Consider the following 51,752-nt stretch of genomic DNA (forward strand, 5'->3'; position numbering starts at 1 on the left):
CACCGAATTTTTTAGCACATACAGTTGCAATCGCAGCTGTTAAAGTTGTTTTACCATGGTCAACGTGACCGATTGTGCCCACGTTAACGTGTGGCTTATTACGTTCAAACTTAGCCTTAGCCATGTTCATCTTCCTTTGTAGATTACTCATGCAGTAAACCTGCATGAGTATTAGATTTTAACTATAAATTTAGTTAGGCAATATAGTAATCGAAAGATTACTCGTCGTCACCTTTTTTGCCGCCAGCTTGGAACTTAGCAATGATGCCTTCAGCCACGTTACGTGGAGTTTCAGCATATTTAGCAAATTCCATAGAGTAAGTCGCACGACCTTGAGACATAGAACGCATGTGAGTTGCGTAACCAAACATCTCAGAAAGTGGAACTTCAGCACGGATTGCTTTAGTACCGCCAGGAAGATCGTCCATACCTTGAACCATACCACGACGACGGTTTAAGTCACCCATGATATCGCCCATGTAGTCTTCTGGAGTTTCTACTTCAACTTTCATGATTGGTTCAAGAAGAACAGGATCTGCTTTCATGAAACCGTCACGGAAGGCATAAGAACCCGCCATTTTGAACGATAATTCGTCAGAGTCGACATCATGGTAAGAACCGTCGAACAATGTCGCTTTGATGCCAACTACTGGGTAACCAGCAAGGACACCATTCTTCATACGTTCTTGGATACCTTTGTCAACCGCACCGAAGAATTCTTTCGGTACTACACCGCCGACAACTTCTTCAGCGAACTCGTAGTCTTTACCAGATTCAGGGTCCATTGGCTCAAGACGTACGTATACGTGACCAAATTTACCTTTACCACCTGTTTGACGAACGAATTTACCTTCTTGTTCAACAGATTTTTTGATCGTTTCACGGTAAGCAACCATTGGTTTACCAATGTTTGCTTCAACGTTGAACTCACGTTTCATACGGTCAACGATGATGTCAAGGTGAAGCTCACCCATACCAGCAATGATGGTTTGACCAGATTCTTCATCAGTACGTACGCGGAACGATGGATCTTCTTTCGCCAAACGACCTAAAGCAACTGACATTTTTTCTTGGTCAGCTTTAGTTTTAGGCTCAACTGCAAGTGCAATTACTGGCTCTGGGAATTCCATACGCTCTAGTGTAATTACGTGGTTTTCATCACATAATGTATCACCAGTCGTTGTATCTTTAAGACCTACACATGCCGCGATGTCGCCCGCACGAATTTCTTCGATGTCGTGACGGTCATTTGCGTGCATCTGTACGATACGGCCGATACGCTCACGTTTCATTTTCACTGGGTTATAAACCGGGCTACCCGCTTTAAGAACACCAGAGTAAACACGTACGAACGTTAAGTTACCAACGAATTTGTCGTTCATGATTTTGAACGCTAACGCAGCAAACGGTGCATCATCAGACGCTTCACGAGAACCTTCAGTTTCGTCTTTGTCGTCTAAGATACCTTTGATTGCTTCAACGTCAGTCGGCGCTGGAAGGAATTCAATTACTGCGTCCAACATACGTTGAACACCTTTGTTTTTGAACGCCGAACCACACATCATCGGTTGAATTTCGTTTGCAAGCGTACGCGTACGTAAACCAGCTACGATTTCTTCTTTCGTCAAATCACCTTCTTCAAGGTATTTGTCCATAAGCTCTTCAGATGCTTCCGCAGCTGCTTCAACCATGTTTGTACGCCATTCATTAGCAGTATCAACTAGGTCAGCTGGGATGTCGCCATATTCGAACTTCATACCTTGAGATGCTTCATCCCAGATAATCGCTTTCATTTCGATAAGGTCAACAACACCTTGGAAGTTTTCTTCAGCACCGATTGGAACAACGATTGGCACTGGGTTAGCACCCAAGCGAGTTTTCATTTGTTCAACCGCACGGAAGAAGTTCGCACCAGTACGGTCCATTTTGTTAACGAACGCAATACGTGGAACTTTATATTTGTTCGCTTGACGCCATACAGTTTCAGACTGAGGTTGTACACCACCTACAGCACAGTAAACCATACACGCACCGTCAAGAACACGCATAGAACGCTCAACTTCGATTGTGAAGTCAACGTGTCCTGGGGTGTCAATAACGTTAATACGGTGTTGTTCGAACTGGTTGCCCATACCTTTCCAGAAGCATGTTACAGCTGCTGAAGTAATGGTAATACCACGTTCTTGCTCTTGTTCCATCCAGTCCGTAGTTGCCGAACCTTCGTGAGTTTCACCTAGTTTGTGGCTCTCACCTGTGTAGAACAAAATACGTTCAGAAGTCGTTGTTTTACCAGCGTCAATGTGCGCTGAGATACCAATGTTACGGTAACGAGAAATTGGGGTTTGACGAGCCATGATTTCTTGCATTCCTAAATTTTGTTGTTTAAAACAGGACGCTTTAAGCTGCTGGGCAACTTAAAGCGATTCGATGACAAAACAGCGAAAACTGGCTCATCATCCTCCTGAATAGGGGCTGTTTTAACCGCTTAGAAGCGATAGTGAGAGAAGGCTTTGTTGGCTTCAGCCATACGGTGCACATCTTCACGTTTTTTAACCGCTGCGCCTTTACCTTCAGCTGCATCAAGCAACTCACCAGCAAGACGTAAAGCCATAGTTTTTTCAGAACGCTTAGCAGCAGCATCTACTAACCAACGCATAGCCAAGGCAGTACGACGGGATGGGCGCACTTCCATAGGTACCTGGTATGTAGCACCACCAACACGGCGTGCTTTTACTTCGACCATAGGACGAACTTTTTCAAGAGTAGTCTCGAAAAATTCAACTGGATCTACTTTAGATTTTTCTTGAACGCGGTCTAAAGCACCGTAAACGATACTTTCAGCAATAGATTTTTTACCATCTTGCATTACGTGGTTCATGAATTTAGCGATTGTTTGGCTGCTGAACTTAGGATCCGGAAGGATTTCACGAGCAGCGACTACGCGACGTCTTGGCATTTTAAAACTACCTATAAATATGACACTTCAGGTTAATCCAGCAGTAGCACAAAGTGTCGTGTGCATTCGCTGGCCTTACTACACGTCGCTTGAATTTTCACAAAATTAAATGCAGAAATCAGACAAGCGAGACGATAAAGGATTGCAGTTCTAGCGAACTAAGAGCTTAATCTCGAAAGATTATTTCTTAGGACGTTTAGTACCGTATTTAGAACGAGCTTGGTTACGATCTTTAACACCAGCACAGTCTAAAGAACCACGAACGGTATGGTAACGTACACCTGGTAAGTCTTTAACACGACCACCACGGATAAGAACAACACTGTGCTCTTGCAGGTTATGGCCTTCACCACCGATGTAGCTAGAAACTTCGAAACCTGAAGTTAAGCGAACACGGCAAACTTTACGCATTGCTGAGTTAGGTTTTTTAGGTGTAGTTGTGTAAACACGTGTACAAACACCACGGCGCTGTGGACAAGCCTTCAACGCAGGAACTTTAGATTTTTCAACTAAAGTCGTACGACCCTTACGGATCAACTGATTTGTTGTTGCCATGTGGCAATTCTCCCGTTAATAAAAAGCCCCAAAAAAATACTACTTTTTGAGGGCATGCAATTGTATGTCAAGATGCAAAATCGGTCAATATGCCGAAGTCAGGCAAAACACGATCGCATCTCGACTTTAAGCGTTTATTTTATGGCGAAAATCACTTATTTTTTCGATTTCGTGGCAGCATTTTTTGTAACATCTTCCGTAGTTTCCTCAGCTTGCGTTTGTTTGTCTGCAGTCTCGGAGTTTTCTGGATTATTTGTATCCGTCTCTTCTTCAGCGGCTGCCTGTAACATTTCTGTGTCATTTTCCTGCAAGCCGAGCTCTTCTTCTAGTGCTGCATCTGCATCAAAAGAATCTTTTGGAATAGCCGGTTTTTGTTCCTGTTTAGCATCGGCGTGTTCAACCAGTTTATCGGTCAATTCATCCAGACCTTCACTGACCTTTTCATCTTTTTTCACTTCAGCTTCTTCCGGGCTCAAGCTTTCCTGCTCTTTCTTAACCAGTTTGACTTGCTTGATGGTTTGATTGCCTTCAATTGGGATTTCTTTATCCAGAATTGGCTTATCTTTATCAGCGGCTGAATGATCAAGATTTTCCATCAGCTTCGGGGTCGCCTGCTGGAGCAGGTCAACGGCTTTTTCATAGGCAGCATATGGCGACAAACCTAGATCCTGATGCTGCTGCAAATACTGACGAGCATGCGAGAATACTTCTTGAGCTTTCTGGTTCACATCATTCACAAAGCGATGGCTATAGACTGCACCAATCCCTGCACTTGCCAATGGAGTCAGTTTGGTTAGCTGCTCTAATAAAGACAGTTTCGGAAAATGGTTCATCCATTCCCACTTCATGCTGCCATCCTGATTACTGAGCCATTTTTTCAGTGTTTCTATATCATTGCTTGACCCGAGCATGGTCTGTAGCTGGGACAGGTCATGTGTCTTTAAGGTACTGCTCAGCGCTTTAAGCCCCATTAAGAGTGCTTGTTTTTCTGCAATCAGACTGAGATCAATTTGTCTAAAGATATGCTGTACGATTTCCTGATCGTCTTCCTTGCTCAAATCAAAACCATAAGAACGTCCCACTTGATAGATGGTACGCAGTGCCATCAATAAAGAAGCTGGAATATCAATCGCGGTTCCCAATACGCCAGTGACACCACTTACCGCACCTTGTACTGTCGCCATCCATTTATTTTGTTCAGCAAATGCCTGAGAAATGCGTTGAGAACGCGTAGTATCCTGAGTTAATTCTTCTAGATCCTTCGCCCCTGCTTCATTCAGGATGGCATCAACCGAACTCATCTGATTGCTGAACTGATTCAGGTGATTATAAAAGTAATCAGATACTTTGTCGGCCAGCTGGGGAGAAACAAAATGCGCGACATTATTCACGGTATTAAAACGACGGCCCAGCAGCTGACGGGAAACATTTGGAAGATGTTCGCGTAGCATGTCTTTAGGATTTTCATATTTTTTTGAAGCAAAAGGGCTTTTGACTTTTGCCGAGCCATCAACAGCATGATCGGTATTGAAGGTTTTAGTCACAGAATCTGGTGCAACATGATTTAACAGTTCCAAACCTGTTGAACTGAACTTTTTCGCCACTCCAAAGGCATTCGAAATCAGACCATTAGATTGTTTATTATTAGCATTTACCATTTTTTACCTCAGCATGCACGTGCTTGTATTTGGTATAAATACTAGGTGTAGTCAGCATTTATCTCAACCTTATTCTGTTTCATTTAGTAAAAGCTCTACACAGTACTTTATAAACTCAACCTACTGTCACACGGCATAACATTTGCCATAAGATTTCAAAAATCTTTCTGCTATGATGTTCTGCATTGTGAAATAGGGGTCAGCGCTATATTTTGCTGTCTTATCAACGTCAAATATCTCCCTCTGCCCCAGAGATAAACTATAAGGATCTGTAGATGAAACGTGTTGTCATCACTGGTATGGGTATTAACTCGTGCATTGGTAATACATTAGAGGATGTGAATCACTCTTTACAAAACGGGATTTCAGGAACACGTTTTAATCCGACTTATGCTGAACTGAATTTCAAGAGCCATGTGAGCGCTGCTGCTGAACAGGATTTTGATGGCATTGACCGTAAGCTGAAACGCTTCATGGGCGTGTGTGCAATGTATGCCTACAATGCTGCTGTGGCTGCTGTTGAACATGCTGGCTTAAAACAGGAAGATCTGGCGAATAATCCACGTTATGGTATTGCGGGCGGTTCAGGTGGCAACTCGACAGCTTCTGTAGTAGAAATGACAAAATTGCTGGAAGAAAAAGGTGCACGCAAAGTCGGCCCATTCTTCGTACCGCGCAACATGTCAAACACCATTACTGCAAACGTCGGTGTGGCATTCAAATTACAAGGGATTGCACACTCGATTACTAGCGCCTGCGCAACTTCTGCTGATGCAATTGGTTATGCTTACAACCTGATCCAACTGGGTAAACAGGATCTAATGCTTGCCGGTGGTGGCGAAGAAGATCACTGGTCTCAAAGCCTGCTGTTTGATGCGATGGGTGCACTGTGCTCTAAATACAACGACACACCTGAAACAGCTTCTCGTCCATATTCAGCAGACCGTGACGGTTTCGTGATTGCTGGTGGTGGCGGTTTTGTGGTGCTTGAGTCACTGGAACATGCTCAGGCACGTGGCGCGAATATTCTGGCTGAGGTTGTAGCTTATGCAGCCAACTCTGATGGTGCTGACATGGTTGCTCCATCTGGCGAAGGTGCAACACGTTGTATCCTGATGGCTCTAGAAGAAGCCAAACAGCATGGTGTAGATAAAATTGACTATGTGAATACACATGGTACTTCTACCCCAGCAGGTGATGTTACTGAACTTAAAGCTATGGCACGTGCCTTCGGTGAAGGTCACGTTCCTCCACTCAGCTCGACTAAATCTATGACAGGTCACAGCCTGGGTGCTGCAGGTGTACAGGAAGCGATCTACTCTATCCTGATGATGCAAAATGACTTTATTGCACCAAACATCAATGTGACTGAACTGGATGAAGGCGCAAAACCATTTGATATCGTACTTGAAAAACGTGACGCAAAATTGAATACTGTGATGAGTAACAGTTTCGGTTTCGGCGGCGTAAATGCTTGTCTCGTTTTCAAAAAATGGGAAGGCTAAGCCGCCCATTTTAGGGTGACTTGATGGATGCTCCTTCTGATGCTTTCTTGTGGGTAAAAGCATTACATATTATTGCTGTGGTTTGCTGGTTTGCTGCATTGTTCTATCTGCCACGGCTTTACGTCTACCATGCCATGAGCGAAGATGTCGTAAGTCATCAACGCTTTGAAATTATGGAACGCAAGCTGTATCGCGGGATTATGTGGCCAGCTATGGTCGCCACGCTGATCACAGCACACTTTCTAGTCGATTGGGGTGATGCAACGCGTCATTACCATGAAGCCTTATGGTTCTATCTGAAAGTCGGCTTGGTTGGCTTGCTAGTCATTTACCATTTGGTATGTGGTTATTATCGTAAGAAACTGATGGAAAATGCCCATTACAAGTCACACAAGTTCTGGCGCTTCTTTAATGAAATGCCAACGCTGATTTTATTTGCTGTGGTGATTTTAGTGGTGGTAAAACCTACTTTCTAAAATTCCCTAAAATTAAAATATCCCCGATTGATCGGGGATTTTTTATGTCTGCACTTTTATTCTCCGGAGAGAAGTTGCTGACGTTTACGAAGACGTGGCTTATACAAACTATGATAGGTGGCGAACAGAATCACCAACCACAGCGGACTAATCATCAGTGCTTTCATGGTATCTGCTTCCAGACTTAAAATAACTAAGGCAAAGAACAAGAAGATCAGCACCAGATAGGACATCCAGATTCCGCCCGGCATTTTGAAGGTCGAAGTGGCATGTTTTTCAGGTTGCTGTTTACGGTAACGGATATAACACACCATAATCAGCCCCCAGATACTGATAAACAGAATCACACAGAGTGAGCTGGCCAGCGTAAAGGCTTCCATCGTGTTCGGCACAAAATACTGGAAAGCTGCACCCGCCATAATAAAGGCACAAGAAAATAACAGACCTTTAGCCGGAACTGCACGACTTGAAAGCTCAGCCAAAGCCTGGGGTGCCTGACCATCACGTGCCAGACCAAACAGCATCCGGCTGGTAGAGAACACGCCACTATTCATGGAGGACATCACAGAAGACAGCACCACCAGATTCATGATAATGGCTGATACGGGAATACCCGCATGCAAGAAAAGAGTCACAAAAGGACTTTGATCAGCAGGAATTTCTACCCACGGCGTTACAGACATAATCACCAGCAGAGACAATACATAGAACAAGATGATCCGTGTAGGAATCGCATTCACTGCTTTAGGCAAGTTCTTTTCCGGATCCTTGGTTTCAGCCGCCATCGTACCCAGCAGCTCTACCCCTACAAAAGCAAACATCGCAATCTGAAAACCAGCCAGAAAGCCCATTGTGCCCTTAGGGAACATACCATCATAGGCCCAGACATTGGTCAGGCTGGCAGCCGATCCACTTGGTGCCTGGAAGTCGCTGAAGATCATATATCCGCCAATCACAATCAGGCCCAGAATCGCCAGAATTTTAATCAGGGCGAACCAAAACTCGATTTCACCAAACAGCTTCACGGTCAGCAGGTTAATTCCCAGTACCAGCAATACACAGCCCGCACTGATCATGGCCTGTCCCATGGGTGTAAAAGCCATATCGGGTGGCAGCCAGAAATTCAGATAATTGATAATTGCCGCTAAGTCGGCAATACCGACCAGAATCCAGCCCAGCCAGTACGACCAGCCAATATAATAGCCAGCCCCCGGACCAATCAGGTCATGCGCCATATCAATGAAGGATTTATAGTGCAAATTGGATAACAGGATTTCCCCTAATGCACGCATCAGGAAAAAGAACATGGCTCCAATAATCATGTAGATAAACAAGATTGAAGGCCCTGCCAGTGCAATCGTTTTACCAGAACCCATAAACAGGCCTGTACCAATGGCACCACCAATGGCAATTAACTGCAAATGGCGGTTAGAGAGCTTACGTTGTAATTCATGGGGAGATGATGATGCATCATCTTTAGAAGAGGCTGTATTCATATTCGGTTCCTTTTTCACATCAAGCCTTCGCTTATCTGATCGGATTTCTTCCTGAAATCCTGATTGCAGATGCAGTTTCATTTAATGGATTAAATGATCAGGCCTGATATGCTTACAAAATCAAGTTGGGAGATATAAAAATCTGAAGCAACTTAAGGGAGTGCTGCAATCACTGCAATTTCAATTAACCAGGCGGGATTTACCAGATCCGCCTGAATGGTTGCGCGTGCTGGTGTGCCACATCCCTCGAGCCATTCAATCCAGAGTGCATTGACGGTTTGAAAGTCTTCCAGGTTTTTAACAAAGAGCTGTGCAGATAACAGACGGCTTTTGTCTGTACCTGCCAGTTTAAGGAGTTGATCAATCTTCATGAGCACTTCCCGCGTTTGACCACGAATATCCAGACTGCTGCTGTCTGGCACCTGCCCTGATAAATACACCGTTTTATTGTGAATGGTGACAGCACTCATGACCTGATTGCTGTTCAAACGCTGAATATCTGCATGTTCCGTCATAATTTTATCCTCTCTTATTTCTAATATTTGTTTAATCTTTAGCTTTCAATCTGCACGGGCACACGTTGAGTAATGGCACACATCAGCTCATAGCCAACCGTACCCGAACCCGCGGCCACTTCATCAATCGGCAATACTGTGCCGTGTATGGATTGTCCCCACAGCACAACTTCGCTACCAATCTGCGCATCAGGTACAGAACCTAGATCAACCGCCAGCATATCCATACTGACGCGACCGACCGTTTGGGTTCGAATCCCATCTACCAAAACTGGTGTTCCAGTTTGTGTGATTCGCTGATAACCATCCGCATAACCACAGGCCACAATTCCAATCTGCATATCTTGCTCAACTATAAAAGTAGAGCCATAACCGATGCTGTCTCCTGCCCGAACCTGCTGAATCGCGATCAGTTCGCTACGCAGACTCATGGTCGGCTTTAAGTTCCAGTGATCAATCGTATGGGCGGGATAGTCAGGTGAGCTGCCGTAAAGCATGATGCCGCTACGTACAATGTCTGACTGTATATGCTGATGATGACGCAGAATGGCAGCACTATTACTGAGTGAAGTTTTGCCCGGCAGATTTTGAATGGTTTCGGTAAAGACCAGCTGTTGATGTTCAATACCTTCCTGTCCAAGGCGCATGCCATCCGCATCGGAGAAATGTGTCATATGACTGATGGAGCATACTTGCTTAATATTTTTTAATTCCTGAAAAGCGACACGATACTGCTCAGGTAAAAAACCCAGTCGGTTCATTCCGCTATTCATTTTTAAAAAGACATCAAACTGTACGTCTGGTTGTAAGTCGACAAAGGTTTTTAACCATTCCAGTTGATGCTGGGCATGAATTGCAAAACTTATCCCGTACTTGGCGCAGTCGAATAAATCTTCAAGGCCAAAAATGCCTTCCAGTAACAATAAGGGTTTGTCACAGCCTAAGGCACGCAAACGCTTTCCTTCAGTAAGATCCAGAAAGGCAAAACCATCAGCACTTTTTAATGCGGGATAAACCCGCTCAATACCGTGCCCATAGGCATCAGCTTTAACCACTGCAAAGACCTGGCTTTGAGGTGCGCAGGAACGTGCAACTTGCAGGTTATGTTGCAATGCCTGTTGATGAATCACCGCGTGTATTGGACGTGGCATAAATTTCTTCCCTGAAACTGATAATCCTTAAAAGCTTAAGCAACCTGCTGATAACGATTCAGCGACAAGCCTTCAGTACTAATCTCAGGTGCTTTTCCAAGCACTAGATCACTGATCAGCTTTCCTGAACCACAGGCCATGGTCCAACCTAGGGTACCGTGTCCAGTATTTAGGAACAGGTTATTAAAGCGTGTTGGTCCAATGATTGGCGTACTATCCGGGGTCATTGGACGTAAGCCGGTCCAGAAACTGGCCTGCGCCATATCGCCGCCCGGGAACAGGTCACGAGTGACCATTTCCAAGGTTGCGCGACGATCTTCATTCAGACCCAAATTAAAGCCTGTCAGCTCTGCCATACCACCGACACGGATGCGCTGATCAAAACGAGTCAATGCAATCTTGTAAGTTTCATCCAGCACAGTCGATTGTGGTGCATGAGTCTGATCCACAATTGGAATGGTCAATGAATAACCTTTGACTGGATACACCGGCAGATCCAGGTGTAACGGCTTCAGAAAATCACGGGAATAGCTGCCGAAAGCCAGCACATATTTATCTGCGGTCAACACCTGACCATTGACCAGTACACCTTTGATCTGGTCGCCTTCAAACAGCAGTTTTTCAACATGCTGGTTAAACTTGAATTGCACGCCCATGCCTTTGGCATAATTGGCCAGTGCATTGGTGAACAGGTAGCAATCACCAGTTTCATCATTGGGCAGATGCAAACCACCTACCAGTTTATCTTTAGCTTCAGCCAGTGCCGGTTCAACTTTGGCTAGCTGTTCACGATCCAGCAACTCAAAATCTACGCCGGTTTCTTTCAGCACTTCAATATCACGTTGCACTGCATCGAGCTGTGCTTCCTTACGGAAAATCTGCAAGGTTCCTTTAGAACGATTTTCATAAGAAATGCCGATATCACGACGTAGATTACGTAAACAGTCACGGCTATATTCAGCGACCCGCACCATACGTTCTTTATTCACTGCATAATGTTGAGCATTACAGTTTTTGAGCATCTGGGCCATCCACTGTAACTGCCACAGACTACCATCAACATTAATCGCCAATGGTGCATGATGCTGGAACATCCATTTCACTGCTTTAAATGGAATGCCAGGTGCTGCCCACGGTGTCGAATAACCAGGAGAAATCTGGCCTGCATTACCAAAACTGGTTTCTTCAGCTGGACCTGCCTGACGGTCAAGGACAGTCACTTCTGCTCCCTGCTGCGCAAGATAGTAGGCACTTGTTACACCAATGACACCACCACCTAATACAATTACGCGCATGACATTACCCTCAATGACATTTATAGTTTATTTCACCAGTATATTTTTGGATCAATAGTGAATTTCACTGTTTTAAACTGATATATTCAGCAAATTCACTAGATTTTTCGCGTCATTTTTAAAAATTAAGGGAATAATAGATGCGCAAATTAGACCGCATTGATCGCATGATTTTAGATATCCTGCAGCGCGATGGACGCATTGCAATCAGTGAACTCGCTTCCCAAGTCAACCTCTCTACCACGCCTTGTTCCGAGCGGGTGAAGCGGCTAGAACGCGATGGAATCATCATGGGTTACCATGCCCGGCTCAATCCGGAAAAGCTGGAAAAGAACCTGTTAGTGTTTCTGGAAATCAAACTTTCTGCCAAATCGGGCGATGTATTTGAACAGGTCGCGCGTGACTTAAGTGAAATTCCTGAAGTGCTGGAATGTCATCTGATCTCGGGAGATTTTGATTACCTGGTGAAAGCCCGCCTAAAGGAAATGAGTGCTTACCGGCGTCTGCTTGGGGATTTATTAAAAAAGCTCCCCTCTTCTGCTTCCTCACATAGTTATGTGGTGATGGAAGAAGTAAAGGAAAGTTCATATCTGGATGTAGGAATCTAATTCTGACCCGAGTTCAAGTGGTAGACACAACAAAACCCCATAAGGGGCTTTGTTGTGAACCGTTTATCTGAATCAGATAAGTTTAAAATAAAATTTTATTATTTATATTGATGATTATTTAAAACTAGGCAGGAATACGTAGTACCTGACCCGGGAAAATATCATCTGCATTTTTCAGTAAAGGGCGATTCGCCTCGAAAATCTTGTTGTACTGATTGGCATCACCATAAAACTCTTTCGAAATTTTAGACAAAGTATCACCCGATTTAACCGTATAGAACTTACTTTCAGGTTCCGGATTCGCCACAGTCAGCTGGTCATCCACTTTAGCGACATGATCAACATTTCCTACCGCTAAAATAATCTTTTCACGATCCGCCTGACTTTGTACCTGTCCGCGTACGGTTGCCAGATCTGAGGTTGAGTTATAGCTGATCGACAATCCTGTAATTGGCAGTCCTAGGCTTTTGACATGCCCTAACAACTTATTTGCTATTTCCTGTGCAGAAGGTTCAGCCGGTGCTGCCTTAGGTGCAGCTGCAGGCGCTTGCTGAGTTGCTGCAGGTGTTTGTTGTGGCTCCGCAGCTGCAGTGTTCTTTTTACCAATGCCTTTTACAAAATCAAAAAGACCCATAGTGGACTCCATTCTTGTTATTCATCAGATCATTCTTATTTGTACAAGGAAAGCAGCAGATACAAAGTTAGTCATTGGTAAGCAAAAGGTTATCGATTGTAAAATCACCCTATATCTATTCTACAGGCACAAAAAAACCACCTTGCGGTGGTCTTTAGGTTCAGCAAAGCTGAAAATCAGCATTAACCAAGTTTTTTAGTAACATAGTCAATAGCAGATTGAACAGTTGTGATTTCGTTAGAATCTTCATCAGGAATAGTGATGTCGAAGTCATTTTCGAAAGACATAACAAGTTCAACTAGGTCTAGAGAGTCAGCACCTAAGTCATCCATGAAAGATGCTTCGTTTTTAATCTCTTCGACTTTGATACCAAGTTGTTCTGCAACCGCTTGTTTAACGCGTTGTTCGATATCGCTCACAGGAATTCTCCTCATTGCTTGTGGCGTTTTTAATGCCGTTAGTTTAATTGAATCTATAAAATTTGGAAAGTTAATACATGTGCCGTTTAGCTCATGTATAAACCACCATTAACGTGAATGACTGTACCTGTAATGTAACTGGCTTTGTCCGATGCCAGGAAACTTACGGCATTCGCGATATCTTGTGGATCACCTAAACGGTTTAAAGCCACTTGATCACTCATTTTTTTGCGAATTTCTTCACTTAACTGTTCAGTCATTTCAGTTGCGATAAAGCCAGGTGCAACAGCATTGACTGTAATCTGACGACTACCCATTTCTTTAGCCAGACTGCGACCAAATGCCTCAATACCTGCTTTTGCTGCAGAGTAGTTTGCCTGACCTGGGTTAGCAAAATGCGCCACCACAGAACTGATATTAATGATACGGCCGAAACGTGCCTTAGTCATACCTTTCAGCACACGTTTAGATAAACGATAAACGGCTTTCAGATGAATGTTTAAAATATCATCCCAGTCGTCTTCCGACATACGCAATAACAGATTGTCTTTGGTAATACCGGCATTATTCACCAGTACCAGCACAGGACCATAGTTTTGCTCAATATCGCTGACCAGTGCATCAATCGCAGCACCATCACGTACATCTAAAACTTTACCGGCACCATGTTCAGCAAATTGTACGTTAAGTTTCTCTGCACCCGCTTCAGAAGTTGCAGTACCTACGACAAAATAACCGTCTTGAATTAATTGTTGTGCAATTGCAGCACCAATGCCGCGGCTTGCACCTGTCACCAAGGCAACTTTACGTTCCTGTGTCATGCAATTTTCCCTTCTGCCACCAATACGGTGTTAAGCGCATCTTCCAGACGAGATTGAGTATCTAATGGAAGTGCTTTTTCGATATTTGGTAAACGTTTTGCCATATTGGCCAGTACATTACCTGGGCCACATTCTACAATGTACTCAACGCCTTCATCTTGAAGGAATTGTAGTGTTTTAGTCCATTGTACTGACTCATACAGCTGCTCAGTCAAAGCCTGACGAAGCTCACTCACGTCCGCAGCTGCTTTTGCGCCTACATTTTGTAATACAGGTATGCGTGGCATCTCAATGGCAGTTTGTTCCAAAGCTGTTGCGAACTGCTCAGCGGCAGGTTTCATCAGTGAACAGTGTGAAGGCACTGAAACTGGCAGTGCAATCGCCTTGCCGCCATTTTCTTTGGCCAGTGCCATCACGGCTTCTACACGTTCTTTATTACCGGCAACTACGACTTGACCCTGAGCATTATAGTTGGCTGCTTCAACTGAACCTTCGCCTGCTGCTGTTGCTTGTGCACAAAGCTCGATCACTTTGGCATCATCCAGACCCAGAATCGCTGCCATTGCACCTACGCCTTGAGGTACAGCAGTTTGCATCAACTTACCACGCAGGTTCACCAGCTTGACTGCATCACCCAGACTTAAAGCACCCGCTGCAACTAACGCGCTGTATTCACCGAGTGAATGGCCCGCCATATATTTTGGTGCTACCCCACCCAACTCTAACCATACACGCCATAAAGCAATGGATGCTGTTAATAGTACCGGTTGAGTAAATTCGGTTTGATCCAGACCTTCACCCGTCTGTGCAATCTGCCACAGATCAAAACCCACCGCTTCAGATGCTTCAGCAAATGTATTGCGGATACCACTAAACTGTTCTGCAAGTTCAGCGAGCATGCCGACTTTTTGTGAACCCTGGCCTGGGAACACAAATGCAGTTTTAGTTGCTTGAGCTGCTTGTTCGAGTTGTTTAGCAGACATAAATAAAATCCTTTCATTCAAGAGGTGCGAATCTTTTCTTAGACCTAAAAATTGGCCGATCAGATCACCTTACCCATTGTGGAGCGCAATTTAACACGTAATTTTGGCTTGGGTAATTGCCAAATACAACAAAAACCGCGACTTCACATGATGGCCGCAAAACCTGAACATAAAATCAGGCATAAAAAAAGGGAGCTTAACGCTCCCATTTTTTCTACTAAGCTTTAACGCTTAATACATCATCAATTATTCAGCAGATGCTTTAGCGAATAATTGACGACCACGGTAGATACCATCTTTAGATACGTGGTGACGACGATGAGTTTCACCAGTAGTTTGGTCTACAGTTAATGCATTCTCAGTTAAAGCGTCATGTGAACGGCGCATGTCACGGCGAGAGCGACTTTTACGGTTTTGCTGAACGGCCATGATGGCTCCTTACAAATATCGAAAAAATGGATCAGAACAAATTCGATTGTCTTATACGCATGAGTATAACACAAAAATTAGTTAAGTTTACCCTTCAAAGCTGCCAAAACTTCAAACGGATTATCCCGTTTTTCTTCAACAACTTCTTCTGCGGCAGGTTGATGCTTATGCTCACAAACGTCATGCTTAGGAGACAGCGGCATCAACAATAACAATTCATCTTCTATCAGTGCGAGTAAGTCAGCGGTGGCAGGTGCATCATATGAACCTTTCGTCGTTGCTTCACTTTCACCTAAGACGATGAAATCAGCATCCTCATCCAAGCGCTCTATCAGTGACTCATCATCCACAAGAGCTAGATGAAAATCTGAAACGAGTTCGATTTCAACGGTCTCCAGACAACGCTGGCATTCCATTGGAACTTTCGTTTCAACATGACCATCCAACCATGCAATGCGATGATAGGCATCCATTGATAGCTTACAGTCTATGTTAATCAATTGATCATCAATTGATCCAACAGCTTCACGAGCAATACGAACAAAGCGAGATAATGGCAGGTTTCCTGACCATACAAAGCCCTGTTCAGCCCATTTAAACGGCTCAATCTGTGCCGGAAAGGTATTTGCTGACATAATTAAGGCGGCAATTCTACAAATTCATCAGAACTCTGTCAAAGATTAAGATACAATTTTGTACTTATTTTTAGACAGACCAATTGGGTAATTTCAGTCATGCATCTGTTGCAGCCGCAAACAGAAGTGAATGTTTCATCACTCGTTAGCACACTTTCAACCTCCGATTCTGACAGCTCACTACAGCAAGTGCAACGCTTACCGTGGGCGAATTTATCCTCAGAAGCGGAACAGGTTGATTGGCTCATCTTACACTTTAATCACTGGTTTTCCCACCTAAATGTCACTTTAGTCCGTGGTGAGTTTGAACCGGAGTATTTCCCGGCAACAAAAGATAGCCCTGCCCGGATCCAGTTTGCGCATGGCTTCTTTAATAGTGCCCTGCATGAAATCAGTCACTGGACGATTGCCGGTGATAAGCGCCGTCTGCTACCAGATCTGGGCTATTGGTATGCGCCAGATGGTCGCACCAAGGAACAGCAAGCATTATTTGAGCAGGTCGAAATCAAGCCACAAGCGATTGAATGGATGTTTTCCAAAGCATTTGGCCGTAAGTTCCGTGTGTCCCTGGACAATTTAACCGGCGATGGTGGCGATGGCTCCAGCTTTAAAGATAATGTTTATGCTCAGGTACAACGCTATTTTAGTGGTGAAGCCAAACTGCCACGTGATGCCAAACGTTTCATTGATTGTATCTGTGTCTGCACCCGTGCGGGCAAAAGTTTACAATCTGATGAATTTCAACGTGAAATGCTTGATTAAATTACACAAATCTACCTGTTTGTCATTGTTACTTTATACAAAGGCATTTCATAATAAGTTTAAGGCAGGTTGGGAGGAATATTTATGCTGCATTTACGTGTACACCCGGATAATCCGCAAGCTCGTCTGATCAGTCAGGCAGTAGAACGTATTCGTGCCGGTGATGTTGTGGTTTATCCGACCGATGCAGCCTATGCGATTGGCTGCCAGATCGGGAATAAACATGCGATGGAGCGAATCGCACAGATTCGTGGTCTAGGACCTAAGCACCAATATGCCATTATCTGCTGTGACTTATCCGATCTTGCGACTTATGCCAAAGTCGACAATGCCGTCTATCGTTTGCTGAAAAATAATACACCTGCTGTGACCACGTTTATTCTTCCGGCAACCAGCGAAGTGCCTAAACGTTTAATGCATCCAAAGAAAAAAACCATTGGTTTGCGTATCCCTACCAATCCTGTGTGTCAGATGCTGCTTCAAGAGCTGGGCGAACCGCTGCTCACTTCAACGCTCATCCTGCCAGACCAGACGGATCCTTTAGATGATCCTTATGACATTGAAATGAAGCTTGGTAAGCGTATTGATGTGTTTATCGACAGTGGACTAGGCACATTAAGTACGACTTCTATTGTGGATTTATCAGGAGATCAGCCTGAAGTGATTCGTCGTGGTGTTGGTGATGTCAGTGCTTTTGAATAAATAAAGCTGCTTCTAATGAAGTCTCAGAAGAAAATAAAATGGATTTGTTTTATATCCTCCTGAACCTGAATGAATTTCCTGCCGATCATCTGATCTATGCTGAATTGCCTTGGACACTGGAATCCAAGGCAATATCTATCGATAAAAATTCCAAGCCAGAATTAAATCTGAATATCAACAATATTGAATACTCATACTTTCTTGAGATCGCGATGGCAAGAAAACTTCTACAAGTTTATTCAACAAGCAATGTTTGTCTGGCAGCTACCTGCCAACGTATCATCGAATATGTATTGCGAGAGCAGAATTAAAATAACCTTATCACGCATGCCAAGATTTAATAGCTCGCTGCACGCTCCTGAGTAGATGTACTGACCGCTGGTGCAACCGAAGGAACCTGATTATTCAAACTTGGCATTGGGGGTAACGGATCACCTTCTTTATAATGTTTTAACTGCAAGAAGTTTGGACATTCCGACAGTTTTTGCTGATGAGTTGCAAGTTCAGCACCAAACCTGTTTTTGACTGAAACATGAAAAGTGATTTGATCCTCTTCAAGCACATTCAATAACGCAGTCCGGGCTGTGGATTCCATAGTCCTAAAAGAATCAATAGAATTACAGCTCATGGTTTTGACCATTGCAGTAACACCGTCGGGTAAATCTTTGCCCGTATAAAGCGTATTACGCATATAGAAACGAATATGAGGATACTGGTCCAGTACGCTAAAATCCAGTTTCATGGCCTGCATCACTGGTTTGGCCTGCTCGACAAAGCTGGAAAAGCCGCCAGACTTCAGATTGGTACGCATTTCATTTTCAAGCTGCATGAGCTGATATTGAGGATAGCCCCAGAATACCCCTAAGCCGATGACGCCGATTAACACAAGTATGATTGGCATTTTTATAATTAACCTGATCTATGATTGTTATTTATCAATATTTTTTTGGCTATATTAGTTTATTTTTTAGGCGATAGATAACTGTTTTTTCTTATTTTTATCACATATTTCCTGATGAGCTTTAACTCAGTCACTATTTAATAGGTGTTGAGAATCTTTTAAAAATTTTCTATATGAAGTTACAGTTTCTTAAGCCACCCAGACCATATTGTATTTAATTTTAGCTAATATGCTGTTTAATATCAGACTTGTGCATTTTACCCAATTAAAAAAATAAAATTTCTCCTAAAATAAATATGGTTTTTTTGCTTTTGAATGCATATCTATTTTATTTAACGACAATTTTCCAGTACAATGCCAACTACTAAATTATGTGCTTTTTCTCCTGACAAGAGCTCGGGGAATAAGCCATTTCATGCCTTTGAAAATTCGCGTGGCTTATAATTGTAATGACTCAAATGCCCCATAACGCTATGGAATCTGCTCCAAACATCCGGGTTCTGGATGAATGGCAAAATACGATTCCAGAGGATCTGTATATTCCTCCAGCAGCGTTTGAAATTCTGTTAGAACATTTTGAAGGCCCCCTCGACTTTTTAATCTACCTGATCCAGAAAAATGGTTTTGACCTGTTACAGGTTGATATCGCGCCCATTGCCTCCCAATATCTGTCCTATATGGATGCGATGAAATCCCTGAATATTGAACTAACCGCGGATTATATGGTGATGGCTGCTTTACTGGCCGATCTCAAATCTCGTTTATTGTTACCTAAACCGAAAAGCGTGGCTGCGGTTGAACAGGATCCAAAACAAGACCTGATTGAGCGCCTGGAAAATTATTTACGGATCAAGCAGGCTGCAGAACGTCTGGGTCAGATGACGATTCTGGAACGTGATACCTTTGAGACCAATGTTCACTTAGGCGAGTTTATCCAACCCAATGAAGGCCATAGTGCTGATCTGCTGCGTGATGCCTTGCTTTGCGTCTTTAACCGTCCTGAACCGGTCATTCATCAGGTGCAACAGGAGCCTGTTTTACTGGAAGAACGGATTGCCTATATTGAAAGCTGTCTGGAATCCGGTGAAGTCTTGTCTTTTGATAACTTACTCAAGCCAAGTCAGGGACGCATGGGTGTAGTCGTGACCTTTATGGCCGTGCTAGAACTTACCCGCCAGCAAAAAATTCAAATTATTGCCTCAGGCATTGAGGCACCGCTCGCAATTCAAGGAGCACACGTATGAACACAGAACACAATATCTCCTTGTCTGCGGAAGATAATCTGCATGAAATTCTGATGCAGCTGGAAGCCATTATTTTTGCCAGTGACTCCCCAGTTTCCTTAGCTCGACTGAAAGAAGCATTTCAGGATCGCTATAGCAAGCAGGAGCTGCGCCAGTATTTACAGCAGCTTTCCATGCTGATGCATGGCCGTTCTATTGAACTGGTTGAAACTGTGCAAGGTTACCGTTTTCAAGTGCGTGTAAAATATCGTAATATTATTGCACAGACCTGGCCCGAGCGACCGACACGCCTGTCACCTTCATTACTGGAGATGCTTGCGGTGATTGCTTATCATCAGCCAGTGACCCGAGCTGATATTGAACAAATTCGTGGTGTCACGAATAACAGTCAGATTTTGCGTACGCTGTTTGACTGGAACTGGATTAAAGAATCCGGCTTTCGTGAACTCCCTGGAAGACCTGCGTTGTTAGTGACAACGCCACAATTTTTAAATGCGTTTGGCTTAAATTCTTTAGGCCAATTGCCTCCCCTGCAGGATGCCAAGGAAGCTTTTATGGCGCTCGATGCGAATGCACCGAAGTCATAAATAGGTGAACTGTTGAATAATTATTTCTAAGGTTATGCTGTCATGAGTGAAAAGTTGCAAAAGGTGCTTGCACGTGTTGGTTTGGGTTCTCGCCGTTATATGGAAGAAGTCATTGCCGCAGGTCGTGTGAGTGTGAATGGGCAGATTGCCCAAGTGGGTGAACGAATCGAACCAGGTGATGAGCTTCGCATCGATGGTCGTAAAGTGCAGTTCCAGATCGAAGACGAAATCCGTCGTCGTGTCCTGATTTACTATAAGCCAGAAGGCGAAATCTGTTCACGTAATGATCCTGAACAGCGTCCAACAGTATTTGACAACCTGCCATCAATTCAAGGCGATCGCTGGGTAATGGTCGGCCGTCTGGATATTAACTCGACCGGTCTGTTACTGTTCACAAATGACGGTGAACTAGCGAATCGTTTAATGCACCCATCAAATGAAATCGAACGTGAATATGCGGTTCGTGTCATGGGTGAAGTGACTCCACAACTGAAAAACAACATGCTGAAAGGCGTGGTGCTAGATGATGGTCCTGCGAAGTTTGAATCATTCTCTGAACTGGGTGGTGACGGGATCAACCGTTGGTATCAAGTTGTCGTGAAAGAAGGTCGTAACCGTGAGGTTCGTCGTATCTTTGAATCACAAGGCCTGAAAGTCAGCCGTTTATTACGTACCCGTTACGGTACCGTGATTCTGCCACGTGAACTTCGTACAGGTCGCTGGATTGAACTGGATAAACAGGATATCGATAACCTGACCAAATCAGTTGAGCTGAAACCGCGTCAAGGTACCGGCTTATTCGGCATGGCGAAACGTCGTAATGAGCGTATGCAGGAAAAACCAATGGCAGCGCGCCGTGGTGGTTACTTGCGTCAGCAACGCCGTGATACCGATGAGCAGCCGCCGCAATACAACAACCGTGAACGTCGCGATGATCAAGGCTTTGGTCGTCGTGAAAACCAGAATGGCACCCAGTTTGCACGTCGTGACAACCGTGAAGACAACCAGTTTGGCCGCCGCGAAAACCGTGAAGGTAATGCACCACGCGGTTTATATGGTGCGAATAAAGGCTTTAAAAAGTTCTAAGCTTTGAATAAGAGAGAGTCACTTCGGTGGCTCTTTTTTTTGCAAGAACAATAATAATGACCTAATTTTATCTATCCCTAGTCTTCTCAATAGAACCCGATATAAAAGGCGGGTATCTCCCTTCTATTTCCTAAAAGTGAATTCTTGTCATAAAAAAATGCCCAGCAATGTGGACATTTTTTATTTCGTACTTTAGCAAGTTACTGCGGAATACCCTGAGGAATCGCACTTAACAGACGCTTGGTATAGTCGTGTTGCGGAGACTGATACAGATCATCTGAGTTGGCAATTTCCACCAGATCACCATGATTTAGCACCATGATCTGATCAGAAATATATTTCACCACTGACAAATCATGCGAAATAAAGATGTAACTCAGACCAAATTCATCCTGTAAATCCTGCAATAAGTTCAGTACCTGCGCCTGTACGGATACATCCAGTGCGGACACTGATTCATCACAGATCAAAATCTCAGGCTTTAAGGTCAGACAGCGTGCAATTGCAATCCGCTGACGCTGGCCACCTGAAAACTCATGTGGATAGCGATAGAAGGCCTGAGCCGGTAAGCTGACCCTTTCTAATAAATCAAGTGCCATCTGTTTACGTTCTGCATCATCCTTGCCAATATGATGAATCTGCATCGGCTCCATCAGGATTTGTCCCACGGTAAAACGCGGATTCAGCGAAGCATACGGATTCTGGAAAATGATCTGGATTTTACGCTGATAGGCCGTAAACTCTTTTTCAGTCATCGACAAGATATCTTTGCCCTGAAACAACGCCTTGCCGCCTGTAGCCTGTTGTAGACGCATCAAGAGCAAACCAATCGTGGTTTTACCAGAACCTGACTCCCCAACCAATCCTAAGGTTTTGCCTTTAGCCAGCTGAAAAGATACCCCTTTCACGGCCTGGAATTCATCTTTTCCAAATAGGCCTTTACGGCTATAGAAGGATTTTTTCAGATCACGTACATCCAGAATGATCTCTTCATTACCTTTTAGACCACGAGAACGTTCCTGTTGTAGTGGAGCGTTCGCATGCAGGTCATGCGCCAGACTATCCTGCTTCATAAAGTCGCTAATCACCGGCAAACGCAAAGGACGGTGCGACAGCTGTGGACGGCAATGCAGCAAGGCTTGGGTATAAATATCCTGAGGATTGTTCAGGACTTCTGTCACCGAACCTTGCTCACGAATCTCGCCATAACGCATTACAATGACCTGATCCGCAATTTCACCAACTACCGCTAAGTCATGGCTGATGAATAACATCGACATTTGACGGCGCTGACGCAAGGATTCAAGCAGGTCTAGAATCTGTTTCTGGATAGTCACATCTAATGCCGTCGTTGGTTCATCAGCAATCAAGAGTTTCGGTTCACAGGCAATGGCCATGGCAATCATGACCCGTTGCTGCTGTCCACCAGATAACTGACTCGGATAAGCATCAATCTTGGTTTCCGGTGAAGGAATACCGACTTCCTGCAAAAGTTCCAGTGTTCTTTGACGGGCCTGCTTTTTATTCATGCCCAAATGCAGGCGTAGAATTTCAGAAATCTGCATGCCTACGGTAAACACCGGATTTAATGAGGACATCGGTTCCTGGAAGATCATGGCAATTTCTTTGCCACAGATCTGACGCATTTCACTCGACTTAAGTTTCAATAAGTCCCGACCTTCAAACAGGATCTGACTGTCTTCAGCGACCTTAGAATTTTCTGGCGCCAAAAGTCCCATCACTGCTAATGAAGTCACAGATTTACCACTTCCGGATTCACCGACTAACGCCACTGTGGTATTGGCCGGAATTTCAAATGAAATTCCTTTGACCGTTTCCACATATTGTTTATTTTCACCTTTAAAACTGACACGTAAGTTATCTACGCGAAGTAACGCGGGTGCTGTGCTTGGATTCATTTCAGACATCGCTGCGCTCCTATTTCAGTTTTGGATCTAATGCATCACGTAATGCATCAGTAAACATTGAGAAAGCTGTCACCAGTACCGCCATCGCCACCGATGCCGCAGTCAACTGCCACCATTTGCCTAAAATCAGCTCGCTTTGCGCTTCATTCAGCATACTACCCCATGACACCACACCAATCGGTACGCCAAAGCCTAAGAAGCTCAGAATCACTTCGGACTTAATAAAGGCCACTGCAAGAATAGACATTTGAACCAAAGCGATATGGCTGACATTCGGGAAAATATGCACGAAGATACGGCGCATATTGCTTACCCCAATGGCTTTAGCCGCCAGTACATATTCACGCGCAGTATGCTTCATATATTCGGCACGAACCAAGCGGAATACCCCGGTCCAGCCAGTCAGACCCAAAATTAGGATAATCGATAAAATCCCTTTTTGTTGCAGTACTGCTGCAATCGCTAACACCAGCAACAGATAAGGAATCGAAGTAAAAATATTGTAGAACCAGTTCAGCACATCGTCGACCCAGCCACCGAAATAACCGGCAATCGCCCCCAGTACCGTACCAATCACCACCGCAACCAGCGCAGCAATCAGGCCAACCAAGATCGAAGTTTCTGCACCTTTAATGGTTTTCAGTAGTACATCCTGCCCCCATTTATCTGCACCAAAGAACAGACTTTGCTTTAATTCACTGCTCTGATCCAGTAACTGACCACCTAATTCCTGATCAATGGCTTTCATATCTTCAGCCAGTGGATCGACTACACCATAATAATCAATCACACCTGCGCCCTGTTCAGCAGCAATTTCTGCTTCCAGTTCTGCAATCACATCTTTTAAAGGATCAACTGGATTAACTGGTACTACGGCAGATTCAGTACTTTGATCTTCACCTGCCGCTCCAGGCATAGACGGTGTATAGATAAAACTTGGGGGTGCATAACTCACCGCTACTTCTTTATTCCAGTCCTTGGCAATCACACCTGTCATGGAAAGCAGCAACATCAGCAGATAAAACAGCACCACAAATAGGGAGAACATCGCAATGCGGTCACGTTTCAGACGACGCAACGCCAGCTGCCATAATCCGGTTGAAGCAGACTCAGGCACTGCTGAAGCATGTTGCTCTTTTTTAAATATCGCACTCAGCATAATTCACCTACTTCAACTGTACACGTGGATCGACCCATTTATAGATCAGATCGGCAATCAGGTTAAATAACATGGTCGCAGCCGCAACATAGACCGTAATCGCTTTAATTACCGGAAAGTCAGAACGTTCAACTGCGATAATCACTTCACGGCCAATGCCAGGAATACCGAAGAAACGTTCAATCAGGAAAGCACCGATCAGTAAAGCCGGAAGTCCCGCCATGACATCAGTAATGATTGGAATCGAAGCATTGCGCAGTACGTGCACGCCCAGAATGCGGCTTTCGCCCAGACCTTTGGCACGTGCGGTACGGACATAATCCTGATTGACTTCATCCAGAACAAAACTGCGGTAGAGACGTAAAGTCGGTGCAATACTCACCACCAGCATGATTAATACTGGCAATAGTGCATATTTGAATAAGTTTTCAGTAAAGTTATCGCTCCAGCCCTGTACCGGGAACCAGCTCAGTTCATAAGCCAAGACGTACTGGAATACGATGATATAGACCAGAATACTGATCGACATACCGATGGTACACAGCATCATGATCATGCGGTCAGTCAGTGAACCGCGCACTGAAGCTACCCCAAGTGCCAAAATGATTGAAACAATCGTTTGCAGGATAGTCAGTGGAATCAGAATGGTCAGTGATGGCCCCAAACGCGTGGTAATAATCTGGGATACCGACTCACCGGTACTCCAGCTCACGCCATAATCAAAGGTCAAAATCTGCTGGATGAAAATCCACAGTTGTACGTAATAAGGTTGATCGACCCCGAGCTGCTGGCGGATATTTTCAATCTGCTCAGCATTGGCCATTTTACCGGCCAGGATATAGGCCGGATCTCCCCCGACCCAGTTAAATAACAGGAATATCAGCAGAATCACCCCCAGCATGGTGGGGATCATTTGCCAAATCCTTCGAATAATATATGCCAGCATCGCTTTCCTTCCTTGACTTAATGTCCTGAAATTTCATTAAAGAAAGCTTTGCTGTCCGGATCACGGCCCAGAAAATCCTTAACCATCTGATCGCCCGGCTTTTGTCCGCCTTGTGCTAGTACAGTCTCGCGATAGTGCATGCCGACTTTTGGATCCATCAGATGGTCTCCATAAGCAGACAACATATCGAGTGCCAGCACTTCAGACCACATATAGCTGTAATAACCCGCCTGATAGCCACCCATCAAATGTCCGAACTGACCCGGGAATTGCTGACCTGGAACAGAGCCCAACGCAGTTTTACTTTCCATATCTTGCCAGAGTTTTAATGGATCAATACTTTTCGCATCTTTACCGTGCAGGGCCATGTCGTACTGAGCATATAAAGTCTGACGGGCATAATGCAGGCCGCGACCATAATTTTTCACATTCTTTAAGCGCTCGGTCATGGCTTCATCGACACGAGGACAAGCGGGTTCACAGTAGTCTGCTACTTTAGATAAAGTCTCGAAGCGGCGCGCCCACTCTTCATACATTTGCGAAGGTGCTTCAACAAAGTCACGCTCTACCGATGTACCTGACTGCTCGGTATAACGGGTCTTTGATAAAATTCCGTGCAGCGCATGCCCCATTTCATGCACAAAGGTTTCCAGCTCATTACTGTTCAGACCCTTACGATTAAAGTTAGTCACCAAAACAGAGACCGGACGGCGATGATTTAAACGGCTGCCACCATAAACGCCCCAAACTGCAGCATGGCCATATTTGCCTTCACGCGGGTATTTATCGACATAAAGTCCGCCCATAAACTCACCAGTAGCTTTGTCATGTACGGCATAGTATTCAACTTCATCGTGCCAGGCTTTGACTTTTACCGGCTTGAATTCAATCCCATATAAATCGGAAGATACGGCAAATAACCATTTTTGCGCCGCTTCAGTCGGGAAATAATCACGCAGTTTTTCCTGATCCACTTTGTATTTAGCTTGGCGCAGTTTTTCACTCCAGTAACCCTGACTCCAGCGCTCAATCTCTGCTTTTTCCAGCGGAATTTTTAAGGTTTCTGCCTTGAACTGACGTAATTCTTCAACATCCTGCTTTTCTAATGGCGCAACTTTGGCATAGACCTCATCCAGAAAACTATTGACTGCTTCTGGGGTTTTGGCCATGCGATCTTTTAAGGCAACATACGCATAGCTGTCTTTATCAAATAGCTGGGCCAGTTCATAACGCAGATCAATGGCCTTTTTCATGTATTCGAGGTTCTTCTCAGTCCCTCGGCGGGTATAGGCAGTCTGATAACGTTTACGTGCTTCATCACTCTCTGCCAGCTCCATAAACGGCTGATATTCCGGATAGTCGAAGCCGAGCAGATAATTGCCCTTTTCATTTTTCTTTAAACCGGCGATATAGCTCGCAGGTAAACCTTTTAGTTCTGCAGCAGTGAATTCAACTTTTTCAGGGTTATCACGTACATTCTTGGAATAGTCCTGCCCCAGTTTGGTACTTTCTTCAATAATTTCCTTCAGACGTTTCTGCTTCTCTACGCTGAGTTGTACCCCGGTTTTTTCAAACTGATTCAGAATATCTTTCAGGAATTTTTCATCGACCGGATCTGTGGCTTTCAGTTTCTTGAATTGGGCATACAGTTTTGGACTCTGATACATGGAAGTCAGGTATTTACTGATTTTCAGCTCACAGTCATCTGCTGCCTGACGCAAGGCCGGATCAGGATCGACATTACTATATAAACCGATAGGTGAAACAAAATCACCAATCGATGCCTGCAATGTATCCCAAGCTGCCAGATAAGGACGGGCTTCAGCCTTATTTTTGATTTTCTGGCTTTCAAATTTCTGGATATCTTTTTGCATTTTATCCAGATTGGCATCGCACAATGCCGGAATTTCTGCAGCCTTGAATAAAGGCAAAAGCTGGGTTTGGGTCTCTGCCATGACGGTTTGAGATCCCCCGATCATCGCCAGACAGAGTGTGGTAAATTTCAAGTGTTTTAATGTCATCATCATCTCCAGCTTTTTCTTACTTTTTAGTATCAATATCGATATACATCCATTCTGTGGACAGAATCGGATGGGACTTGTGCCCAATAACATGAGGTTGCGCTAATGCATTACGGTAAGTGCTATACAGCATCATGGTGGGCATATTGACCTCCAGAATACGGGTCATTTTGCGATAAACCAGATCCCGTTCAGGACCCGGTGGCATGCTTTGACTTTGTTCATATAAACGGTCATATTCCGCATGCTTGAAGCAGGCATTATTGGTGACATTGACGTTTTTGCCATAGAACAGCTGCATGAAGTTATCTGCATCAGGATAGTCGGCAATCCATGCAGAGCTTTTAAACATGGTTTTACATTGCTTTTCCAGCTTAATGCCTTCAGCAAATGGCATGGCCTTACTGGTCAGTTTGATATGAATATTATCTAAGGTCTTTTTCCAGAATTCGCCCTGTTGCTGACCACGACTGGTATTGGCCGTAATCAGTTCAATCACCAGAGGTTTGCCTTCAGGAGTTCTCCTCCAGCCATCTGCACCGATCTTATAGTTATAGCGATCCAGCAACATATTGGCTGCCTTGACCGAATATGGCGTACTGGTTTTATAAGCGGGTGAATAGCCTGCAACTCCTGGCGGAATAGGCATGTGTAGTTTTGCACCATCTCCTTTTAGTAATACGCTAATCATATTTTCAACAGAAAAAGCCATTGCCATCGCACGACGTAAGGCTATTTTTTCTGGCGCGAAACCACCCACGACCGGATCTTGCATATTCCAGTAATGGTAGTTAATCGATGGCTCCAACATGCGTGACAGCTTGATGCCTTGCTTGACCAGCTCAGGTTTTAACTTGTCACCATCCAATGCCTGCACGACCAGATCGCCGTCGATTTCAACCAGATCCAGTTCATTTTTCTTGAATGACAACATCCGTGATTGGGCTTCTTCAATGACACGCACATCAATGGTGCCGATTTGAGGCATTTTTTTGCCCTGCATCGCACTGACAATCGCCTGGTCTGCTGCACTATTGGCTTTATAATTCCAGACAAAACCACGGTAAGCCGGATTCGGCTTTAAGATAATGCGTGATCCCGGTGTCCAGCGGCTAAGCACATAAGGCCCTGTACCGACCGGCTTACTCATTACCCAGCCAGCTTTGTCTTTATACTTTTCAATGACTTCGCGTGCAACTGCGGCAGCTGGACCGTGGGCCAGCAACATCGGAAAGTTCTGATCCGGATTATTCAGCTTGAGTACCAAGGTATAGCGATCTGGAGTCTGAATACCTTCAAATGGATTTTCATAGACTTTGCCATTTTTTTTCGCCATGGCTGTCCATGCTTCCAGCCCTTTGATCCGACCATCCAGCAACCAGCTATTTGGTGAATTAAGTTTTGGATCTAAGAGACGCTTTAGAGAATAGGCATAGTCATAGGCGGTCAGTTCACGTTTTTTACCGCCAAAGACCGGATCATCTGCAAAGTAAATGCCCTTTTTAACTTTAATGGTATAAGTCAAACCGTCTGCACTGACTTGAGGCATATCTACCGCAGTCAATGGCACCAGTTTCGCTGGTGAGGCCAGATAATCATAGGTATATAAGGTTTCGAAAATTGCCGAGTTAATCTTGGCCGAATAACGGTCATGGATATAACCGGGATCGAAACCGGTTTCAGCCGCAGGAAAGACCGTTTTTAAGACTTTATTTGGATTAGCGGGATTGGCAGCCCATGTAGGTGCAGCACCTGCCATCATTAAACTGGCCATTAAAACCCCACTGGCCAGCTTTTTTAAAGTGTTTGTATTCACATTCATACTGGTTCTTAATCTTCTCAAGTTATTTTTTAACAGGTTCAATATCCAGATATTGCCAAACTGCCCTGGTCACCGGATGTGCCTTAAAGCCCTGTACCTGTGGGTGAATCAGCCAGTTGCGTACCCGGGTATTGTGCAAAATCCACGGATTATCTGCCTCCATCTGGCGGTTCATCTGCTCATAATAGGGAGTACGTTGCTGAGGCGGCAGTTTCATCGCAGTTTGATACAGCGCGTCATAGGCTTTAGAGGTATAGCAGCTCAGGTTACCTTGCTGGGCATTTGGGCCATACAGCAATTGGGCAAAGTTTTCCCCTTCCGGATAATCTGCAATCCAGGCGCCACCCCACATCATATGTTTGCACTGGGTGGCTTCTTTTAAATTGTCGGCAAAGTTACTGACTTTAAATTCAACTTTTACTCCGATTGCATCCAGGTTCTTTTTCCATAGTTCCGCAGAAATGACGGAAGAACTTGAGCTGGTCGAGTTCATTTTCAGAACCAATGGTTTGCCATCAGGCAAGGTACGATAACCATCGGCGCCTTTCTTGTAGCCAAAACGATCGAGCAGTTTATTGGCGAGTAATGGGTTATAGGCAATACTGCTTCTATAATTCGGGTTATATCCGCCCACGCCTTCAGGAAGAATCATTTCAGCTTTAACAGCATGCCCCTTATATAGCTGCTGGATGGCCTCTTTCTGGTTATAGGACAAGGCAATGGCACGGCGTAGTGCAATTTTTTCCAGTGAGTCTCCACCAATCACCGGATCACGCATATTCATGATGGTATAGGTGATTTCCGGTTCTTTATTCGGATAATGCAGGATGCCTTTTTTCTTGTATTCACTTTTCAGCTGCTTATTTTCCAGTGCCTGTTCAGCGCCACTTGCAGTCAGTTTGTCATAGTCTAATTGTCCAGATTTTAAAGCCAGCCAACGTGATTGTTCTTCTTCAATGATACTGATCTTGACCTTGCCGATTTGCGGCATCTGCTTGCCTTGCATGGCTTTAACAATCCGTTGATCCCACTCTGAACCATCCCCCTTAAAGTTCCAGACAAAACCGCGATAATTTGGATTAGCAGTTAACTCAATGCGGCTACGCGGCACATATTTGTGTAACTGGTATGCCCCTGTTCCGACTGGATGCTGACCTACCCGATCGCCATAATGTTCGATGACTTCACGTGCAGTACCAGCAAAAGCGACATAGGCCAGAATGTAAGGAAAGTTCAGGTCTGAACGGGTCAGGGTAATTTGTAAGGTATATTTATCTAGGGCTTTTAAACCGGCAATCGGAGCATCATAGTTAAATTTGCCCGTTTTTTTGGCTTGTTGGATAACTTGATCCGCGCCAAGAATTTTGCCTTCGATAAAGGAAAAAGAAGGCGAATGATTTTTCGGATCCATCACCCTTTGCATGGAATAAATATAATCCCGGGCAACCAGTTCACGCTTCTTGCCCTGAAAGGCTGGATCCGGACTGAAATAAATTCCTGGCTTGATTTTAAAGGTATAAACTTTGCCATCCTGTTCAACGACGGGTAAAGACTCGGCTGTATTGGGGGCCAAAATTGCCGGCCGCGCCAGATAGTCATAACGTAACAAAGGCTCGAAAATGGCCTCAGCTACGCTACCACTATAAAAATTATAGGTTTTGACCATATCAAAACCGTCATCAGGTGCTTCGAAAGCCAGGTTTAAAATTTTATCCGGATGTGCAGATGATTTTGCCCAGGCAGTTTGCCCCGAGCTCATAGCCAAGGCCAAAATCGTCATACTAAAAAGTGCTGATTTCAAATTTGTACCTATTCTTTATCTTGAAGTTTTATTGCTATAGGAAGTTTTAAATACATCATCCCATATTTGCTTCAATGGATGGGTCAAAGCTGGACAGATGGAATACACTGAACAAAGCGAATTTCATGCCATCCTTGCAAAAAATAGGGATTTCTTCCTGTTTTTAACTGAAAAAAGTTTATTTTTATTAATTATTTAAAACATTATGAATAACATAATATTTTCCATGAATCATTAATTAAATTTTTATCCTCAAAATTCTTACTGAAGTTCATTTCGCACAAAAATAACTCAACCCTGTTTCATCTTATTGCACTATTGTATACCTTTAGGTAAACAATAAATAAACACAAGTACTTGTATTATAAATAATTTATTTTAAAAAAATATTGTATATTTTATGTAAAAATTATGCACCATGATTAAACTTTATTCAATTTCCCTCTCATTTTTGGACTACTTTCTTATTCATTAAATATTTATTTATTGCTTTGACAAGGTTCTCACCTCCTTCTTTCTTCAGATTCTATACACAGACTTCTTAATTTTTCTTCAGTATCGCCCGATCAAATCAAACCCAATCCAATTAAATCAATATCTTTCAAATACTTAAAAATATAAAAATATAAAATTTTATAAGTTGGCATCCGCCTTGCTTAGATCAACCCAGCACTACTTCACATAACAAAAGGGTGAACTTTACGATGAAAATAAACAAACTAGTCGGATCTATGGGGGCTCCAACAGTTGGCAAAACAATACTTAAGTTAAGTACGCTTACCTTAAGTATGATGTGTTTGTCTTTGGCACATGCAGCCGATGAACCAGAAAACTCCGCTACGCAGCCGACCAAGGTGCAAAAAGTGACAGTAACGGGTTCATCTATTAAAGGTGTAGCCGCACAAAGCGCCTCACCAATCACGATTATTAAAGGTGAAGATCTGGTGAATCAGGGGGTAACCACTGTAGAAGAAGCATTGATGAAAGTCAGTGCCAACCAAGCAAGTTATGTCACAGCACAAAATGTCGGTGCCAGTAATACCAGTGGTTCAACAGCAAATTTACGTGGTCTTGGTTCGGATAAAACTTTAGTTTTAATTAATGGTCGCCGTGTTGCAAGCAGTGCATTTGGTACCGATTCAACCAACTTAAACAACATCCCTCTCGCATTGGTAGAGCGCATTGAAGTCTTACGTGACGGCGCATCTGCAGTCTATGGTGCAGATGCAGTGGGTGGTGTAATCAACTTTATTACGAAAAAGCAATATGAAGGCGTGGGCATTACTTTAGGTGGTCAAATTCCTGAAGAAAAAGGCGGCGAAAAAATTGACGTTTCGATTTTTGGGGGATATGGCGATCTAGATGAACAGGGTTTTAATGTCTACGGTGTGATCGATTACCGAAAACAAGATACGATTTGGGCAAAAGACCGTAAAGTCAGCCGCCGTGGTGGGGTACTTCCTGAATTAGGAATTGATGGCAGTTCAGCAAATGCTTTCCCTGCAAACTTCTACGATCCTAATGGTGGTCCATTGGATGAAGATGGTAATCCTGAAGGGATATTAGGCAACCCTTATGGCGATGACTGTTTAAATACCAAAGATACTGTACCTGAAGATGGCTTCTGTTATCTAAATACCCAAACTGTTATTGGTATTGTGCCTGAACAAGAAAATCTTTCTGCATTAGGTCGTGCAACCTTCAAACTATCAGACAACTTTAATGCAATTGGTGAATATATCTATGCACGTGATGAAGTAACCACTTCAATCGCGCCTGATGTTTATAGCCGTAGTGTGACCTTGCCTTATGCTAGTAAATATTATCCAGGTAAAGGCATTACCCCAGCATTTGATGGTTTGACGACTAACACCCTGCAACTGTATCTACGTTCACAAGGCGGCAACCGTGTTTCTAAGTCAATTAACGAATCGAACCGTATCTTTGCTGGGATCGAAGGTGAAGCATACGGTTGGGACATGAACGGGGGTATCACTTACACAAAAAGTGAGGCAACCGATAGTTTCGTAAGTGGGTATTTAAACCGTAGTCGAGTTCAGGCTGCACTTGATAATGGAACTTTGAACCCATTTGGACCACAAGCGCCAGAGGATCAAGGTCTTTGGAACACTTTTGATGTCAAAGGCGATACCAATCAGGCATCTTTAGATTCAACTACAATTGACTTTACCGTGAGTCGTCCAATCTACACACTTCCTGCAGGTGATGTTGGTTTTGCTTTCGGCGGTAGTTTCTCCAAACAAGACTGGGAAGCAACTGTAAATTCTGAAATTGTTGCTCAAGTTCCAGGTTCTGGTATTGATCCAAATAAACCAAAAAGCTCAGGCGATCGTGACATTAGCGCAGTATTCACTGAATTCCAAGTACCTTTATTGACCAACCTGGAATTACAGTTAGCTGCTCGTTATGATGACTATAGCGATTTTGGTGACACCTTTAATCCTAAAGTGGCCTTACGCTGGGAACCAGTTAAAGAACTCATGTTCCGTACTTCTTACAGTACCGGTTTCCGTGCACCAAGCTTATATGACGTCAATGCTCCTTCGGTCAGAACCTGGACTGGTGCAAGATATAACGACCCGATTCTTTGCCCGGGTGGTACACCAACTGAAACCAGATACCAAACTGAATGTAATACCCAGTTTATCCGTACACAAGGCGGCAATTCTGAACTAGGTCCAGAAGAGTCAACATCTTACATGGCTGGTTTTGTCTTTGAACCGATCAAAAACTTAGTTTTCACTGCCGATTACTACAATATCGAAATTGAAAACCTAATTGGAACGATTGGTGAATCATCAATTTTTGGTGATCCAGAAAAGTATGCTCAATACTTTGTTCGTAATGCAGAAGGGCGTATTGACCATATCTCAACTAACTTGATTAACTCCGGTGGCTTGAAAACCCAAGGTATTGATTTGAGTTTGAACTATCTTTCTCCAATGACGTCAACTGGCCGCTTCGGTTTCGGTATTGACGGTACTTATGTGATTCAAATGGATTACCAGGATGAACCAGGCGGTGAGTGGGAAGGTTATGTCGGTGTTTATGATGACCCAGCAGTGGTTCGCTGGAAACATGCTGCAAACGTGAACTGGTCTTATGAAAACTGGAGAATGGTGTTTGAACAACAGTTCGTTCGTGGTTATGAAGACTATTCAGAAGAACGCGATGTTGCTGACTACACCGTATACAACATTTCTGGCACTTACAAAGGATTTAAAAATCTGGAGCTAACTGCCGGTATTAAAAATATGTTCGATGCAGAACCACCTGCCTCTGACGTAATGGATAACTTCCAATACGGTTATGACCCACGTTATAGCGATCCAACAGGCCGCGCTTACTTCTTACGTGGTACCTATAAATTCTTTTAATTAATTACTTCGCAAACACTGCTGCCAAGCGGTGTTTGCGGTTTTCCCCGTTTAATTTTAGCCAAACAAAAAATAATGCAGCTACATCAGCTTTGAAATAAACCGTTATTTCTTGTTTGTCTTAAATTCCAGGAGTCATGATGAGCACAACGTTTGAAGACATAGAAAAAAGCTCCGCCAAAAAATTGACTGGAATTGGTGTCGTGATTTTCTTGCATATCCTGGTGGGCCTGGTGCTAATGGCAGGTATGGCAAAAGACATCATCAAACCGTCAGAAGAACCGGTTGAATTGATGATTATTCAGGATATTAAACCACCAGAACCTGAGCCACCTAAGGAAACCCCACCTGAGCCACCAAAAATAGTAGAGAAAGTGGCACAGGTTCCTGAGGTTAAACCGGTAGAAAAAGTGGTTCCGGTACAGAAAACACAGCCTACACCAACAGTCACTCAACCGGTTGCAGAACCAACGCCTGTAGCTGCAGCAACACCATCCCCAAGTCCGGTGGCTGCACCAGCTCCAGTTGGTGCAGCGGCGCCTGCTGCTCCACCGCAACCAACTGGCGTTACACGTGGCGTATCTCAAGGCGAAGCTGGCTGTAAGCGTCCAGATTATCCACGTGATGCATTAATGAATGAAGAGCAAGGTAATGTGCTGATCTCTGTCTTTGTGAATACCGACGGCAAAGTGAAAGAGGCCAAAGTAAAAAAATCCAGTGGCAGTCGTTCACTTGACCGTGCAGCGTCCAAGGCTTTCAGCTTATGTACCTTTAAACCTGCAATGAAAAATGGTGAACCACAAGAATCTTGGTACGACATTCCCTACGAATTTATCTTGGACTGATCCAGACAACAGATTAAAAACAAAATGAGGAGATTCATTATGAAAAACACACGACACACTTTAAAAAATATCACTGCTGCAAGTGTCATTGCGGCAAGTACTTTACTCCCTTTGCAAACCGTATTTGCTGAAGAATCCCCTACACCTGCAACGACAGTCACTGAAACTGCAGAAACCACACCAGCGACTGTCGCTGAGCCTACACCGCCAGCACCTGCTGCAGCTGAAAAACCTGCCAGCAACCCTTATGGTCTGGAAGCCATGTGGAAAGAAGGTGACATGGTGTCTAAAGTGACCCTGTTCATTCTGATCATCATGTCGATCGGTACCTGGTACATCATGATCACCAAGTGCTTGCAACAAGGCAAGATTCGCAAACAAGCCAAAGAAGCAGAGCATCAGTTCTGGGAATCTTCTTCTCTGGATAATGCAGCGCAAAATCTGGATGAAGCCAGCGTATATCGTTTTATCGCTGAAAAAGGCATCAAGTCAACCAAAAACCATGGCGGTACTTTACTAGAACGTATCGACTTTAATACCTGGGTTACGATTTCTATTTCACGCGCAGTCGACAAGATTCAAAGCCATCTGAGTGGTGGTCTGGCCTTCCTTGCAACTGTAGGTTCTACTGCACCTTTCGTAGGTCTATTTGGTACCGTTTGGGGCATTTACCATGCCTTGACTGCAATTGGTATTTCCGGTCAGGCATCAATCGATAAAGTTGCTGGTCCGGTCGGTGAAGCACTGATCATGACTGCAATCGGTCTGGCTGTGGCAGTTCCGGCAGTACTTGGTTACAACTGGTTAACTCGCCGTAATAAAGCTGTAATGGAAGAAGTTCGTACCTTCGGATCTGATCTGCATGCTGTACTACTGAGCGGCGAAATCAGCTCAAACAATCCTGTTCACCGCGACACAAAATAAAAATGGGGGGTCAACCATGGGAATGATGGTCAATTCAAACGACAGCGATGATGAGGTCATTGGTACCATTAATACCACACCTCTGGTTGATGTGATGCTGGTACTGCTGATTATTTTTCTGATTACAGTACCGGTTGCAATTCATACCGTACCGGTCGATCTGCCTGAAGAACGTAATGTCCCGTATGAAACCAAGCCGGAAAATATCCAGCTGGCAGTCAATAAAAATGGCGATATTTTCTGGAATGAATCCTATATTCCGGACAAGGCAATTTTATTGACCCGTTTACAGGCAGAAGCCCAGAAACGTCCTCAGCCTGAAGTGCATATTCGCGGTGACCAAAGAACAGCTTTTGAAGCGATTGATCAGGTCATTAGTACTACCCAGCAAGCAGGTATTGGCAAGATTGCATTTGTCACGACCCCGCCCGCTTCACCTTAAGATTGAGGGAGAATCTAGTTATGGGAATGAATGTTGGCTCAAATCAGGATGATGATGTAATGCTGGACGTCAACATGACACCATTGATTGATGTCATGCTGGTCTTGCTGATTATGTTTATTATCACTATTCCATTGCCGAATAATTCGATTAATATCAACCTGCCAAATGGCACACCACCACCGACTGAGGAAAAACCGCCAGAGATTGTGAATTTGCGTCTGGATGCTCAAGGCCAGATCTTCTGGAATGATCAGCCGGTGGCCAATGCTCAAGCGCTGGAAGCCTTATTCAAGACCGTGGCGCAAAAAGCCGATCAGGATCAGATTAAAATCAAGGCTGATCGTGCGACTGAATACAAGCATATCGCGATGGTGATGGCTGCGGCTCAGCGTCTGGAAGTGAAAAAAATCGGAATTGTCAGCAACAATAATTCTTAAATCTACAAAATCAAAAAACCCAGCATCTGCTGGGTTTTTTATTATTCAATATCTTACATTTGCGACTGGATATAGTTTTGCAGACCAATCAGCTCGATCAAACGTAACTGTTTTTCTAACCAGTAAGTATGGTCTTCTTCAGTATCTGACATTTGCTGGCGCAGCATGTCACGGGTCACATAATCGCCCTTCTCTTCACAAAGTTTTACCCCTTGAGCCAGCTTTTCACGGACATGATACTCAAGCTTCAGGTCAGCTTTCAGGCAGGTCACCACATCTTCACCAACTTCGATGTCATCACGCTGCATATTTGGCGTACCTTCAAGAAAAAGGACACGACGGATCAGGGCATCTGCATGCTGTGCTTCTTCCTGCATTTCATGGTCGATGCGTTCAAAGATTTTCGTCAGACCCCAATCTTCATACATACGAGAGTGAATCAGGTATTGATCACGAGCAGCCAGTTCGCCACCGATCAGCATATTTAAATAATCTACGACTTCTGGATTACCGCGCATTTGAATTACTCCCTGCTTTTATCATCTTATTATGGAGAAAAGATGTTTGATTTGCAAAAGCAAAATTATGGTAAATGTCTGATTTTTATATAATTAAAATGAGAAGCACTTGCATTTACGCTCTCTGTTCGGCCAAATCCCATTTATAAAACAACATCTTGCATTTTTCGTTCCGTTTTTATTCAATCCAGCAAGCTGGAATATTCAAACGTTAATTTTTGTAAATATTAATAAGCACTTATCTTGTTGCTTATTTTTATCTTGGACTCACCTGTTTGGCCTGATTCATGCATAATTGTGCCTACGATGAAAGAAGTCAAAACAACAACGGTTTAAATATGACATTACAACATAGCACAGCACCTGTCCTGGTCACCGGCGCATCTGGCTATATCGCCAGTTGGGTGATCCAGAAACTTTTAAAACAGGGTTATACCGTACATGCCACTGTACGCGATCTGAATAAAACCCAGAGTTATACGCACCTTGAACAAATTGCAAACAGCAGCCCGGGGACCTTAAAGTTGTTTGAAGCTAACCTGCTCAAGCCCGGTTCTTTTGATGCGGCCATGGAAGGGTGTGAAATTGTCTTTCATATGGCCTCGCCTTTTGTGGTCACCAATTATAAGGATGCGCTCAAAGACATTATTGAACCGGCAATTCTGGGTACGCAAAATGTGCTGAATAGCGTCAATAAAACTGAATCTGTCAAACGTGTGATTGTCACCTCAAGTATTGCCTCAACGTATGGCGATGCGATTGATATTTTGCAAACCGAGCATACCAGTTTTGATGAATCTCACTGGAATACCACCAGTTCAGAAACCCATCAGCCTTATCCATATTCCAAAGTCATGGCAGAACGCAAAGCTTGGGAAATGGCGGAAGCACAGGATCGCTGGGACCTGATCTGTATCAATCCGGCACTGGTCTTTGGGGAATCCTTAACGCCTAATACTCAATCAGGCAGTGTGGAAGTTCTGCAACAGTTTGCCAATGGCATGACCTTGCTGGGTGTTCCACCAATGTGGAATGGTGTGGTGGATGTTCAAGATGTTGCGGAAGCCCATATCCGTGCTGCATTTAATCCGGAAGCGCATGGCCGTTATATTATCTGTAGTGAGACTTTGAGCCTGCTGGAAATGGGTAAAATCCTGCGTGAAGCGTTTGGTCCTAAATTCCCGTTTCCACGCAACCAGTTGCCAAAAACGGCTTTCAAGATTTTTGGTCCTCTGGCCGGCTTTAGCCGTAAATTTGTTGAACTCAATATGGGTTATCCAATTTTCTTTAATGCACAAAAAAGTAAGGATGAACTCGGTCTGGAATATCGTCCAGTAAAAGAAAGCTTGGTCGAACATTTCCAGCAATTGCTGGATGATGGTGTGGTGAAGAAATATATTCCTTAATTGTACGAGCTCAAACCTGATCTGACAGTGACCGATTTTTTATGGTGTCTGTCAGATTAAATTTGAGCTACTACACCGACTTATGCGCCCACAAGCTCACTATTCCTGCCTAAAAACAAGCTAAGCAGAAGTCCAACGCGCATTTTTCCACGCTTGCTGTTGCTTTGTATCTAGAAAAGTCCAAGCCACAAAACGACTCTCTTTTTGCCCCTGCGTCATTTTAATAGTTTTTACATCCACTGCACCGCACTTACGCAAGGTATTTAACAGCATAGGCAATGTGGTTTTCTTAGAAACCAGTGTACTAAACCAAAGACATTGCTCAGCAAACTGTGTGCTCTCTTGTACCATTTGGCAAACAAAGCGTTCTTCTCCACCGTCACACCACAGCTCGTTCTTTTGTCCGCCAAAGTTTAACACCACCTTAGAGCGATCAACCGGTTTGCCAAGTTTGCGTAATTTTTGCGTTGCTGTGGCATTTGCCTCATCTTGCGAAGCATGAAATGGTGGGTTACACAGGGTCAAATCAAAACGATCTGAAGGTTTAATCACACCTTTGAAGATATTGCTGGGTGTCTTCTGCAATCGAATCTGAATCCCCTTCCTGAGATTCGGATTTGCCTCCACGATAAATTGAGCGCTTTTAACCGATGCCGAATGAATGTCTGAGCCGACAAATTTCCAACCATAACTACGATGCCCAATGATCGGATAAATACAGTTCGCCCCTACCCCAATATCTAATACGTGAACGGCGTGTCCTGTTGGAATCTGACCGTTATTATTGAGACTTAACAGGTCAGCCAAATAGTGAATATAGTCGGCTCTACCCGGAATCGGTGGGCAAAGATAATCTTGAGGAATATCCCAACATTGAATGCCGTAAAAATGCTTGAGCAATGCTTTATTGAGCATTTTCACAGCCAGTGGATCAGAAAAGTTGACTGAAAGATCGTTATATTGATTCGGGCTGACAAAAGGCGCAAGTTCCGGACAAGTCTTGATCAGCTGAGGAAAATCATAACGACTGCGATGCAGATTTCGTGCATGTAATTGCGATTTTTGTTGCGGAAAAGATTTCTTTGCTTGCGCCATGTGTATGCCAATCATCAACGGGAGAATAGAATCAATAAGGCAGGATCTATACCTGCAAATGAATCTATTGTACGTGAATTCAACTTACATTGCCGAACCCTTCCTTGTATTTGTCTATCCTCCCCTCTCATTCACCTATAGTTTTGAATTAGCAATAAAAAAGACACCTTAAGATTCATCATCCTGGGTGTCTTTTTTATTTGAGTCATTGTTTAGAACTGATTATTATTCGATTTGCCCATGCTCTTTCATCAAAGCAATAAATTGCGCTTCATTGATCACGGGCACACCGAGTTTTTTTGCTTTATCGAGCTTAGAACCCGCTTTTTCACCCGCCACCACACATTTGGTCTTGCTAGAGACACTGCCACTGACCCGTGCACCTAAGGCTTGCAACAGTTGTGTTGCTTCATCACGTCCCATAGAGCTTAAAGTACCCGTCACCACCCAGCTTTCACCATTCAGTGGTTGGCGCGTTGGTGCAATTGGCGCATCCCAATGAATACCGGCAGCCAACAAGCGATCCAATACTTCCAGATTATGCGGTGCCTGGAAGAAATCAACAATCCACTCTGCGGTAATATCACCAACATCCGGTGTTTTCTTCAAAGCATCTACATCAGCACTACGTAAAGCGTCGAGAGTCTGGAAAGTATTGGCCAGCATACGTGCTGTCGTTTCACCTACGCCACGAATCCCGAGCGCATAAATAAACGCTGCCAATGTAGTTTTCTTGCTGTTCTCAATCGAATCAATGAGATTTTGAACGGACTTTTCACCCATTTTTTCGATTTGCAGTAATTGCTCACGATGCTCATGCAAGTGATAAATATCCGAGACATCTTTTAAAAGATTGAGATGTAACAGTGACTCCACCCAGCGATCGCCCAAACCTTCGATATCCATGGCCTTACGTGAAACAAAGTGACGGATGGTCTCAATGCGCTGCGCTGCACAATACAGTTCACCTGAACAACGTGCCAAGGCCTCACCTTCCGGCATAACGACTGGAGAACCGCACACCGGACAATTCTCAGGTAAATGCACTTCTACCGCATTGGCAGGACGGAATTCTGGCCAGACTTTTTCTACCTTAGGAATCACGTCACCACTACGATAGACACTGACGGTATCCCCAATTCTTACATCCAGACGGTGAATTTCACCAATATTATGCAGGGTCACATTGGAAACCGTCACACCGCCCACTGCAACCGGATTCAACCGTGCTACAGGCGTTAGAGTCCCGGTACGACCCACTTGCCAGTCAATATTTTCAACAGTGGTCAATGCAGCCACTGCTGGGAATTTATAAGCCGTTGCCCAACGTGGTTCACGGCTCAAGAAACCCAGTTTTTGTTGCTGTTTAAGGTCATTGACCTTAATGACCATACCATCGATTTCGACACTAAGCTTTGAACGTTCTTCAATGATCTGCTCGTAAACTTTTTGCACTTCCTGGATGCTACTGCAGATAAAATGACGCTCACCAACAGCAAAGCCAAACTGCTGTAGCCATTCCAGACTGGCTGACATCGTGGTTTGACCATGATGCGGTACACACTGGGCAATCCCATAGGCATAGAAAGCCAAAGGTCGAGAAGCTGCAATATTCGGATCAAGCTGGCGTAAACTGCCAGCCGCGGCATTACGTGGATTGGCAAAAGTTTTTTCACCTTTCGCAGCATTGGCTGCATTCAGGCGTTCAAAGCCAGATTTCGGCATCAGCACTTCGCCACGTACTTCCAATAGTTCTGGAATAACGCCATTCACTGGAGACAGGAATTTCGGCAGGTTACGGATGGTTTTGACATTCTGGGTAATATCTTCGCCAGTTTCCCCATCACCACGGGTAACACCACGAACCAGTACGCCATGTTCATACCAGAGGGAAATTGCCAGACCGTCAAATTTCAGCTCAACATCGTATTCAATCTCTTGATTGGGTAAACGCTCTTCAATACGGCGTGCGAAAGCAAACAGATCATCCTGATTAAACACGTTGCCTAAAGACAGCATTGGCACCGCATGCGTTACGGTCAGAAATTTGGAAAGTGCCTGACCGCCTACTTTAACTGTCGGTGTGTCTGGCTGTTGTAAATGTGGATATTGTTCTTCTAAAGCTTTGAGCTGATGAAAGAGCTGATCATATTCACTGTCTTCAATCGTAGGTTGATCCATCACATAATAAGCATGATTATGCTTGGCAATCAGTTGAATCAATTGACGCATTTGCGCAATGACAGTGGCATCTTGGGTCATAATTTCACCATAAAAAAGGGCGGAAAATCCGCCCTATACAATATTCAGCTTTTCGCTATTATAAAAATCGGATTCTGCAGATTCAATATTGGAATATTAAACTTCTGCAGTCTGTCCAGCACGATAATCAATCGCCTGATGACGCCAGAATTCACGTAATTGTGGGGTCATTTCCTGCTGGTTCTGATCATAAACCAGACCATCCACTTCACGCGCAATCAGACGAGAAATGCTGTCCATGGTATCGAAGGCATTCTGCACATCGCTATGCGGTAAAGCCAGGAAGAACGCCAGACCTTTCACTTCTTCAGTCGACAGAGTTTCTAGGTCAAAACCTTCCATACCGGTATCTGCCATACGTAATACCGAAAATAGCAATTTTGAGCCATCTTCACTATAGCGATGAAAACATGCCAGCTCACCATAACGCAGGCCATATTTCAGTAAAACTTTTAAGGTTTTTTCACCTGAAAGAGCACGGCCTTGTGGATAAACATGCAATGAAATAATCGTTTCAGCATTAGCCAGCGAACATTCTTCATCCACAATTTTTTGCTCATGGAGATGTGCATCGAGAATACTGCTTTCATCATTAAAGTCAGAAATTTCAGCTTTTTCAATATTACTATTCAGGCTAAATTCAGCGGCTTTGGGCTCTTTTTCTTCTTCTGCTACTTCTACTGTTTCAGGCTTGTTTTCTTGTTCAGCTGACGTAGTGTTTTCTTCTGTTTTGGCTGCTTCCTCTGCAACCACCTGTGTATCGAGCGGACTTGCTGCTTTGGTTTCTGGCTGGGCGGTTTCAGTCAAAGTTGGCTCTACTTTGACTGCTTCTTTTTGTTCTGTCTCAGGTGCAATGTTGTCTACCACTTCTTCATTCAGACTCGGTTCAACACGTGCAGCTGCCGGACTTTCGGTTTTAGACAGTTGAGATCGTACATGCCTTGGAATAACCGGAGTCTGGCTGTCAGGATCAATATGAAGATCCGCATCCAGTGACGGTACAGCCTCCGCAGGTTTTTTCAAGATCAGTCTTATGCCGAATAGCATAATCACAATTGCAATAACAATCCCGATAATTGTGGTGATTTCCATGTTATACCTCCGCAGCTAAGCCGTATTCTTTTGCCTGTTCCAAATTTACTGTCACTAATTTTGAGGTTCCCGGTTCAGGCATGGTTACACCTAAAAGATCAGTCGCCATCATCATTGCAAGTTTGTTATGGGTAATATAAATAAATTGCACTTGTTCAGAAAGCTCTTTGACTAAATTACAAAAACGTCCCACATTGGCATCGTCCAGCGGTGCATCCACTTCATCCAGTACACAGAACGGCGCCGGATTTAGGCGGAAAATTGCAAAGACCAGTGCTAATGCAGTTAAAGCCTTTTCACCACCAGAAAGCAGTGCCAGTGAGCTGTTACGCTTGCCTGGTGGGCGTGCCATCAGTTTTACACCCGATTGCCATCCATCTTCAAGACTTAAACTCGCCTCACCACCCTCAAATACTTTCGGGAACAGGTTTTGCAGCTCGGCATTGACCTGATCGAAAGTATTCATAAACAGCTTGCGGGTTTCCTGATCAATACTTTTCATTGCTGCCTGCAGCTGTTCAACGGTATTTTCCAGGTCCTGAATCTGATGGCTGAGTTCGCCATAGCGTTTCGAAACTTCTTCATACTCTTCAGAAGCTGCCAGATTCACCGCACCCAGTTTATCGAATTGAGCCTGTGCTTTTTCCAGTTTAGCCTGATGTACTTTTACATCAATATTTAGCCCTGAAATTACTTCACTATTCAACTCTTTCAGCTGCTCTGAATAATGCTGTAAATCGGATTTTGCTGCCTGCCAGGCCAGACGTTTGGCTTCAAGTTCAGTACGCAATTGTTCATCTTGCTGCTGGAAAGTATGGCGCTGCTCAGTCAGGTGCTGCTGCTTGCTCTGGATCTGGTTCAGCTCGATCTGCCAGTCTGCCCAGGTTTTTTGCAGTTTTTCCGTGATCAGTGCCTGTTCATTGAACTGGCTCTGTAAAGCAGGCAATTCCAGCTGTACCGGATCGACAAACTTTTTAGCCTGTTCAATCTGCGCAATAATCTGCTGATATTGTTCTTTTAAAAACAGCTGATCTTTTTCCAGCAGTTCAGCCTGTTGCTGACTTTGTACCGTTTGACGGCGCAGTAATTCTAATTCCTGCTGCGCCTGCTGAGTGACTTGCTGTGAGTCTTCCAACTGGGCATTGAGTTCTTCCAGCTGGAATTGCAAGGTCTTGTAATTGGGCAGTGCCTGTTCCAGTTTCAGATTCAATGCATGCAGATCAATTTCCAGATCGTCTTTCTGCATCGCATCTTCTTCCAGCTGCTCATCCAGTTGCTGTAACTGGTTCTGTAATTGCTGTTTCTGTACCGCAAAGGCCTGCGTCGCACTCTGAACTTTGGCAATGTTCAGATCAAGCTGTTGCAACTGCTTTTGTGCCTGCTTCTGCTGCTCATTAATGCTTTGAATCTGACTTTGCAAAGCTTTTACTTGAGCAGTGAGTTCAGGAAGCTGTTGCTCTAGATCTGCGAATTTTGGTTCAAGCTGAGTCAGTTGCTGCTCGATTTCATCCAGACGGATACGATGACTCAATGCCCCTTGTCCCGCCTGACTGGCTTCATCATAGTCCAGTGCAATCATCCAGTCGGGGCCGACATGATAGCCATCCAGACTTAAGATCGACTGGCCTGTTCTCAGCTGAGTTTGTAAACCAAGTGCCTGTTTAAAGTTCTCAGCTACGGCCACCTGTTGCCAGAGCGAATATTGAGGCGCTTCAATCCAGTCTGCTAAACAAGGGAGCCCATCAAGCTGAATATTATCCTGTGTCGTCTGAGCTTTGAGCTGGCGTGCACTATTTTCCAAAAAATGCTCAGTTTCTTCTAATACTTGTGCAGAAAGCCATTTCGCCAGGAACTTTTCAATCAAGCTGGCATAAGCTTTGGCCTGTGGATTCAGCTTCAGCACTTGCATTAACTGCACCGCATCCGCTTTGGCGTTTGGATTGGCTTTGGTCAGTAACTGGCTCAGGTTTTTGCGTTCTGAATGCAGTACCTGAATTTCTGATTTCAGCTGCATGAGCATTTGCTGCTGACTTGCCTGTTCTGCCTGTAGCTGCTCAAGCTCAGTTTTCAGTGTTTTGAGCTGAGCCTCAAAGCCAGTGATTTGCTGTTCAGTTTCAGCTTTATCAGCCTGATACTGTTCCAGCTCATCTTGCTGCGCCTGCTGCTGAATTTGTGCTGCCTGCTGTTGCAAGGTTTCTTTTTGCTGTTCAATCCGGACAATATTTTTAACCAGCTGTTCACTTTGCGCCAGCATTTGCTGTTTACGTTGTTGCTGTTGCTCAACTTGGGTTTTAATTTGAGCAAACTGGGCAGCAATCGTACCTTGCTGGGATTTTAGATCAGTCAGGCCCTGGTTTTGTTCCTGACTTTGACCTTCCTGCTGCTGCAATTGTGCGGTCTGATCTTCGAGTTGCTGATGCAGGGTGTCCAGTTGCAATTCAATCAGCTGTAAACGTTCTTTGGTTTGTGCTTTTTGTTCTTCCAGCTTCACCAGACTGCTTGAGTTCTGCTGCAATAAGGACTGCTTTTGCTGCAAAGTCATTTCCAGTTCGCTGAGCTTTTTCTCAGCCTGTTGCCATTCAGTTTGTAATGGCGTGGACTGTTGAATCAGGCGCTGGAACAGTTCACTGGTGGCTCCCAGATCATGTTCAACGGTGGTCAATTCAGAACGTACCAGCTTAAAATTCTCGCCCAGCGTATTCATCTGCACAGTATATTCTTCTTGCAGACGCTGGCTCTGCTCACACTGGAACGACAGGATTTCAATCTTGATGGTACGGATCTGGCCTTCCAGTTCCTTATATTGAATGGCAGTTTCTGACTGGCGTTTCAAGGTTTTAAGCTGAGACTTGAGTTCAGAGGCAATATCTTCCAGACGCGACAGGTTCTGCGTAGTGTGATCCAGATGCAGCATGGTCTCGCGGCGACGTGCCTGATAACGGGAAACCCCGGCAGCTTCTTCAATAAAAACCCGCATTTCTTCCGGCTTGGCATCCACCAGACGGTTAATCATGCCCTGTTCAATAATCGCATAAGAACGCGGCCCCAGACCGGTCCCCAGGAAAATATCGGTAATATCACGACGTCGGCATTTGGTGCCATTCAGGAAATATTCAGACTTGCCATCACGGTTGACCTGACGACGCACTGCCAGCTCATTATAGGCATTATACGCACCGCCCAGCTTGCCATAGGTATTATCAAAGCGCAGTTCTACACTGGCGATGCCCACCGGTTTACGCTTGGCTGTTCCGGTAAAAATCACATCCTGCATGCTGCCACCACGCAGTTGGCGCGCACTGGATTCACCCATTACCCAGCGTATGGCATCAATCACATTTGATTTACCACAACCATTGGGTCCCACCACTGCAGTCCGGTTATCCTTGAAGTGTAAGGTGGTACTGTCAGCAAAAGATTTGAAGCCTGAAAGTTTTAAACTGCTTAAACGCATAGTGTCCTGATTTAACGTCGTGAGCGTCTGGCCCACGCGAGTTCAATTTGTTTCATCCGTGTCAGAGATTCCAACACAAGGTTGCGCAAGTGTCGACAAAAATCTTCCATAAATAACGTTGCCTGATGGGATTTACGAATTAAAATCGCTTCCGTCACCAGTTTAAATAATTCAAAGGATTCCTGTAGCTCACGTCTTGAAATATTCAGGGTCAGAAAATAGCTACGGCGTAAAGATGGCAGCAGTTCCTGATAGTAGCGCATCAGGTAAAGATTACCGACCATCTCCTGTTGCTGGGCCATTCCCTGAAAGATCAAATCATAAAACTTTTCGATATGGCCTTGGCGGGTTTCGGCTTCTAATTGTTCTAATAATAGCTGAATGCGCTCTGCCTCATGACTGCGCCAGGTCTCTGCCATGCGATGTACCATCTGCCCCAGCAATAAAGAGGTCAGGTCAAACAGGGCACGAACCTGCATGGCCGACATTTCCGAAACAATGGCGCCACGACGCGGGAAGATTTCAATCAGCTGGGTACGTTCAAGCAAGAGCAAGGCTTCACGGACTGATCCCCGACTGACGTCAAGTTCCGATGCAATTCTGAGTTCCTGGATGCGTTCGCCTTCAACCAGTTCACCCCGGATAATCTGTTCACTGATATGCTTGGCAATCTGTTCAGACAAACTGTGTGCTTCTTGTTGTTGCATACTGTTCCTGTCTTATTTTTATTGATGCAAATACAGTCATTCTGGATGACTTTTCAGTTATTAAACGGCTTTTTTGCAGAAAATACTTTGACATTGTCAGACAATCTTGTGTCTATACAGCCAACCCAGTCAAAGAAAAAGGAGAATAGTGACCTATTCTCCTCAAAAAATTTAGCTGATAAAAAATGAGTAGTTCAGGCAGTAAAGCCTTGATAGATAAAATACAGACCAACTGTAGTCAATAAGGCCGCAAAACATTTTTTTAATAGAACTGGTGATAATAAATGCGCCACTTTTGCACCAAATTTTGCAGTGATAAAACTCATCACACTAATACCAATAAACGCATAAATATGAATATAACCCATCGTATTTGGCACTTCGACTTCAGCTTTCTGACCAAACCAGATGAAACCTAAGGCACCAGCCACTGCGATCGGCAAACCGCAGGCAGCAGAAGTGGCTACTGCTTTCTGGATGACGACACCACAACGATTCAGGAAAGGCACAGTCAAACTGCCGCCACCAATCCCGAATATGGCCGATGCCACGCCAATGCCACCACCCGCTGCCAACTGTAATGCGGCTGAAGGCAATTTCTGATTCGGATCAACCTGATAATGCGCGCCTCTAAACATTCTGAATGCAATCCAGACTGCAAAGAAGCCAATCAGCAATTGCAGGCCTTGGCCCGATAAATAATCTGCAATTCCAGCTCCCAAAAATGAGCCAATGACCAGGCCGGGTGCCAGATTACGCACTACATCCCATAACACTGCCCCTCTCTGATGATGTGCCATCACCGAACTGATTGAGGTCACAATAATTGTGGCCAGAGAAGTTCCGACTGCCATATGCATAATCACGCTTGGATCGTACTGGAGCTGGGTAAAAACAATGTACAGAATTGGCACGATAATCAGACCACCACCAACGCCAAACAAGCCTGCGGCAAATCCTGCAATTGCACCAATCAATAAATATATGATTAACTCCATAACGACATTTACCACGTTTAGATTCAAATGGATGTAGAAACTCGCGAACTGCAGCAACGTTTAAGTCAAGCAGGCCAACTCCCTGAAGTATTGCTGATCAAGCCGATCACCACATCGACCAATGACGATGTCCGGGAACTGGCAACCAAAGGGGTACAACAGGTACTAGTGTGTAGCCGCGTGCAAACCCAGGGACGTGGACAGCGTCAACGTCAGTGGATTTCTCCTGAGGGGAACATCTATTTAAGCACATTGCTGCATACACAAAAAGTAATCGATGGTCGCCTGGCACTGGAAATTGCATTAAATATCCTGCAAATGCCAAGCCTAAAAGGACTGGACTTGCAGGTGAAATGGCCCAATGACCTGTACAGCCTGCAGGGGAAATGGGGTGGCATTCTGATTGAACCGATTTCGACTCAACAGGTGGTGGTTGGTGTCGGGATCAATATCAGCCCACTCATGGAAAGCATTCCAGACCAGCAGGTCACCTCTCTGACTGAATTGGGACTACAGCATGCTTCACGTGTAGATCTGATTGCCGAGTTGTATCTCGCCATTCAGCAAGCGGGTGAATGGTTTAATTACGGCAGTCAGAATCTGCCGGCACGGTTTAACCAATATGCTGCATTTTTCCAGCAAACAGTTGAATTTACCGATATTCAAGGCCAATATTTCGGAACTTTCCTCGGCATTCAGGACGATGGTGCGGTCATTATCGAAACGGATGCAGGTACACAGACATTTTATCAGGGGCAACTCCGTCTTAAAAACGGCGGCTGAACAGGCATCATTCAATGAAAAAATTATGGTTGGATATCGGCAATACACGGCTCAAGTACTGGATTACGGAGCAGAACCAGATCATTGAACATGCTGCGGAAATGCATTTGCAATCTCCTGCCGACTTACTTTTAGGACTGATTCAGCACTTTAAAAGTTTGGGTCTGCATCAGGTCGGAATTTCTTCAGTATTGGACAAAGCGAATAATGTCCGTATTCAATCGATTCTGACCTGCCTGAACATTCCTGTAGTTTTTGCCAGGGTACAGGCACGCTATGCCGGTCTGATTTGTGGCTATGACGATCCTTCCCAGCTTGGGATCGATCGCTGGTTGCAGGTGCTGGCCGTTGCCAAGTCAACTCAGCAAAATTACTGTGTGATTAGCTGTGGGACTGCCCTGACCATTGATCTTGCCCAAGGTCAGAAACATCTCGGTGGTTATATCCTGCCGAATCTGTATTTACAGCGCGATTCCCTGATCCAGAATACCAAAGGCATTAAAATCCCGGATGCGGCTTTCGATGAACTCAGTCCTGGGCGCAATACCATTGATGCCGTGCATCATGGCATTTTATTCGGTCTGCTCAGCACCATTGAAAAAGTACTGCAAGATTTTCCGGCGCAGCTGATCCTGACTGGTGGAGATGCTGCGCTGTTTGCCCAGCATCTCGAACGGTTTCAGCCTGTGATTGAACCCGATTTATTGCTTAAAGGCCTGCAGCATTTTGCAGATCATTTGCCAGACACAGTTTAAGCAGCTCGAGTAACTTTGAAAAATCTGCATAGCCATCCAGCTTGTTAAAATGCCCTGCATTTTTGATTTCAAAAATCTGTGCATTCAGGCTATGGCCCAAACGCAGTGAAATCGGTGCAGGTATATAAGGATCATTGCTGGAAAGCAGCATTACAAAGCGTTTGGCACCATGTGATAGATTGTTCAGATCTAGCTTTACTGCCTGCACCATTTTATTCAGTTCCGACCAGGCCACCAGTGGTGTATCAAAAGCTGCGACTAACATGAGCCCGCCAATTTTCAATTGCGTACGGCTATAGTGTTCTTCGAGAAAATTTAGAGCACTTAAGCCACCCAAGCCATGCGCAACAATAAAACTATGCTCATCCAGATGTGGAATCTGCAGTTTCAGGTTGTGCTGCCATTCTTCCAGATCGGGTTGAAAAGGATTGGCCAGCATGATCCGTTTGGCCTCGAACCCGGCGTCTTTGATCTGCCGGCTTAACCACGGATACCAGTGGTCATTTGAGGTCGCCTGATAGTCAGGCACGATATAGACTTTCTTCGTTATATTTTTCATAGCATTGTACTTATTATATTGAGAGCAAAATGCTCCGACAAAAATTAAGTTTTTAATTATTTATTAGCGGATGAAATTCAATATTCCTTATTTAATTTCATCCTGTCATCATTGAACCGATCTGTTCATCATCCTCCCTATTCAGTGGAAGATTGGATCAGATAAGGCTGAATCACTCGCCAGACTTCCGGCAGTTCAGTACAACCCTGCGAATTAATGAAATGCCCTTGATGTTCGGCACAGACTACGATTGCATCCAGACTTTCCGCTTGCTCCAGACTGAAGTCAGGCTGAACCCGATCATCACCTTCCGAATAAATCACTACACGTTCATCAATCTGACGTTTTAGTAAATCAAAATCTACTTCAGCAGCGTCAATGAACGGATTAACTTCTTCCAGACGTCCCAGTCGGCCATTGAAACCGGCCACTAATACCAGTTGTTTGATTCTCTGATTTTTTAATTCGCGACTTAAATAATGTAATGCAGCCAGACATCCCAGACTATGCGCAATAAAAATACTGTTTTCGTCAATCCCGTCAATCTGTTCACGCATTTGCTGTTCCCAGACCTCCAGTTTTGGCGTAGTTGACGGGTCAAGTCTGAGTACTTTCAAGCTGACATGTTCCTGCTGGGCTTTTTCCTGAATCCATGGAAACCAGTTTTCTTCAGGACTTGCGGTATAGCCATGCACCACAATCACTTGAGTCATTAGAAACATCCTTCTATATTATTTTATTTCGAATATTTTCGAGTCTGCCTGATTTTTATGGAAATTTGGGTAAGCAAATGTTGTTTTGTTTAAACTGGATATAAAAGAAAATACAGACAATAAAAAAGGCGCTATATGCCATTGCTGTCCCACAATTTTTCACAAGAGGAAGCTCATTTGAGCTTCCTCTTGTTTTATGGGTATTTTATCGGGTGAAAATAAAGCTTTTAAAGTTCTTCTTTCAAACAAATTCACTTGAATTATTC

General features: G+C 44.3%; 48 protein-coding genes. 17 read left to right on the forward strand and 31 right to left on the reverse strand.

What is annotated here, in order from left to right:
- The 5 genes from FTV34_RS11760 to FTV34_RS11780 all read right to left on the reverse strand — a co-directional run.
- A partial coding sequence (locus FTV34_RS11760) for a GTP-binding protein (RefSeq protein ID WP_228151030.1) occupies positions 1–124 on the reverse strand: 124 nt, incomplete at its 3' end.
- A gap of 94 nt (positions 125–218) precedes the next feature.
- Positions 219–2,354: an elongation factor G gene (fusA, locus tag FTV34_RS11765; RefSeq protein WP_159123545.1), complete on the reverse strand. Its 2,136-nt coding sequence runs from the start codon at positions 2,352–2,354 to the stop codon at positions 219–221.
- A 131-nt stretch (positions 2,355–2,485) separates the two neighbouring features.
- Complete coding sequence (rpsG, locus tag FTV34_RS11770; RefSeq protein ID WP_004783282.1) at positions 2,486–2,956, reverse strand: 30S ribosomal protein S7; 471 nt, start codon at positions 2,954–2,956, stop codon at positions 2,486–2,488.
- Between the two features lie 180 nt (positions 2,957–3,136).
- A complete protein-coding gene (gene rpsL, locus FTV34_RS11775; protein ID WP_004783283.1) occupies positions 3,137–3,511 on the reverse strand; it encodes a 30S ribosomal protein S12 in 375 nt (124 codons plus the stop codon).
- Positions 3,512–3,666: 155 nt separating this feature from the next.
- On the reverse strand, positions 3,667–5,169 hold the full coding sequence (locus FTV34_RS11780) for an EcsC family protein (protein WP_180011917.1): 1,503 nt from the start codon (positions 5,167–5,169) through the stop codon (positions 3,667–3,669).
- A gap of 275 nt (positions 5,170–5,444) precedes the next feature.
- On the opposite strand from FTV34_RS11780, the gene FTV34_RS11785 reads away from it, so the two are divergent.
- Both FTV34_RS11785 and FTV34_RS11790 read left to right on the forward strand, forming a co-directional pair.
- Positions 5,445–6,674, forward strand: a complete 1,230-nt coding sequence (locus FTV34_RS11785) for a beta-ketoacyl synthase N-terminal-like domain-containing protein (protein ID WP_034701624.1) — start codon at positions 5,445–5,447, stop codon at positions 6,672–6,674.
- A gap of 23 nt (positions 6,675–6,697) precedes the next feature.
- Positions 6,698–7,150, forward strand: coding sequence for a CopD family protein (locus FTV34_RS11790; RefSeq protein ID WP_004783286.1), 453 nt, complete (start codon positions 6,698–6,700; stop codon positions 7,148–7,150).
- A 56-nt stretch (positions 7,151–7,206) separates the two neighbouring features.
- On the opposite strand, the gene FTV34_RS11795 is transcribed toward FTV34_RS11790, so the two are convergent.
- The 4 genes from FTV34_RS11795 to FTV34_RS11810 all read right to left on the reverse strand — a co-directional run bounded on the left by FTV34_RS11795 (position 7,207) and on the right by FTV34_RS11810 (position 11,607).
- Complete coding sequence (locus tag FTV34_RS11795; RefSeq protein WP_180070280.1) at positions 7,207–8,646, reverse strand: amino acid permease; 1,440 nt, start codon at positions 8,644–8,646, stop codon at positions 7,207–7,209.
- A 152-nt stretch (positions 8,647–8,798) separates the two neighbouring features.
- Positions 8,799–9,161 carry a RidA family protein gene (locus FTV34_RS11800; protein ID WP_034701622.1) on the reverse strand — a complete coding sequence of 121 codons (363 nt, stop codon included), beginning with the start codon at positions 9,159–9,161 and terminating at the stop codon, positions 8,799–8,801.
- Between the two features lie 38 nt (positions 9,162–9,199).
- Positions 9,200–10,312 (reverse strand): alanine racemase, encoded by a 1,113-nt coding sequence (alr, locus tag FTV34_RS11805; protein ID WP_180002410.1) that lies wholly within the window; start codon positions 10,310–10,312, stop codon positions 9,200–9,202.
- A 35-nt stretch (positions 10,313–10,347) separates the two neighbouring features.
- Complete coding sequence (locus tag FTV34_RS11810; protein WP_180070281.1) at positions 10,348–11,607, reverse strand: D-amino acid dehydrogenase; 1,260 nt, start codon at positions 11,605–11,607, stop codon at positions 10,348–10,350.
- Positions 11,608–11,747: 140 nt separating this feature from the next.
- Between FTV34_RS11810 and FTV34_RS11815 the strand changes: the two genes are divergently transcribed.
- Positions 11,748–12,215: an Lrp/AsnC ligand binding domain-containing protein gene (locus FTV34_RS11815; protein ID WP_180002408.1), complete on the forward strand. Its 468-nt coding sequence runs from the start codon at positions 11,748–11,750 to the stop codon at positions 12,213–12,215.
- A 124-nt stretch (positions 12,216–12,339) separates the two neighbouring features.
- Here the strand turns inward: FTV34_RS11815 and lysM are convergent, their stop codons facing one another.
- The 6 genes from lysM to FTV34_RS11845 all read right to left on the reverse strand — a co-directional run bounded on the left by lysM (position 12,340) and on the right by FTV34_RS11845 (position 16,136).
- On the reverse strand, positions 12,340–12,849 hold the full coding sequence (lysM, locus tag FTV34_RS11820) for a peptidoglycan-binding protein LysM (RefSeq protein WP_034701613.1): 510 nt from the start codon (positions 12,847–12,849) through the stop codon (positions 12,340–12,342).
- 182 nt (positions 12,850–13,031) lie between these two features.
- Complete coding sequence (gene acpP, locus FTV34_RS11825) at positions 13,032–13,268, reverse strand: acyl carrier protein (protein WP_004783299.1); 237 nt, start codon at positions 13,266–13,268, stop codon at positions 13,032–13,034.
- A gap of 86 nt (positions 13,269–13,354) precedes the next feature.
- Complete coding sequence (gene fabG / locus FTV34_RS11830) at positions 13,355–14,089, reverse strand: 3-oxoacyl-ACP reductase FabG (protein ID WP_159123542.1); 735 nt, start codon at positions 14,087–14,089, stop codon at positions 13,355–13,357.
- Complete coding sequence (gene fabD / locus FTV34_RS11835) at positions 14,086–15,072, reverse strand: ACP S-malonyltransferase (RefSeq protein ID WP_125278771.1); 987 nt, start codon at positions 15,070–15,072, stop codon at positions 14,086–14,088. The genes fabG and fabD overlap by 4 nt, the downstream gene beginning before the upstream one ends.
- Before the next feature lie 246 nt (positions 15,073–15,318).
- Positions 15,319–15,501 (reverse strand): 50S ribosomal protein L32, encoded by a 183-nt coding sequence (gene rpmF / locus FTV34_RS11840; protein ID WP_004783304.1) that lies wholly within the window; start codon positions 15,499–15,501, stop codon positions 15,319–15,321.
- 77 nt (positions 15,502–15,578) lie between these two features.
- Positions 15,579–16,136, reverse strand: a complete 558-nt coding sequence (locus FTV34_RS11845; RefSeq protein ID WP_180070283.1) for a DUF177 domain-containing protein — start codon at positions 16,134–16,136, stop codon at positions 15,579–15,581.
- Positions 16,137–16,235: 99 nt separating this feature from the next.
- On the opposite strand from FTV34_RS11845, the gene FTV34_RS11850 reads away from it, so the two are divergent.
- The 3 genes from FTV34_RS11850 (at position 16,236) to FTV34_RS11860 (ending at position 17,911) form a co-directional block, all read left to right on the forward strand.
- Positions 16,236–16,898 carry an elongation factor P hydroxylase gene (locus tag FTV34_RS11850; RefSeq protein ID WP_125278772.1) on the forward strand — a complete coding sequence of 221 codons (663 nt, stop codon included), beginning with the start codon at positions 16,236–16,238 and terminating at the stop codon, positions 16,896–16,898.
- A gap of 84 nt (positions 16,899–16,982) precedes the next feature.
- Positions 16,983–17,600, forward strand: a complete 618-nt coding sequence (locus FTV34_RS11855; RefSeq protein ID WP_180070285.1) for an L-threonylcarbamoyladenylate synthase — start codon at positions 16,983–16,985, stop codon at positions 17,598–17,600.
- 38 nt (positions 17,601–17,638) lie between these two features.
- Complete coding sequence (locus tag FTV34_RS11860) at positions 17,639–17,911, forward strand: hypothetical protein (protein ID WP_125278773.1); 273 nt, start codon at positions 17,639–17,641, stop codon at positions 17,909–17,911.
- Between the two features lie 26 nt (positions 17,912–17,937).
- Here FTV34_RS11860 and FTV34_RS11865 read toward each other — a convergent pair whose 3' ends face one another.
- Positions 17,938–18,501, reverse strand: a complete 564-nt coding sequence (locus FTV34_RS11865; RefSeq protein ID WP_125278774.1) for a hypothetical protein — start codon at positions 18,499–18,501, stop codon at positions 17,938–17,940.
- A gap of 449 nt (positions 18,502–18,950) precedes the next feature.
- Here FTV34_RS11865 and FTV34_RS11870 point away from each other — a divergent pair, with 449 nt between their 5' ends.
- From FTV34_RS11870 to rluB, 3 genes are read left to right on the forward strand one after another with little or no spacing between them, the layout of a single operon-like run.
- Positions 18,951–19,745 carry a ScpA family protein gene (locus FTV34_RS11870; protein WP_180047965.1) on the forward strand — a complete coding sequence of 265 codons (795 nt, stop codon included), beginning with the start codon at positions 18,951–18,953 and terminating at the stop codon, positions 19,743–19,745.
- Positions 19,742–20,332 (forward strand): SMC-Scp complex subunit ScpB, encoded by a 591-nt coding sequence (gene scpB, locus FTV34_RS11875; RefSeq protein ID WP_005234269.1) that lies wholly within the window; start codon positions 19,742–19,744, stop codon positions 20,330–20,332. Before FTV34_RS11870 ends, scpB begins: the two co-directional genes overlap by 4 nt.
- 42 nt (positions 20,333–20,374) lie before the next feature.
- On the forward strand, positions 20,375–21,418 hold the full coding sequence (rluB, locus tag FTV34_RS11880; RefSeq protein WP_180070287.1) for a 23S rRNA pseudouridine(2605) synthase RluB: 1,044 nt from the start codon (positions 20,375–20,377) through the stop codon (positions 21,416–21,418).
- A gap of 200 nt (positions 21,419–21,618) precedes the next feature.
- Here the strand turns inward: rluB and FTV34_RS11885 are convergent, their stop codons facing one another.
- Genes FTV34_RS11885 through FTV34_RS11910 form a run of 6 tightly spaced genes read right to left on the reverse strand, consistent with a single transcriptional unit; the run spans position 21,619 to position 31,074 of the window.
- Positions 21,619–23,346 (reverse strand): ABC transporter ATP-binding protein, encoded by a 1,728-nt coding sequence (locus FTV34_RS11885; RefSeq protein ID WP_034701592.1) that lies wholly within the window; start codon positions 23,344–23,346, stop codon positions 21,619–21,621.
- A 10-nt stretch (positions 23,347–23,356) separates the two neighbouring features.
- A complete protein-coding gene (locus FTV34_RS11890; protein WP_034170660.1) occupies positions 23,357–24,505 on the reverse strand; it encodes an ABC transporter permease in 1,149 nt (382 codons plus the stop codon).
- A 7-nt stretch (positions 24,506–24,512) separates the two neighbouring features.
- Positions 24,513–25,451 (reverse strand): ABC transporter permease, encoded by a 939-nt coding sequence (locus FTV34_RS11895; protein WP_004783323.1) that lies wholly within the window; start codon positions 25,449–25,451, stop codon positions 24,513–24,515.
- A 17-nt stretch (positions 25,452–25,468) separates the two neighbouring features.
- The gene (locus FTV34_RS11900; protein WP_180070289.1) at positions 25,469–27,472 is read right to left on the reverse strand and encodes a M3 family metallopeptidase; all 2,004 of its coding nucleotides are present in this window, start codon (positions 27,470–27,472) and stop codon (positions 25,469–25,471) included.
- A 19-nt stretch (positions 27,473–27,491) separates the two neighbouring features.
- A complete protein-coding gene (locus FTV34_RS11905; protein ID WP_180070291.1) occupies positions 27,492–29,294 on the reverse strand; it encodes an ABC transporter substrate-binding protein in 1,803 nt (600 codons plus the stop codon).
- A 22-nt stretch (positions 29,295–29,316) separates the two neighbouring features.
- The gene (locus FTV34_RS11910; RefSeq protein ID WP_180070309.1) at positions 29,317–31,074 is read right to left on the reverse strand and encodes an ABC transporter substrate-binding protein; all 1,758 of its coding nucleotides are present in this window, start codon (positions 31,072–31,074) and stop codon (positions 29,317–29,319) included.
- Positions 31,075–31,799: 725 nt separating this feature from the next.
- Between FTV34_RS11910 and FTV34_RS11915 the strand changes: the two genes are divergently transcribed.
- From FTV34_RS11915 to FTV34_RS11935, 5 genes are all read left to right on the forward strand, one after another.
- On the forward strand, positions 31,800–34,493 hold the full coding sequence (locus FTV34_RS11915) for a TonB-dependent receptor (RefSeq protein ID WP_180070293.1): 2,694 nt from the start codon (positions 31,800–31,802) through the stop codon (positions 34,491–34,493).
- A 140-nt stretch (positions 34,494–34,633) separates the two neighbouring features.
- The gene (locus tag FTV34_RS11920) at positions 34,634–35,338 is read left to right on the forward strand and encodes an energy transducer TonB (protein WP_180070295.1); all 705 of its coding nucleotides are present in this window, start codon (positions 34,634–34,636) and stop codon (positions 35,336–35,338) included.
- Between the two features lie 39 nt (positions 35,339–35,377).
- On the forward strand, positions 35,378–36,262 hold the full coding sequence (locus FTV34_RS11925) for a MotA/TolQ/ExbB proton channel family protein (RefSeq protein ID WP_180070297.1): 885 nt from the start codon (positions 35,378–35,380) through the stop codon (positions 36,260–36,262).
- Positions 36,263–36,278: 16 nt separating this feature from the next.
- A complete protein-coding gene (locus tag FTV34_RS11930; protein WP_005234255.1) occupies positions 36,279–36,704 on the forward strand; it encodes a biopolymer transporter ExbD in 426 nt (141 codons plus the stop codon).
- A 20-nt stretch (positions 36,705–36,724) separates the two neighbouring features.
- The gene (locus FTV34_RS11935; RefSeq protein WP_004783336.1) at positions 36,725–37,144 is read left to right on the forward strand and encodes a biopolymer transporter ExbD; all 420 of its coding nucleotides are present in this window, start codon (positions 36,725–36,727) and stop codon (positions 37,142–37,144) included.
- Between the two features lie 53 nt (positions 37,145–37,197).
- Here the strand turns inward: FTV34_RS11935 and bfr are convergent, their stop codons facing one another.
- Entirely contained in the window at positions 37,198–37,662 is a 465-nt protein-coding gene (gene bfr, locus FTV34_RS11940; RefSeq protein WP_004783337.1) for a bacterioferritin, read from the reverse strand.
- 338 nt (positions 37,663–38,000) lie between these two features.
- Here bfr and FTV34_RS11945 point away from each other — a divergent pair, with 338 nt between their 5' ends.
- Positions 38,001–39,068 (forward strand): aldehyde reductase, encoded by a 1,068-nt coding sequence (locus tag FTV34_RS11945; RefSeq protein ID WP_034590045.1) that lies wholly within the window; start codon positions 38,001–38,003, stop codon positions 39,066–39,068.
- A 120-nt stretch (positions 39,069–39,188) separates the two neighbouring features.
- Here the strand turns inward: FTV34_RS11945 and rlmF are convergent, their stop codons facing one another.
- The 6 genes from rlmF to FTV34_RS11975 all read right to left on the reverse strand — a co-directional run bounded on the left by rlmF (position 39,189) and on the right by FTV34_RS11975 (position 48,676).
- Positions 39,189–40,163, reverse strand: coding sequence for a 23S rRNA (adenine(1618)-N(6))-methyltransferase RlmF (gene rlmF, locus FTV34_RS11950; RefSeq protein WP_180070298.1), 975 nt, complete (start codon positions 40,161–40,163; stop codon positions 39,189–39,191).
- Positions 40,164–40,388: 225 nt separating this feature from the next.
- Complete coding sequence (gene ligA / locus FTV34_RS11955) at positions 40,389–42,425, reverse strand: NAD-dependent DNA ligase LigA (protein ID WP_180070300.1); 2,037 nt, start codon at positions 42,423–42,425, stop codon at positions 40,389–40,391.
- Positions 42,426–42,521: 96 nt separating this feature from the next.
- On the reverse strand, positions 42,522–43,517 hold the full coding sequence (locus FTV34_RS11960) for a cell division protein ZipA C-terminal FtsZ-binding domain-containing protein (RefSeq protein WP_004783344.1): 996 nt from the start codon (positions 43,515–43,517) through the stop codon (positions 42,522–42,524).
- Position 43,518: 1 nt separating this feature from the next.
- The gene (gene smc / locus FTV34_RS11965) at positions 43,519–46,971 is read right to left on the reverse strand and encodes a chromosome segregation protein SMC (protein ID WP_180070311.1); all 3,453 of its coding nucleotides are present in this window, start codon (positions 46,969–46,971) and stop codon (positions 43,519–43,521) included.
- Between the two features lie 11 nt (positions 46,972–46,982).
- Positions 46,983–47,678, reverse strand: a complete 696-nt coding sequence (locus tag FTV34_RS11970; RefSeq protein ID WP_034170647.1) for a GntR family transcriptional regulator — start codon at positions 47,676–47,678, stop codon at positions 46,983–46,985.
- Positions 47,679–47,872: 194 nt separating this feature from the next.
- A complete protein-coding gene (locus tag FTV34_RS11975) occupies positions 47,873–48,676 on the reverse strand; it encodes a sulfite exporter TauE/SafE family protein (RefSeq protein WP_180070302.1) in 804 nt (267 codons plus the stop codon).
- Positions 48,677–48,703: 27 nt separating this feature from the next.
- Between FTV34_RS11975 and FTV34_RS11980 the strand changes: the two genes are divergently transcribed.
- Positions 48,704–49,459: a biotin--[acetyl-CoA-carboxylase] ligase gene (locus FTV34_RS11980; RefSeq protein ID WP_180070304.1), complete on the forward strand. Its 756-nt coding sequence runs from the start codon at positions 48,704–48,706 to the stop codon at positions 49,457–49,459.
- A gap of 14 nt (positions 49,460–49,473) precedes the next feature.
- A complete protein-coding gene (locus tag FTV34_RS11985) occupies positions 49,474–50,214 on the forward strand; it encodes a type III pantothenate kinase (protein WP_180070306.1) in 741 nt (246 codons plus the stop codon).
- Here FTV34_RS11985 and FTV34_RS11990 read toward each other — a convergent pair.
- Together FTV34_RS11990 and FTV34_RS11995 are read right to left on the reverse strand one after the other, a co-directional pair.
- Positions 50,168–50,773 (reverse strand): alpha/beta hydrolase, encoded by a 606-nt coding sequence (locus FTV34_RS11990; protein WP_180070307.1) that lies wholly within the window; start codon positions 50,771–50,773, stop codon positions 50,168–50,170. The genes FTV34_RS11985 and FTV34_RS11990 overlap by 47 nt on opposite strands.
- Positions 50,774–50,910: 137 nt before the next feature.
- The gene (locus tag FTV34_RS11995) at positions 50,911–51,486 is read right to left on the reverse strand and encodes an alpha/beta hydrolase (protein WP_159123528.1); all 576 of its coding nucleotides are present in this window, start codon (positions 51,484–51,486) and stop codon (positions 50,911–50,913) included.
- Between the last annotated feature and the right edge of the window lie 266 nt (positions 51,487–51,752).

Origin of the sequence: Acinetobacter sp. YH16038, assembly GCF_013417275.1 — a bacterium.
Lineage (GTDB): Bacteria > Pseudomonadota > Gammaproteobacteria > Pseudomonadales > Moraxellaceae > Acinetobacter.

Excerpts from the sequence above, each read along its gene's own strand:
- FTV34_RS11900 (WP_180070289.1), bottom strand. The coding sequence starts at position 27,472 with ATGACATTAAAACACTTGAAATTTACCACACTCTGTCTGGCGATGATC.
- FTV34_RS11870 (WP_180047965.1), top strand. The coding sequence starts at position 18,951 with ATGACTCAAATGCCCCATAACGCTATGGAATCTGCTCCAAACATCCGG.
- bfr (WP_004783337.1), bottom strand. The coding sequence starts at position 37,662 with ATGCGCGGTAATCCAGAAGTCGTAGATTATTTAAATATGCTGATCGGT.
- FTV34_RS11980 (WP_180070304.1), top strand. The coding sequence starts at position 48,704 with ATGGATGTAGAAACTCGCGAACTGCAGCAACGTTTAAGTCAAGCAGGC.
- lysM (WP_034701613.1), bottom strand. The coding sequence starts at position 12,849 with ATGGGTCTTTTTGATTTTGTAAAAGGCATTGGTAAAAAGAACACTGCA.
- FTV34_RS11945 (WP_034590045.1), top strand. The coding sequence starts at position 38,001 with ATGACATTACAACATAGCACAGCACCTGTCCTGGTCACCGGCGCATCT.
- FTV34_RS11990 (WP_180070307.1), bottom strand. The coding sequence starts at position 50,773 with ATGAAAAATATAACGAAGAAAGTCTATATCGTGCCTGACTATCAGGCG.
- FTV34_RS11785 (WP_034701624.1), top strand. The coding sequence starts at position 5,445 with ATGAAACGTGTTGTCATCACTGGTATGGGTATTAACTCGTGCATTGGT.
- FTV34_RS11865 (WP_125278774.1), bottom strand. The coding sequence starts at position 18,501 with ATGCCAATCATACTTGTGTTAATCGGCGTCATCGGCTTAGGGGTATTC.
- FTV34_RS11815 (WP_180002408.1), top strand. The coding sequence starts at position 11,748 with ATGCGCAAATTAGACCGCATTGATCGCATGATTTTAGATATCCTGCAG.
- fabG (WP_159123542.1), bottom strand. The coding sequence starts at position 14,089 with ATGACACAGGAACGTAAAGTTGCCTTGGTGACAGGTGCAAGCCGCGGC.
- FTV34_RS11925 (WP_180070297.1), top strand. The coding sequence starts at position 35,378 with ATGAAAAACACACGACACACTTTAAAAAATATCACTGCTGCAAGTGTC.
- FTV34_RS11935 (WP_004783336.1), top strand. The coding sequence starts at position 36,725 with ATGGGAATGAATGTTGGCTCAAATCAGGATGATGATGTAATGCTGGAC.
- FTV34_RS11910 (WP_180070309.1), bottom strand. The coding sequence starts at position 31,074 with ATGACGATTTTGGCCTTGGCTATGAGCTCGGGGCAAACTGCCTGGGCA.
- rpsL (WP_004783283.1), bottom strand. The coding sequence starts at position 3,511 with ATGGCAACAACAAATCAGTTGATCCGTAAGGGTCGTACGACTTTAGTT.
- FTV34_RS11790 (WP_004783286.1), top strand. The coding sequence starts at position 6,698 with ATGGATGCTCCTTCTGATGCTTTCTTGTGGGTAAAAGCATTACATATT.
- FTV34_RS11905 (WP_180070291.1), bottom strand. The coding sequence starts at position 29,294 with ATGAATGTGAATACAAACACTTTAAAAAAGCTGGCCAGTGGGGTTTTA.
- FTV34_RS11970 (WP_034170647.1), bottom strand. The coding sequence starts at position 47,678 with ATGCAACAACAAGAAGCACACAGTTTGTCTGAACAGATTGCCAAGCAT.
- FTV34_RS11985 (WP_180070306.1), top strand. The coding sequence starts at position 49,474 with ATGAAAAAATTATGGTTGGATATCGGCAATACACGGCTCAAGTACTGG.
- FTV34_RS11930 (WP_005234255.1), top strand. The coding sequence starts at position 36,279 with ATGGGAATGATGGTCAATTCAAACGACAGCGATGATGAGGTCATTGGT.
- rpmF (WP_004783304.1), bottom strand. The coding sequence starts at position 15,501 with ATGGCCGTTCAGCAAAACCGTAAAAGTCGCTCTCGCCGTGACATGCGC.
- FTV34_RS11915 (WP_180070293.1), top strand. The coding sequence starts at position 31,800 with ATGAAAATAAACAAACTAGTCGGATCTATGGGGGCTCCAACAGTTGGC.
- FTV34_RS11995 (WP_159123528.1), bottom strand. The coding sequence starts at position 51,486 with ATGACTCAAGTGATTGTGGTGCATGGCTATACCGCAAGTCCTGAAGAA.
- rpsG (WP_004783282.1), bottom strand. The coding sequence starts at position 2,956 with ATGCCAAGACGTCGCGTAGTCGCTGCTCGTGAAATCCTTCCGGATCCT.
- FTV34_RS11895 (WP_004783323.1), bottom strand. The coding sequence starts at position 25,451 with ATGCTGGCATATATTATTCGAAGGATTTGGCAAATGATCCCCACCATG.
- alr (WP_180002410.1), bottom strand. The coding sequence starts at position 10,312 with ATGCCACGTCCAATACACGCGGTGATTCATCAACAGGCATTGCAACAT.
- FTV34_RS11780 (WP_180011917.1), bottom strand. The coding sequence starts at position 5,169 with ATGGTAAATGCTAATAATAAACAATCTAATGGTCTGATTTCGAATGCC.
- FTV34_RS11800 (WP_034701622.1), bottom strand. The coding sequence starts at position 9,161 with ATGACGGAACATGCAGATATTCAGCGTTTGAACAGCAATCAGGTCATG.
- FTV34_RS11885 (WP_034701592.1), bottom strand. The coding sequence starts at position 23,346 with ATGTCTGAAATGAATCCAAGCACAGCACCCGCGTTACTTCGCGTAGAT.
- FTV34_RS11855 (WP_180070285.1), top strand. The coding sequence starts at position 16,983 with ATGCTGCATTTACGTGTACACCCGGATAATCCGCAAGCTCGTCTGATC.
- smc (WP_180070311.1), bottom strand. The coding sequence starts at position 46,971 with ATGCGTTTAAGCAGTTTAAAACTTTCAGGCTTCAAATCTTTTGCTGAC.
- FTV34_RS11860 (WP_125278773.1), top strand. The coding sequence starts at position 17,639 with ATGGATTTGTTTTATATCCTCCTGAACCTGAATGAATTTCCTGCCGAT.
- scpB (WP_005234269.1), top strand. The coding sequence starts at position 19,742 with ATGAACACAGAACACAATATCTCCTTGTCTGCGGAAGATAATCTGCAT.
- FTV34_RS11810 (WP_180070281.1), bottom strand. The coding sequence starts at position 11,607 with ATGCGCGTAATTGTATTAGGTGGTGGTGTCATTGGTGTAACAAGTGCC.
- fabD (WP_125278771.1), bottom strand. The coding sequence starts at position 15,072 with ATGTCTGCTAAACAACTCGAACAAGCAGCTCAAGCAACTAAAACTGCA.
- rlmF (WP_180070298.1), bottom strand. The coding sequence starts at position 40,163 with ATGGCGCAAGCAAAGAAATCTTTTCCGCAACAAAAATCGCAATTACAT.
- FTV34_RS11890 (WP_034170660.1), bottom strand. The coding sequence starts at position 24,505 with ATGCTGAGTGCGATATTTAAAAAAGAGCAACATGCTTCAGCAGTGCCT.
- FTV34_RS11960 (WP_004783344.1), bottom strand. The coding sequence starts at position 43,517 with ATGGAAATCACCACAATTATCGGGATTGTTATTGCAATTGTGATTATG.
- FTV34_RS11850 (WP_125278772.1), top strand. The coding sequence starts at position 16,236 with ATGCATCTGTTGCAGCCGCAAACAGAAGTGAATGTTTCATCACTCGTT.
- ligA (WP_180070300.1), bottom strand. The coding sequence starts at position 42,425 with ATGACCCAAGATGCCACTGTCATTGCGCAAATGCGTCAATTGATTCAA.
- fusA (WP_159123545.1), bottom strand. The coding sequence starts at position 2,354 with ATGGCTCGTCAAACCCCAATTTCTCGTTACCGTAACATTGGTATCTCA.
- FTV34_RS11795 (WP_180070280.1), bottom strand. The coding sequence starts at position 8,646 with ATGAATACAGCCTCTTCTAAAGATGATGCATCATCATCTCCCCATGAA.
- rluB (WP_180070287.1), top strand. The coding sequence starts at position 20,375 with ATGAGTGAAAAGTTGCAAAAGGTGCTTGCACGTGTTGGTTTGGGTTCT.
- FTV34_RS11845 (WP_180070283.1), bottom strand. The coding sequence starts at position 16,136 with ATGTCAGCAAATACCTTTCCGGCACAGATTGAGCCGTTTAAATGGGCT.
- FTV34_RS11920 (WP_180070295.1), top strand. The coding sequence starts at position 34,634 with ATGAGCACAACGTTTGAAGACATAGAAAAAAGCTCCGCCAAAAAATTG.
- FTV34_RS11975 (WP_180070302.1), bottom strand. The coding sequence starts at position 48,676 with ATGGAGTTAATCATATATTTATTGATTGGTGCAATTGCAGGATTTGCC.